Origin of the sequence: Bradyrhizobium sp., assembly GCF_050014615.1 — a bacterium.
Taxonomy (GTDB): Bacteria; Pseudomonadota; Alphaproteobacteria; order Rhizobiales; family Xanthobacteraceae; genus Bradyrhizobium.
This window is the reverse complement of record NZ_JBEKCZ010000003.1, coordinates 1-56,985: the sequence shown is the minus strand read 5'-3', so window position 1 is coordinate 56,985 and position 56,985 is coordinate 1. Positions and strand designations below refer to the sequence as shown.

Genomic DNA, 56,985 nt, shown 5'->3' with positions numbered 1-56,985 from the left:
GGCCATTCCCAATAGCGAGGCGCACGCGATCGAAGGATCGCGCTGGACCGAATTCGTGACCCGGGTCGAACCCGGTGACCTGATCGTCGAGACCAAGCGCCGCCTGTCGGCGTTCTATCCGACCGATCTGGATTTCCTGCTGCGCAACATGCGGGTGGAGACGGTCGTCCTGAATGGCGGCTTCACCGACTGTTGCGTTCTGAACACCGCCTTTGACGCCAACAATCACAATTACCGGGTGGTCGTCGCCAGGGATCTGGTACGCGGGACGGACGACAATCTGGAAGCGGCGGCATTAGCGATGATCTCGTTGCATCTCGGCCTGGTGGTGGACTCCGCTGACCTGATCGCGGAGTGGGGAAATGGCGAGGCACCAAAGGGGGCGACGGCGGACAGAACGGCGAAAATTGCGTGAAGAGATTGCGGTGCCCCTCGCGCCGAAACGCGGGGGCTACAGCAGCGCCATTATTCCAGCATGTGATTGATGCGGAAAACGTTCCCCTCTGGATCGAGCAAAACGGCCTGGTACCAGTTGTAATAGGTCTTGTAGGGTGGCTTCACCAATTTCGCGCCCAAGGAGACAGCCTTCGGTGTCAGAAGATCGACCTCGGCCGCGCTGGCGACATCAATGTTGAGCAGGAACTTGATGCCGCTGACTTCTGAGAATTCCTCCAGCTTCAACAGGCCGTAAGCGTCCTGTGCATTGAAGCCGAGGCTGCTGCGACCCGTGTCCAGCCCGCGAAAAATAGGCGAGCGAATTTTCTCGATCTCGGCGAAGCCGAACACATCCATATAGAACTGGCTCAGAGCGACGATGTCCCGCGCAAAAACGTTGACGTAGGACAGCGTCGCCTTGTCCGGGGTCGGAGAACTCGTCATGCCGATTTCCTGGTGCCTTCGCCGAAGGTCGTCTGCTTGACGAACTTGCTGGTCAGATGATCGCCCGATGATACCGGTTCGTATTTAGCCGGATTGCCGGGGCCTTTGCAGCTTTCGAGGCATTCGACCATCGCGTCGTAATTCGGCTGATGAAAGAAAACCAGGGAAAGCCGCGCGCTGTCGCCGGCCTTTTCGCGCGGCGGATTAGCCACGCGATGCAGCGTCGAAGACCACAAATCGTTGGTCCACTGCATCATGAGGTCGCCGATGTTCACGACGAATCCGCCGGCGACCGCCGGGACGTCGACCCATTCTCCATCCTTGTTGTAGACCTGCAGGCCGCCCGGACGGTCTTCCGTGCGCACGATGGTCAGACTGCCGTAGTCGGAATGCGCGCCGGCGCGGAGCTGACCGGGCAAGGGCTCCTCGTGCTGGTTGGGATATTTGAGCGCGCGGAACATGCTGATGTGCCGATCGATCTTGTCGTCAAAATAAGTTTCGGGCAAATCAAGGCCGAGCGCAAAGATGCGCATCAACGTCTTGGAAAGATCGGACATCGCCTGGAAATATTCTTTCCACGATTCCTTGAAATCCGGGATCTGTTCTGCCCAGAGATTAGGCGCGAAATGCGGACCCGCGGCCGCGCCGGTGAAATATGGATCGTCCGGCACGACAACGGGGCCGATCGAAAATGATTCCTTGAGATCACCGGGGGATTTTTCGCCAAGGCTGTAGGAAAGGCCTTCATCCCCGACCGCACTGTAGCCGCGAACCTGATCGTCCTTTGGCCGCTTGATCGCCATCTTGTCCGCTGCCGGCAGATCGAAAAAAGCCCGCGAGCTCGCATCAACCCTGTCCACCAGCGCGGGAGAGACACCGTGTCCCGTGATCACCAGAAAGCCGATGTCACGGCAGGCTTGCGCCACCGCCTTGGCCACAGTCTGTTTGCCATCGGCGGAACCGATGCGATAAGGCGAAATATCGATAATCGGAATACTCGTGAGGGTCATGGCTGGTTCCATTGTTTGAAGCGTTCTAGAAGGGCGGTGGCACCGCAGTTTTTGCGGATTAAAAGCAAGCATGTTCCGTGCCATGACGACGGTTGTTGCCAGCTCATCTGTCACGCCTGCGGCGGAAAATGAGCGCGCCAGTGTTGCGCGATGTCGATGCCACGGCAGAACCATACGCCGTCGAAACCCGCCATGTGCTCCAACAGCTTGATCAGCCCTCCGGCGCGGCCGGGACGCCCGATCAAGCGGTCGTGCAGTCCGATCGACAGCAGTTTCGGCGAGCCTGCTTCACCTTCGGCATAGAGCAGGTCGAAGGCGTCGCGCATATAGGTGAAGAAATCCTGTGCAGTCGAAAAACCGGAATTCTCGTTGAAGCGGTTATCGTTGGCTTCATAGGAATAGGGAATGACCAGATGCGGTCCCTGCGCGGTCGCGATCCAATAAGGCAACTCGTCGGCGAGCGAGTCGCGATCATAGAGGAATCCACCTTCCTCGGCGATCAGGCGGCGCGTGTTCGGACCTGGGCGTCCGGTCATCCAGCCCAGCGGCCTGGTGCCGGCAAAATCGGTCAGGATTTCGACCGCGCGCTTGATATGTTCCCGCTCGGTGGCTTCATCGACATCCGAATAGTCGATCCAGCGATAACCGTGGCTGACCATTTCATGTCCGCGCGCTACGCAGGCCCTGGCGAGATCGGGATTCTGTTCCATCGCGCGGGCGACGCCGAGCACGCTGATCGGAACAGAGAATTTGCGGAAGATGTCGAGCAGGCGCCAGGCGCCGCGGCGGCTGCCGTATTCAAACACGGATTCCGCCAACGGCGACCTGACGCCGGTCTTGGTCGGGACGCCGATGTCGTTGAGCATGCCCTCGGATACCGGATCGCCGTTGGCCAGCGTTGCTTCGCCGCCACCTTCGATATTGAGATTGAAGTTGACGGCGATGCGCGCGCCGCCGGGCCAGCGCGGATCGGGCGGGACCTCGCCGTAGCCGACCAGATCCCGCGCGATCATCGGATCGGGCCGGATCGTGCGTGGGGTGAGGGGCTTGAAGTCGGACATGACGGCTCCTTGCATCAGGCGTGGAGGGGCGTGTTGAAGGCGTCGTAGGCGAAGAACCAGTCGGTCTCGGTGGGGCCGTGCATCCAGGTGTTGTCGATCGAGATGCGCTGCACCTCGGCAACACGCGGGATGCGGATTTTTGCGTAGCGCGCGAAGGCAGTGCTGGGGTCGTCGAATTCCACCAGGCAACGGCTGAGAATGGCGGCATCCTCGATCGCCATGGAGCCGCCTGCGGCCATGAACGGCCGCACCGGATGGCAGGCGTCGCCCATCAGTACCACACGTCCCATGCTCCAGCAGTCGTTACGCGGGCGGTCATGGATCGGCCATACCGTGACATCCGTCGCGGCTTCCGCCGCCCGCAGCAGATCGGGGTGAAAGCCGTCCAGGGCGGTAATGAATTCGTCGCGGTTGCCGCGCACCGGTGAGCCATCGCCGTCCCAGCGGGCGGCGGGAATGGCGGCCATCACATAGACCTCGTCGCGACGAGCGGTCATGTAGTAGGCGAGCACATGGCGGTCCGGCGCCCACCATTTGGTGCAGTCGCGGATCGGCTCGCCCTTGATGCGCTCAGCGGGGAATACGGCACGCGGTGCGATGCGGCCGATGAAGCGCGGCTCCTCAAAGCCGAGCATGATCTCGCGCACCTTCGAACGAATGCCATCGGCGCCGATCGCCAGATCGGCCTTCGCGGTTGCGCCGTTTTCGAATGCTAGCGTCAAGCCGTCGGTGGTTTCGTCGATCCCTGCAATTTTGTGGTCGAACCGGATGGTGCCGGGCGTGAGCGGCTGCTGCAGAAGCTGATGAAGGTCGGCGCGGTGAATATTGACGAACGGGCCATCGAAACGCGCTTCGCATGCCGCGTCGAACACCAATTCATACAGGGTCTCGCCGCTATCCCAGGCGCGGCTGAGAAACGCATCGGGGCGAATGCCTGTTGTCGCCAGCCCGTGCTCGAGGTCGAGCCGGCGCAGGATCTTCGCGACATTGGCGCCCAGGATAATGCCGGCGCCGATGCGCGAGAAACCGGGGCTCTGTTCATAGACCGCGACAGAGAAGCCGGCGCGTTGCAGCAGGCCCGCGGCGGTGAGGCCGGCAAGGCCCGCGCCGAGAATGGCGATCCGTGTCGTCCTGTCCATGCCGTCAACCCCAGACCGGTCTTAACCGCTTTGATACCGAACCCATTGCCGGCCGCTATCGTGCAAGCAGGAAAGAGGCCAAGATGCTGTCAGACAATATCCCGGCCGAGCCATTCGATGTGCCGCGCCACCGATACCTGCATCGCGCGCTTCGCATCTTTTGGAATGACCGCGTTCCAGAAGGCGCCGTAGATAGCGTCATAGTCGAACGGCTGGACACGCTTCGCGATGGTCCGGACAGCGGCGGCGCCAAGCGGAATGAAGTTCGGGTAGGACCGCATGAAGCCAAGATGCTTGCGGTCGGCCACGACCTGCAGCAGATCGCCTGACAACAGCGCGCCACGGCCCTCGCATCCCGCAGCCCAGTGCATGATGGTGCCGCCGTCATAATGGCCGCCGGTACGAAGCAGTGTCATGCCCGGTGCGATTTCCTTCGTCTCGCCAGACCACAATGCGAGGCATGGATCGGGTCGCATGATCGAGTCCTGGTCCGCCGCGTGCAGATAGACCGGAATGCCGCCGAAAGCCCGGCTCCATTCCACCATGGTGGTGTAGTAATGCGGATGCGAGATCGCGATCGCCTTGAGCCCGCCGACGCCCTTGATCAGTTCCACCATCACGTCGCTGACAAGGCTGACGCAGTCCCACAGCACATTGCCATCGCCGCTCGGCACCAGCAGCGCGCGCTGGTTGATGCCGAATGCCGGTGCGATGCCGATGCCGGTCAGGCCAGCTTCATCACGGAATGTCGGCATGTGGCTGCGCTCAAGCCGTTTCAGCGTGGTCCAGGCCTGGCCGCTGGGCGGAACGAATTGACGCTCCTCGTCGCAGATCAGGCAGGCGGCGGGCGGAGCGGAGGTCGGAGCATATTGGGTACCGCAGGTGATACAGATGAATGCGTCCATGACAGTTGCCTTTGTTACGCCAGTTCCCGCGGTGCTTCCTCAGGGGCGAGCAGAGGTATTGCGCAGGCATCGTAAGTATAGAGCCAGTCGGTATCGGTCGGGCCGCGCAGCCAGGTATTGGCTTCCGAGATTCGCTGTACCTTGTTGGTACGCGGCATCCGGTTGGCTTCATACCATCGGAACGGCTCAGCGGGATCGTCGGTGCCGATCTCGGCAATGCAGCGGGCCAGGATCGCGCCGTCCTCGATGGCCATCGCGGCGCCAGACGCCATATAAGGCCGCATCGGATGACAGGCGTCACCGAGCAGTACCAACGCGCCGCGGCTCCAGCGGTCGACCGGCTCGCGATCGAAGATCGGCCATTGCGTCACGCCTGGCGCCGCTGCAACGACTTGCCGCAATTCCGGATGAAAGCCGTCGAACGCGGCGATAAAGGACTCGCGATCACACGGCAGGTACGATTCCGGGACGTCCCAGCCGGGCGCGGGTACGCTGCTCACGACGTAGACCTCCTCGCGCGCCTGCGTCATGTAGTAGACCAGGATATGGCTCCTGGGTCCCCACCATTTGGTGCAGGATCGGATCGGCAAACCGTTCAACCGCGCGGCGGGAAAGATCGCGCGGTGAGCGATGTATCCACTGAAGCGCGGCCTGTCGGCGCCTAGCAAAAATTCGCGCAGCTTGGAATTGACGCCATCGGCGCCGATCACGATATCGGCGTCTTCCGTCACCCCGTTCTCGAAGCCAAGCCGTACCGAGGTGCCGCGCTCCTCGATCGCCATCAGCCGGTGACCGAACGCCACGGTGCCGTGCGAAAGCGCGGATTCCAGAACCGCGTGCAGGTCGCCGCGATGGACGTTGATATAGGGGCCGCCGTAATGCGCTTCCCGGGCCGGGCCCAGCGGCAGCTCGAACAGCGTCTCGCCGGTATCCCATTTGCGGCTGACAAAGGCATCCGGCGTCATTCCGACATCGACCAGCGTCTGCTGGATGCCCAATCGCCGCATCACCATCATCACATTGGCGCTGAGATGAATCCCGGCGCCGATCCGCGAGAAGGCCGGCGCCTGCTCGTAAACCCTGACCCCGAAACCGGCGCGCTGCAGCAGGCCGGCGGTGGTCATGCCGCCCAAACCCGCGCCGATAACGGCGATCCGCAAGTCACGACGCATCTAGGCTTCCATTTTGACGCGCCGCTCACTGCCGGTCCGGCGGGGCAAATCGTTCAGCAGCGTCCGCACCGTGTTACCGAGAATATCGTCGCGCGCCGCGCGCGAGAGGCCCGGGAGCGTTTCGATGCGGGCCGGCCCCATCGCCTCAAGCATCTCGAACGGGTAATCGGTGCCGTACACCACGCTGTCCGCGCCGACCGTATCGATCAGGAAAGAAAGCGCCCTGCTGTTATGGGTGAGGCTGTCATAGACGAATGTCGTGAGGAAGTCGGAGGGCTGATGCCTGAGTACCTTGCTGCAGGCCGGATGCTTCGCATAACCGAGATCGAAGCGTCCGATCTGGAACGGCAGGAACCCGCCGCTATGGGCGAGGCAGATCTTCAGGCCCGGAAATTCATCAAGGATGCCGCTGAATACCAGCCGCGCGGCGGCGATCGTGGTGTCGGTCGGGTAGGAGATCAGATTGTTGAGAAAGTAGTCGCCGGTCCGCTCAAGACCGACCGGACGAAGCGGCGGATGCAGGAAAACGAAGATGTTGCGTTCGTGCAATCGTTTCCACAGCGGCCGAAAGTTCGGGTGATCGAGGTCGCGGCCGTTGATATTGGTGCCGATCTCCACCGAACGAATGCCGAGATGATCGACGATGAAGTCGAGCTCCGCGATCGCCGCGTCGACATCCTGCATCGGCAGCGTGCCCATGGCCGCGAAGCGTCCGGGCCAGGCCTTGATATCGGCCGCCATCGTTTCGTTCTGCAGCCGCGCCCAACGCGCACCCTGCAGCGGCGGCAGATCGTCGCCGGCCATGTCGGTCCATGTCGAGACAATCTGGAGGGCGATCCCGGCGGCGTCCATGCCGGGAAGCCGGTGCGCGAGATCGCAGAGCTGGTGAAAGAACGGCCGCAGCAGCGGGCCGCCGTTGAAGGAGATGCGGGCGTTGCCGTCGGCGTTGCGCTCGAGGCGGACGCCATAATGCGCGCCGTTGCGCTCGGCTTCATCGAGCAGTGCGGGCGACATGTAGTGGGCGTGCATATCGACGATCGAAGGCATGGCAGATTCCGGCACGGTTATTCCAGCAGCCTCAGCGGTCGGTCAGAGCCGGCGGTCAGCCGTGCATCTGGCCAACGGCAGATAGTTCGATAGCGAACTACCTGAAGCCTATGAGGCGGTTTCCGCGCTGTCAACCAGCGCCGCACCTCAGTCGAGATCCGTGGGATCAATCGACGCAAACAATGTTTCGGTGAGGCGACGCAACAGGTCGACCAGCGTCGCCGTGTCGCGATCGCCAAGGGCCGAGACCAATTGCCATTGCGCGGCGACGATCTGCGGGATCACTTCGTCGATCAGCCTCACGCCTTTCTGCGTGAGCTGGATCTTGAGGCTGCGACGATCGTTCGGCTCGGGAAGCCGCGCCACCAGATGAAGTTGCTCCAGACGATCGAGCCGGCTGGTCATGCCGGCGCCGCTGAGCATCAGCGATTCCGCGAGTTGCTTGGGGGTCAGCGAAAACGGCAGACCTGCGCGGCGCAACGCCGAAAGCACGTCAAAGGTGCCCCGCACCAGCCCATGCCTGGCGATCACCCGGTTGATATAGGGCGTGGTCAGTATGTGGGCCTGCGCCAGAGCCCCGAACAGCCGCATCGGTGCGGGATCCAGATCCGGCCTTTCCCTTTGCCATTGCTCGATAATTTGATTGACAGGCACGCGCGCGCCGCTGTCGCCGGGGATGTCACGGCTGCGACGGGGCTTCGGTATTTTCGCCGCCGGCTTGCGGCCGGACTTGCCGGCGGCCACAGCCATCACGCTATGGGCCCGGCGCTTGTTCACCGGTGTTGCCGCGCTTGTCGCGCGCGCCGTCTTGTTCGCGGCAGAGCCGGAGGCGGACTTTGCGTCACGACCGGCAGCCTTTGTCTTGCGCGTCGCAGTCTTTGCCATGGCGGCGATTGTCCCGGTGAACGACATCGATCGAACGATCCGCGCACGCCCGAAGCGGCGCTGCATCACGATGACGTAACCGAATATCTTTTGATTGGTGCACTAGCAATGCCCCGCAACCCCGGCGGCGAAAAATTCTCTTTGTTTGCGAGGTGCCCGCGGCGGCATGCCTAAAAATAGCGCGCGGTTCGCGGCAAACGCTCAAAATTTGAGACGGCCGCAGAATTGACAGCCATTTTGCGGCGCAATAGCCTGCATTTAGTTCGGTAAAGAATAATTCGATACCGAATTAATATCGTCCGGAAGCCGCCTCGTGCTCGCGGAGAGCGTGTTGTCTATTCGTTCGGTCATCACCTATCCGCTGTCGCTTCGCACTGCCCTGCATGATGATCTCACGCGCGCGCCGACGGCGCATCCGTCATGGCTCGATGGCGACGGCTGTCTTCCGGTGCCGCAAGAGCCGGGTCTTGGCATCGAGGTCAATCGCGAGGCGTTCGCAAGGCTGGCAATTCACTGATAACCTTCCGATCACGTATTCCAGATGATGGAGACCACGATGAGCTTCGAGATGCGGCGCAGGGATCTTCTGGTCGGCGGCAGCAAGCTCGCGCTGGGCGCGGCGGCGCTGGGGGTCACCGGGTTGGCCGGCGCCGGCACTTCGGCCATGGCGCAGGAAACGACGCTGCGGGTAACGCATTTCGGCGGTCCCTATCAGGCCCTGACCGACATCATCGCCAAGCCATATGAGGCCGCCAGCAAGACCAGGGTGATCTACGACGTCGAGATTTCGCCGGGTGCCATGGCCAAGATCCAGACCCAGAAGAGCGATCCGCCGTTCGATGTGGTGATGGTGTCGCGGGCCTGGGGCCTGCGCGGTCTGAAAGGTGGCTTGCTGGCGAAGGTCAGCCCGTCCGACTTTCCCGAGGCTTCGAATTTGTCACCGGATATCTTTCCGGCCGAGGGATGGGGCGTCGGTACCATCCTCGATACCATCGATCTGATGGTCGATACCAAGCAGATCACCACACCGGTCACCTCGTGGATGGATTTGTGGCGCGATGACATGAAGGGCAAGATCATGCTGCCGAGCGCCGTCAATGGCGCCACCGCCTTCGGCTTCCTCGCCTGTGTGGTGCATGCCATCGGCGGCGACATGAAGTCCGAAGCGGCGGTCAATGAAGCCTTCGCCCGGCTCAAGGCGCTGAAACCGGATGTGCGCTCGTTCTATGCCGATGGCGCGCAGCCCAACATGCTGATGGAGCGTGGCGATATCGCCGTGGCGCCGCAATTCGCCATCCGCATTCACAACAGTTCACGCGTGGTACCGCAAATCAGGAAGGCTTCGCCCAAAGAAGGCGTGCTCGCCGTTCCCTACGACCTCTGCATTCCCGTCAATGCCAGGAACGTGGCGGCATCGAAGGCCTATATCAACTTCACGCTGACCAAGGCGATCCAGGAGGCGATGGTCACGAGCCTGCTGGTGACGCCGGTCCGTCCCGACGTCACCATTCCGGCCAATATTGCGCCGCTGATCAATGTCGACCCGAAGCTGGTGTTCTTCGAGGATGAGGAATACGCGGCGGTAAAGCAGCGTGAATGGCTCGATCGCTACACCCGCGAGGTCCAGAGTTGAACATGGCGGTCTTCGACCGCTCCGGAGCGCGCGTCGACGAAGCGGCGCCGGAGCTGGTTCTCGACAATATCTGCAAGTCGTTCGACGGCCATGTCGCCGTCGATCGCTGCGATCTTGTGCTGAAACGCGGCGAGATCGTCGCGTTGCTGGGGGCAAGCGGCTGCGGCAAGTCGACTTTGCTGAACATGATCGCGGGATTCGAGGATCCGGATTACGGCACCATCTCGCTGCACGGCGAGGTCATCAACGCGATCCCGCCCTATCGGCGCAATGTCGCGATGGTTTTCCAGCATTATGCCATGTTCCCGCATCTGACGGTGGCGGACAATATCGGCTATGGCTTGACGGCGCGGCGCCTGAGCAGGGTCGAGATTGGCGCGCGTGTCGACGAGATGGTCGCGCTGCTGCAGCTTAGCGGACTGGAGAAGCGCTATCCGGCGCAGCTCTCCGGCGGCCAGCGCCAGCGGGTTGCGGTGGCGCGTGCGCTCGCGGTGCGGCCGGATATGCTGCTGCTCGACGAGGCGTTCAGCGCCCTCGACCGCAATCTCCGCGAAGATATGCAACTTGAACTGTCGCTGCTGCTGCGCCGGCTGAAGGTGACCACGGTGCTGGTGACCCACGACCAGCGCGAGGCCTTTGCGCTGGCGGACCGCATCGCGATCATGGAGCGCGGCCGGATCGCGCAGATCGGCACGCCGGAAGACGTCTACCGAAAGCCCGGCAGCAGTTCGGTGCTGCGTTTTCTCGGCACCACCAACAGGTTTACGGGCGACTTGTCGGATAGCGGCGAGGTTTCGATCGCGCCGGGCCTGTCGTTCGCGGCGCCGGTGAGGATCGGCACCGGCGCCGTGCTGGTCGATATCCGGGCCGAAGATATCACCATCTCCCGTGAACCCACCGCGCTGCATCGGACCGCGCCGGCACAGGTCGTGTTGCGGACGTTCCTCGGGTCGCAGGAGCGTATCGTGCTCAAGCTCGACAATTATCAGGTGGTGATCGATCGTCCGGCGCAGGTCGCGCTGCATCAGGAGCCGCTGGCCATCGGACAGCAGGTTTACCTCGAATTCGATCCGGCAAGCTGCCGTCTCTCTGCAGCGGGATAGCATCATGCAACTGCGCACCCGCATGGCTCCGTGGCTCTGGTTGACGCCGGCCGGCGCGCTACTGATCCCGTTTTTCGTGATCCCGGTTCTGATCACCGCCCGCAACAGCGTCTATCGCGACGATCCGATGGGCTTTCTGGTGCCAGCCTTTAGCTTCGCCAGCTACGCCAGGGTGCTGTCGGACTCATACTATCTCGGTGTCTTCGGCAATACGCTGGTTGCTGCGGCGATCGTGTCGTCGATCACGCTGGTGGTGGCCTATCCCTTTGCGTGGCTGCTCGCGCGTTCCAGCGGATCGTCACGCGGATTCTTGCTTTGGGTGGTTTACCTGCCGATTTATGTCAGCGTCATCATGCGCGTGTTCGGCTGGATGGTGGTGATCGCCGACAGCGGCATGTTGAATCAGGCATTGATGAAGATAGGTCTGATCAATCATCCGGTGCGCATGATCAACGAGATCTCCGGCATGATCATCGGCATGATTCATCGCTATTTGCCGCTGATGATCCTGCCCTTGATGACGTCACTGCAGAAGGTCGATGATTCCATCCTGCGCGCGTCGTCCAATCTCGGCGGCGGACAATGGTTTACCTGGTGGCGGGTGGTGATGCCGATTTCGCTGCCGGGCGCAGTTGCCGGCACCCAGCTGGTGTTTGCCGGCGTTCTATCGGACTACGTGATCCCGACCTTGCTCGGCACCACCAAGTTCCAGTTGCTGGCGCCGGCGATCTATTACGAGGCGACCACCAACGCGGCCTGGGCGTTGTCTGGCGCCATGGCGACCATCGTGATCGTCGCCGTGGCGGCGTTTCTCATCACGGCCAACCTCATTCTGAAGCGCGTCGCACCATGGGCCAGCGTCTGATGGCGCCCCGTTCGTCACATCTGTCGCCTGGGCTGCCGAGCCGCTTTTTTGCGGCGCTGGTGGTGCTGTTCCTGCTCGGCCCGATCGCAATCGCCGGCATCGTCGCGTTTTCCAGCGGCGACCGGCTGGAATTTCCGATTCCCGGTTTCAGCTTTCGCTGGTTCGCGATTGCGTTGTCGAAGCCGCAATATATCGAGGGGTTGACGGCGTCGGTCATCATCGGCATCGGCGATGCCATCCTTGCGACCATCGCTGGGACCGGCGCGGCACTGGCGCTCAATCACTATCGTTTCCGCGGCCGATCGGTCGTCCAGGCTCTGGTAATGCTGCCGATCGCGATGCCGGCGATCGTGCTGGGGCTGGGGCTGCTGTTCACGCTGGCAGTCTATCACATGCAGCCCGGCCTGCTCGCCGGTGTGCTGGGCCATGCCGTGCTTGGCGTACCCTATGTCGTCGCCATGGTCACTGCGGCGCTGTCGAATTACGATCGCTCCGTTGAACGCGCGTCGCTCAATCTTGGCGTCGGTCCGGTCAGGACATTTTTCAAGATCACGCTGCCGCTGATCCGCGGCGGCGTGATTGCAGGCGCCGTCTCCGCATTCCTGATCTCGTTTGACAATATTTCGCTGTCGCTGTTCATCACGCGTGGCGATACGCTGCCATTACGGTTGATGCAACAATTGTTGGCCTACGCCGATCCCAGCGTCGCCGCGATCTCCACATTGCTGGTGCTTGCGTCGCTGGCGGGAATGATGCTGCTGTTGCCGCTGACGTTGCGCAAACGCTAGGCCCGGGTCAAATCATTCAGGGATCGAGACAAAGATTAAGATTATGCGCCGAAGCAATCTATCCGGTGGCTGCAATGCGCAGGGCAGGGGATGAAAATAAAGAAGATGGGCGGCAGTACTATGCTTCGATCGAACGACTGCTTCTGGTGCGAAGCCGACCCTCGGCAAAACATCGAAGTCAGCTAGGTGCCTAACGCCTTTATCAAAGATGTCTTTACGCTAGAGACATGTTCACGCATCAGAATTTCCGCTCGCCAAGGCTCGCGCGCCATGATCGCTTCATAGATGCGGTGATGATCGTCGTGGCGGCGGCGGACATCGCGGTGCTCGAAGGCGACGATGTTACGGCTCGACGACATCGGGACATGATGACAGATCCGGATCATCTCGCCGAGCATACGATTGCGAGCGGCCGCGAGCAGGGTGTCGTGGAAGTCGCCGTTGATGCCGCGATATTTCGTTAGATCGCCGGCTTCGAACGAGCCGCGTTCGAGCAACTTGTCGCCGGCGTCGAGGCTGCGCTCTATCACGGCCTGTTCCTCCGGGCTGAGCCCGCGTTCAGCTGCGAACCGGGCGACGACGCCCTCCAGCGAGGCGCGGATATCGTAGGCATCGACAACGGCGTCGAGCGGAAATTTGCGCACCGTGAATCCGCGATTGGGCGCGTAATCCAGCAGTCCCTCGCCCGCTAAGGCCTGCAGGGCGGCGCGAACCGGAGTACGCGAGACGGCCAGCATGCGGCTCAATTTGACCTCGTTGAGCCGCTCACCGGTCACGGCCAATCCGCCCAGGATGGATTCCCGGATATGGTCCATGACTGATAGCGCGCGATTGCCGGCCCGCGATCCGCCGGATGGTTCGGGTATGGGCTGCGCAGCACGATTAATCATGGACAAACCCTACCTCAGCTTCAAAGTGAATACACTTGAAAATTGCCAGCAGGGCTTTAAGTTACCGAACGGCCTAAAATCCGATAAATCTCGCGCTACATGCGATGATGTGTTTTTGAGCGTAGCGCAAAAATTCTGAGCAGAAGCCAAAGTGTATGCAATTTCCGTTGACTCCCCGATAGGTTCGACCAACCATGGCCTGGCACAAGTTTGAGAACAGCAGGCCGTATGTCGACAGGCTTTTCCAGCGTTGGCGAGAACGCAATCGAGCAGATTACCGCCGACCGCGGGCCGCACTACGAGCCGTTCGGCTGGCACCAATGGCCAGAGCACCCGTGGCTAGCCTATCAATTCCGCCGCGGCCTTGGAGAGACTCAAGAGGGCGGCGGCAGCGTCAGCGAGGTGATGCAGGCGGGATCGCGCATGATCCCGGGCGATCTGGAAAGCTGGCATTCCGAGTGGATGCGGATCGCCGACCGCAACTGGGCGCGTGGACTTGCAGAAGAGGTGTGCGGGCATATCCGCACGGCCATGAACTGCTTCCTTCGCGCTGCGGACTACTACCGCCAGGCCGAATTTCACCTCGCGCCGGACGATCCGCGCCGGCTGCCGACCTTCGAGAGGATGGAGGCGTGCTCGCACAAATTCATCGGCCATCTCAATCCGCCGGGCGAGGTGGTCGAGATTCCCTACGAACCGGGCAAATCGATCTGCGGGTACTTCATTCGCGCGCCGTTTCCGGGCGACCGGCTGCCGGTGCTCATCTGCATGGGCGGTCTCGATTCGATCAAGGACGAGATGTGGTTCATGCAGGCCCATGGCTGCCTGCAGCGCGGCATCTCGGTTCTGATGATCGATGGGCCGGGGCAGGGCGGCACGCTGCGCCGGCACAAGATCGTCACCCGCCCCGACAGTGAGGTTCCGATCGGCAAGTGCATCGACTGGCTGGAGATGCGCGCCGACGTCGACCCGGCTCGCATCGCGGTCTGCGGCTCGAGCCTCGGCGGCTACTATGCAGCGCGAGCTGGTTGCTACGAGAAGCGGCTGGCGGCTGCGATCTCGCATGGCGCGATCTGGTCGGTGCACGACATGTGGGGCACAAAGGGCGATGATTTCGGCCTCGCGACGCACATTCGCTGGGTGTTCGGTGCCAAGACAATGCGTGACGCCCACGAATTGATGAAACCCTTCACTCTGAAGGGGCACCTCGAGCATATGCGCTGCCCCTATCTGGTGCTGCATGGCGGTCACGACGTTCTGACCGTGACTGCGGCGCGCTCGACCTACGACTATGCGAAACTCCACGGCGTCGATGCGACATTACGGGTGCTCGATCCGGAGGAAACCGGAGCCGAGCACTGCCAGCATGATAATCCCACGATCGGCCAGGAAGTACTGGCCGATTGGCTCGCTGATTGCTTTGGCATTGATCAGCGCGAGCTTCTGAAAACGTCGTTCAATCCACTGCTGTGAGATCTGCCATGAATCTCGGTGTCGATCATATCAAGGCCGCTGTCGTCGCCATCGATCTGCACCGTGGCCACCTCGATATGTCCGTCGCGACCATGCCGACGTCCCCCGAGGTGGCGAGCCGGATTATCGGCGCCAACAAGCGATTTTTCGACTGGTGCCGCGGTGTCGGGATTCCGGTTATCCACCAGGTGACCTCCTACCGCGATGCGGAGGAAATCGGCGCAAACCCGTTTTGGCGGACGCGCGCCGCGGACCCCACCACTACCCGCAAGAACGTGATGCGGCACAACATCATCGGGGGACCCGGCTGCACGGTGATGCCGCAACTGCTTGATGTCAGGGATTTTGTCGTCAGCACCAAGAAACGTTACGATTGCTTTGTCGGGACCGATCTCGACTTTCTGCTGCGCTCGCACGGCATCAACACGCTGTTGATTACCGGGGTGAACACCAATTCCTGCGTGCTGGCGACGACGACGGCCGCGAATGTGCGCGACTATTCGGTGATCGTGGTCGAGGACTGCGTCGACAGCATGGACGGTCCGGAACTGCATGCGGCCGGTCTTGCCTGCATCAGGACGGCATTCGGCTTTGTGATGGATACCGATGCGGTGATGACGCTCGACGGGCTCGCCCCGCGGCGGAACAGCGTCGCATGACAGTCCTGATTTGACACGAGAGTATTCTGCCATGACCGGCTCCATGATACCGCGCGAGCGTAGCGACTATTCCGCCATCGTCGACCGTCCGGTGCTGAAGCTGCCCGGTGGCGCCCGCATCGTGATCTGGACCATCGTCAATCTCGAAGTATGGGATATTTCGAAGCCGATGGCGCGGCAGGTGGTCCCTGCGCCGACCGGCGTCCAGCTTTTGCCGGACGTCCCGAACTGGAGCTGGCACGAATACGGCATGCGCGTCGGGGTGTGGCGCTTCTTCGATCTCTACAAGAAGCTCGGGATCGCCCCGACGCTCTCAATCAATGCCCGTGTCTGCGAGGACTATCCGCGTGTCGCGCAGCAGGCCAGGGACGCTGGCTGGGAGTTCATGGGGCACGCCTATGAGCAGGGCCCGATCCACAAGGACCCCGACCAGAAGGCGATGATACATCGCGCGATGAGCGTGATCGAAAATTTTACGGGCAAACGCCCGGTCGGCTGGCTTGGGCCTGGCCTGACCCAGACCTTCGAAACCCCTGAATTTCTGGCCGAGGCCGGCATCAAATATATCGGCGACTGGGTCTATGATGACGAGCCGACTGTGATCCGCACGGCAAAGGGCCCCCTCGTGACACTGCCCTATACGGTCGAACTGAACGACATTCCCATGATGATGGTGCAGCACCACGACAGTACGCAGTTGCTGAACAGGACCATCGACAGTTTCGATCAACTATACGCCGAGAGCAAAGATCGGCCCAAAATATTGTCACTGGCGATCCACCCATACATCAGCGGACAGCCGTTCCGAATTAAATATCTCGAAGCCATCTACGACTATGTGAATAAGTTCGAAGGGGTGCTGCACTGGAACGGCGAACAGATTCTGGATTGGTACACCGGCCAAACCGCGGGCAAGCCGGGATCGTCAATATGAGCGCTAGCCCCGCCAGCGTATTGCCGGCCATCCCGGCGACCGAGTTGCCGGTCGTGGGGGGCGGTGTGTTCCCTGTCCGAAGGGTTTATTGCGTCGGTCGCAACTACGTCGATCATATCCGCGAGATGAAGGAGGCGGACGAACGAGATCCGCCGTTTTTCTTCCAGAAACCGCGCGACGCGCTGGTGGCGGACGGTTCGCGTGTGCCTTACCCGCCGTTCACGTCCGATTTTCAGTTCGAGGTCGAATTGGTCATCGCGATCGGCCGGAGCGCGCGCGATATTCCGATCGCCAAGGCCCGGGATCATATATGGGGCTACGCCGTCGGCATCGATCTTACCCGGCGTGACCGGCAGCGCGACGCGCGCGATCTTCGGCTTCCCTGGGAAGTCGGCAAAAGTTTTGACGCATCGGCGCCTTGCGGCCCCATCGCGCGCGCAAGTGACATGCGGACTTCCGAAGGCTGCACCATCACGCTCTCGGTCAACGGCATCGAACGCCAGCGCGGTGATACCAGGCAGATGATCTGGAGCGTTCCCGAAGTGCTGGCCCAGCTATCCCGCCAGGTGACACTCGGCGCGGGCGATCTGATTTTCACCGGAACGCCGGCGGGGGTGGGTCCGGTGGGGCCGGGCGATGTGATCACCGCCCAAATTGACGGACTGCCGCCGCTGACCATCACCATCACGCCCCCGGAGGCATGACAATGCTGCCCACTGAACGCATCAGCTATTCCCCGATCGCGACCCGAGACGCGCTCAAGCTCCCGAACGGTGCGCGCATGGCTGTCTGGGTCATCGTCAATGTCGAGGAATGGGATGCGAAGCAGACCATGCCACGCACCGTGCTGACGCCGCCGGCGGGCGGCTCGCCGACCCCCGACATTCCGAATTGGGCCTGGCACGAGTATGGCAACCGCGTCGGCTTCTGGCGCATGCTCAAGGTGTTCGACGAGTTCAATATCCCCGGCGTGCTCGCCATCAACGGGTCTGCACTCGCCGCCTATCCACCCATCGTCGAGGCGGCGATGAAGCGCCATTGGGAGTTCATGGGGCACGGCTTCACCCAGCGCAACATGCAAAAGGTCGAGAACGAGCGCGAAGATATTCGCAAGACTGCCGAAGCGATCAAGGCAGCGACCGGCCGGCGTCCACGCGGCTGGCTCGGCCCGGGTCTCACCGAGACCTGGGAGACGCCCGACCTGTTGAAACTCGAGGGTTACGACTATGTCGCCGACTGGGTGCTGGACGACCAGCCGGTCTGGCTGAAAACGACGACGGCGCCGATTGTCAACGTACCCTATACGCAGGAATGCAACGACGTGGCGATGATGTTGATCCAGCATCACAAGGCGTCAGAATATTACGACCGTGCCATCGATCAGTTCGAGCAGATCTACGACGATGCCGCGGATTCGGCTCGCGTCATGGCGCTTGTCGTGCATCCCTACATCATGGGCGCGCCTCACCGGTTGAAATATTTTCGCCGTATCTTCGAAACCATCCGGCAGAAGCCTGACGTCGTGTTCATGACGGGAGAGCAGATTCTGGACTGGTACCTTCTGGTCGGGCCGAAGGCGCCGTAAGCACGAACGACGGATGAATACCTTTCAACTCCTCAACGGACTGACCTTCGCCGCTCTGCTGTTCGTGGTGGCGAGTGGATTTACCTTGATTTTTGGGCTGCTGCGAATTGTCAATCTGGCGCACGGCGCCCTCTATCTGTTCGGAGGCTATGTCGGCTTCACGCTCGCGACACGGAGCGGCAGCTTCGTGTTTGGCGGCATCGGAGCCATGATCGCTGTCGCCGCGATCGGCTTCGTACTCGATCAAGGGCTTTTGCGCTTCGTGCGTGGCAACGAGCTTCGACAGGTTCTGTTGTCGTTGGGCTTCGCCTTCGTTCTCAACGATCTGGCACTGGTGATTTGGGGTGGCGACAGCTTTACCGTGCCGATCCCGCAAACACTTCGCGGCGGTCTGCGCGTGTTTGGGGTATTCTATCCGAGTTATCGGCTGTTCGTATTGGCCACCGGTATCTTCGTCTTCACAGCGCTGTGGCTACTGCTGAACCGCACCCGGCTCGGAGCGCTGATCCGCGCCGGCGTCGACGACGCCGAGATGGTCGAGGCCTCCGGCGTCAATATTCGTCGCGTCTTCCTCGTCACCTTCCTGCTGGGTTCGGCACTCGCTGGTCTCGGCGGACTGATGGGCGGCGCTTTCCTGTCGCTGTATCCCTCCGCGGACGCAGAAATTCTGGTGTTCAGTCTCGCGGTGGTGATTATCGGCGGTCGCGGTAGCCTGGTCGGGGTCGGCGTCGGCAGCCTGCTGGTTGGTCTCCTGAATACGCTTGGACAGGTTATGTTTCCGGAACTGGCCTACTTCGTGATCTTCGGCCCGATGGCGCTGCTACTGGCCTTTCGTCCGCTCGGCCTGTTCGGACGCGCGACATGACGATCTCGCAAGCTCAGTCCCGCAGCAGCTACGCTGGCATGTCCGGCCCCGCCGCCATTACTGCCTTTACCATTATCGCCCTGGCGGCGATGCTGCCGGTGTTGTTATCGAAATATCAGATCGGCCTTGCCACCGAGGTGCTGATTTTCGGCATGCTCGCGATGTCGATCGATGTTCTGGCTGGATTTGCAGGGCGTACCTCGCTCGGTCACGGGGCGATATTTGGCGTATCCGGCTATGTCGTGGTCTATGCCACGGCCCAGCTCGGGCTGCAGCCTCCCGTCGCCTTCGCGCTAGGCGTTGCTGCTGCGACGCTGGTTGCGGCGGTTTTCGCGCTGCTCGCGGTACGGACCTCGGGCGTCTACTTCCTGCTGTTGACGCTGGCGTTGGGCATGATCGTGTGGGGCATCTGCCTGCGCTGGACCCAGGTGACCGGCGGAGAGAACGGCATGCGCGGCGACGTCAGGCCGGCGTGGCTATTGACGCATGCCGCGTTCTACTGGGCCGTGCTCGCCGGTGCAGTCGCTGTGAGTTATACGCTGTGGCGGTTTGTTCGCTCGCCCTTCGGGCTGACCCTGCGCGGCATTCGTGACAGCGAAAGCCGGATGCGCAGTCTCGGTTATAACGTCTCGGTGCATCTGTTTATCGGCTTCACTGTATCGGGCGCCTTCGCTGGCGTTGCCGGCGCGCTGTATGCGATGTTCAACAACTTCGTCAGCCCGTCCACGGTAGCGCTGGCGCAGTCGGTCGAGGGCGTCCTGATGATGATCGCCGGTGGGGTAGGCACCCTGTTCGGTGGCTTCGTCGGCGCAGCAGCGATCATCATGCTGGAGAATGTCGTCAGCGCGCACACCGAGCGTTGGCCTATGGTGCTCGGCATCACGTTCATTCTGATTATGATCTTTGCCCCCGAGGGCATCGTCGGAAAGCTGCGCGTCATCCTGGCGCGCAGGCTACGTTGATCGAATTTCTCTGCGAAAGGATGTTGAAATGGACCGTAGGCAATTTCTGAAGAGATCCACGGCGGCGCTGACCGCCGCGAGCGCGGGCGTCGCACCTTGGACTACAGCAAATGCCGAGACTAACCCCATCAAGATCGGCTTGATGGCGCCGCTTACCGGTGTGGTTGCTTCCGGCGGAAAGGAAATGGTCGAAGGCGTGCAATTCTACCTCGATCAGGTCAAGAGTGAGATCGCCGGCCGCAAGGTCGAGCTGGTGATCGAGGACGACGCATCCAATCCCGACACGGCGCTGCAGAAGGCGCGCCGTCTGGTCGAGCAGGGCAATTGCCATATGCTGATAGGCAATTTGCTCGCCAACACCGGCCTGGCCGTCGCCAACTACGTCAAGGGGACCGGTACCCCTTATTTCATTCCGATCATCGCCGCCGACGACTTGACGCAGCGCCAACGCATCAAGAACGTGATCCGTGTGGCCGGCTACAGCGCCAGCGCCTTCACGCACCCGCTGGGCGATTGGGCCTTGAAACAGGGTTACAAAAAAATCGCGACGATCAGCCAGGATTATACTTTCGGCCATGAGCAGTGCGGCGGGCTGGCCCAGGTCTTTACCGAGGGCGGTGGCGAGATCGTGCAGCAGTTCTGGCATCCGCTCAACACCGCCGACTTTAGTCCGTATCTCGGCCAGCTTGCCGATCTCAAGGTCGATGCGATCTTCGCCATGGAAACCGGCGCCGACGCCACACGCTTCATTCAGCAATATGCAAGCTTTGGGCTCAAGGGGAAGATCCCGCTGCTGGCGGCCATGAACGGCACCGACCAATCGGTTATCCGCAACCTGGGCGAAGAATGCGAGGGCATTATCTCGCCAGCCCACTTCGCGGAAGGTTCGGACAATCCGGTCACCCAGAAATTCACCAGGGAGTATGAAGCGAAATATGGCAAGATTCCCTCACTCTATGGGTTCTCCATGTATTCCGGGATCATGTGGGTCGCCGAGGCGTTGGACAAAATGGCTGGCAAGGTTGAAGACCGCGATGCCTTCATCGATACGGTGTTGAAGACCGAACTCACGGGATCGCCGCTTGGCAAGACCGTGAAGCTGGATGCCTACGGCAATCCGATTTACGACGTCTACATCCGTAAGGTCGTAAAGCGGGCCGACGGCAAATTCTGGAACATACCCGTCACGAGCTATCCGAATGTGTCGCAATTCTGGAAGTACGATCCCGAAACCTACATGAAGCAGCCGCCCTATTCGCGCACCTTCCAGGGCATCAAAAAGGCTTGAGCCGTATCTATTCGGGATGCGGCTCTGCCGTGTCCCGCTTACCGGGAATTTTCGTGTCCGAACCAATCCTGACGCTGTCCGATGTTGTGGTTGCGTTCGACGCCTTGCGAGCGGTCGATGGGGTAAGCATGTCCGTTCCACGCGGTCAGCGCCGTGCCATCATCGGCCCTAATGGCGCTGGCAAGACCACTCTTTTCAACGCGATCGCCGGAGGTCTGCCGCCGACATCCGGCTGCATCGCGTTCGATGGCCAAAATATCACGAGACTGCCGCCGTATCGCCGTGCTCGGCTGGGGATCTCGCGCACCTTCCAGATCACCAACCTGTTTCCGACGCTTAGCGTTCGTGAAAACATGGTGCTGGCCCTGCGCGGGCGATCATCGCGCAAGTTCTCCCTGTTTGGCAGGCCCGATGAGGATTCCAGCGAGCGACCGCGGATAGCTGCGGCGCTTGACGCGGCGCGGATTGCTTCGCGCGCCGACGTCATCGTCAAAGAGCTGTCCTACGGCGAACAGCGCCAGCTCGAGATCGCGCTGTCGCTGGTGACCACGCCGCGTTTGCTGCTGCTCGATGAGCCTGCTGCGGGCCTGTCACCGTTGGAGCGTTCGATGGTCGCCGACATCATTCGTTCACTGGACCGCGAAATCACGGTTGTACTGATCGAGCACGATATGGACCTGGCGCTTGGCCTGGTCGACTTCGTCACCTGCATGTTTGAGGGGCGCATACTGGTCGAAGAGCCGCCGGACGGCATCCGCGGTAACAAGCAGGTTCAGCAGGTCTATCTGGGGACCCCGCGCCATGCTTGAGGTTAGCGATCTACACAGCGGCTACGGGGAAGCCCAGGTGATACGCGGTGTCTCTCTCGACGTCGGCGCAGGCGAGATCGTGGCCATGCTCGGTCGCAATGGCATGGGCAAGACGACCTTGATTCGCTCGCTGATGGGGCTGATACCGCCCCAGATACGGTCGGGCTCGATTACCTGGCGCGGCGAAAATCTGATCGGGTTGCGACCGCACGAAGTCGCCGCGCGCAAGATCGCGATCGTGCCGCAGGGGCGGCGCCTGTTCCCGTCCTTGACGGTGACCGAACATCTCACAATGCTCAAGAGCGCGCGCGCTAAAAGCGGGTGGACAGTGGACCGGGTGTTTGGGATTTTTCCGCGGCTTGCCGAACGGCGGCATCATCGCGGCGGGCAATTGTCGGGGGGCGAGCGAGGCATGCTGGCTGTCGGCCGCGCGCTGATGATCGATCCGCATCTGATCCTGATGGACGAACCCTCCGAGGGTCTTGCGCCGGTGACAGTGCAGCTCCTCGAGCAGATCCTGCTCGATCTCAAGCGCGAAGGCCTTTCGATCCTGTTGGTTGAACAAAACCTCTATAGCGCACTCGCCGTTGCCGACAGGGTCTATATTCTGGAAACCGGCCAGATCGTGCATCAGGGAGATGCGGCGACGCTGTCCCAGCAGACCGATCTATTGTTCCAGCGCCTCGGTGTACAGTGAGACTGCTGTAATAAATTACTTTTTTACTGGGCCTGCGGGGAAGGCAGTAGATCAGCGACGGCGCTTTACCCTGAGTTCCTTTCAGTCACGTCGGTCCACCTCGAAAGTGTTCGATCCCAGTTCCTAATCCTCGAATTGAAGATTCGTTGTGTTTTTCCTATCGGCCACTTTGGCCGATCAGGGTTAGTGGAGCCAATCATCTTCGATTATCGTTCTCAGAAGCGGCTGACGCGCTCGCGTCGTAGCTGCTCCGAGAGTGCACGAGGGATCGATGGCGGACAAGGTGTTTGCGGGGACGGTCGTTTTGTCCGACCGAATAATCGAAGACGGTTATGTTTTGGTTGCAGATGGCAAAGTACAAGTGGTTGGCTCGGGAACTAGACCCGCGGGCGAAAAGCACGGGGGCTCCGACTTCTTCGTGTTCCCGGGTGCGATCGACGCGCAGGTTCACAGCCGCAGCCAGCTAGGTCAGGAAGATTTTATTTGGTCGACCCGCAGCGCTGCGGCAGGCGGCGTCACCACGATCGTCGACATGCCCTACGACGATAACTGTTTGATCGCCACGGCAGAGCGTTTCCGTACCAAGATCAGGGAAGCCGGGGCACAAGCGCGGGTCGACTATGCCCTTTACGCCACGATCGACCCGGACGAGGGAGCCACGAGAGTGGATGAACTCGTCGATGCCGGTGCCGCGGCTTTCAAGTTCTCTACGTTCGGAACGCACCCTAAGCGTTTCCCTCGCATACCCCCGGATGTCCTCTACAAGTCCTTTCAGGCCGTCGGCAAACGCGGCCTGATCGCCGGCATTCACAACGAAAACGACGAAATGGTGCGTGCCTTCATGGCCGACGTAGAGGCAAAGGGCATTACCGACTACACCGCGCACGGGTTGTCGCGTCCACCGATCTCGGAGGCGCTGGCGACTGCCGAAGTCTACGAACTCGGCGCAGGTGCGGGCTGTCCCGTCCATATCGTGCACAGCTCGATCGGTCGCGGATACGAATTGGCCGCGGCCTACCGCGCCCAGGGGCATGGCGCGACGATCGAAGCCTGCATCCATTATTTGATCCTGGACGAAGAGAATGATGTTCGCAGACTGGGCGGCAAGGCCAAGATCAACCCGCCGCTGCGGCCGCGTGCCGAGGTCGAAGCGTTGTGGCATCACCTTGCCGCGGGCAACGTCACAATCGTCTCGACAGATCATGTGAGCTGGTCGGAGGACCGCAAGACCGATCCGAACATGCTCAAGAATGCATCGGGAATCCCGGGTCTTGAGGTGTTGTACGGATTGCTGCTCAAGGGATTGGACGAGCGCAAGCTGTCGCTGACCCATGCGGCTCGCCTGCTCGCGCATAATCCGGCGGCGCTGTTTCGGATCACGCATGCCAAGGGCGCGCTGCAGGTCGGCGGTGATGCCGACATCGTATTGATGCGGCGCGATCCCTATCGCTACAGCGCGGCCGCGAGCGGAAACAATTTCGTTTCCTGGAGTCCCTATGACGGGATTGAGTTGCCGTTCCGGCCGGTTGAGACTTATGTGCGCGGCACCTGCGTTGCCGCCGACGGGCGCGTGTTGGCCGAGCCGGGGCAAGGGCGGTTTGTAAGCCCCATACATGCACATTAGCCCCTGAGCCACATGACGAAATCCAATCTCCCGCTCGATGCCGATCGTCTGTGGGACGATGTGATGGCGCTCGCGGAGATCACCGACCCGACGCGACCCTATACGCGACGGTCCTTTACCGCGCTGTTTCTGGAAGGTCGTGCCTTGCTGGCCCGGCGTTTTTCCGAGGCAGGCCTGACGACACGGCTCGATGCCGCCGGCAACCTGATCGGCCGGATCGAAGGTCGAAATCCCGCCCTCGGGGTAATCGCGATTGGGTCGCACAGCGACACCGTGCCTTCGGGTGGGCGGTTCGATGGAATTGCCGGCGTTGCCACGGGACTTGAGATTGTGCGTGCGCTGCGCGATTCCGGCATTCGTCTTGATCACACGCTGGAAGTCATCGACTTCCTTGCCGAGGAACCGAGCGAATACGGACTGTCCTGCGTCGGCAGCCGCGGCATGACCGGCTCCCTGGATGACAAGATGCTCGATTTGACGGAACCTGGAGGAGAGGCGTTGCGCGAGGCCTTGCGGCGCGTCGGCGGCGACCCGACCCGCCTTGGCAAAGCAAGGCGCGACGATATCCGCGCGTTTCTGGAGCTGCATATCGAACAGGGCGTTGTGCTCGAATCCTGCTCGCTTGATGTCGGCATTGTCACCTCGATCGTCGGCATTCGCCGCATCGAACTCGTGTTTCAGGGCGAGGCCGATCATGCCGGCACGACGCCGATGGCCTTGCGTCACGATGCGCTCGTGGCTGCCGCCGGCACTGTCTCGTCGGTGCGACGTGCGGCCGAACAATTGGCCGCCGAAGGGCCGAGTTATTTCGTCGCAACGGTCGGCGTTCTGACGGTTGATCCTTCAGCTTCGAATATCGTGCCCGGCCGTTGTCGCCTTATCGTCGACATCAGGACGACCGACCCAGACTTGACGAGACGCTTCGTGGAAATCCTCGATAGAGAAAGCGTGGCGCATTCCCTGGCGGCCCAGGTCACACGCACATCGTTCGCGACGCTGTCCGACGGACCGCCCGTCGCCTGCGACGAAAATCTGCGATCCAAATTGCGTCAAGGCGCCAACGAATTGGGCCTCAAGCAAATGGATTTGCCGAGCGGCGCCGGGCATGATGCCGCGTTCATGAGCCGCATCGCACCGTCCGCCATGGTGTTTGTGCCCTGCCGCGCCGGCAAGAGCCACGCGCCGGAAGAGTGGGCCGACCGCGACGCGCTGGCGGCGGGGGCCGCGGTCATCTATCAGGCAGTAAAGGACCTCGATCAATCTTTGACGCGGAATGTGCAACAGGGAGCGGCATGATGGGACGTATTCTCGGTTTACAGGATGTCGAGGCCGCCATCCGCGGCGGGTCGGTGTTTGCCGCGGGCGGCGGCGGCTGGGCGGATCATGGACGGATGCTAGGCACGGCGGCGGTGAGCATCGGCCAACCCGAACTGGTTTCGATGGATGAGATTCCCGATGATGCTTACATCGCGACGGCCGCCGCGATCGGCGCACCGGCCGGTACAACCGAATGGCAGATGCTGGGCGTCGACTACGTCAAGGCAGTCGAGATGCTGCAGGATGCCTTGGGCGCCCCGATTTATGGGCTGATGATCGGCCAGAACGGCATGTCGAGCACCATGAATGCGTGGCTGCCGTCCGCGCTGCTCGGAACCAAGGTGGTCGACGCTGTCGGTGACATCCGCGCGCATCCGACCGGCGATATGGGATCGATCGGCATGGCTGGCAGTCCGGAGGCGACGATTCAGGTCGCCGTCGGCGGCCATCGCAACAGCAATTCCTACATCGAGCTCGTCGTCCGCGGTGCCACCGCGAAAATTTCGCCGATCCTGCGCAAGGCCGCCGACATGTCCGGCGGATTTATCGCAAGCTGCCGCAACCCGGTGCGTGCATCGTATGTCAAGAAAAACGCAGCGCTTGGCGGAATCTCGCGGGCCTTGGAACTCGGCAATGCCATTCTGGGCGCCGAGGCGAATGGAGGTGACGCCATCATCGATGCGATCTGCAAGGCCACTTCGGGTGTCATTCTCGGGAAGGGCAGGGTTACGCGCAAGGCCGTGACCTACACCGAAGCCGCGTTCGATATTGGCACGATCACGATCGACTGCGGGCAACGCAATCTCGTGCTCCACGTCATGAACGAATATATGGCCGTCGAGGATGGCGATGGCCAACGGCTGGCGACATTCCCCGATGTGATCACGACGTTGGGTTCGGACGGTCGTCCAGTCAGCGTGGGCCATATTCGGGAAGGTTTCGAGCTCTCCGTGTTCCACATCGCGAAAACACATTTGCCGTTGAGTTCGTCGGTCAGGGATCCCGCGGTCTATCCGGTGTGCGAGGCGGCGCTCGGCATACCCATCGCCAAATATGCGCTGGCGTGAGGAAGCGATGAGCAGGGAATTCACCGTTACATCCGGATCGAACCTGCGCTGCCGCGGATGGCGCCAGGAAGGGCTGCTGCGTCTGCTCGAAAACGTGCTGGCGGTCGGCGAAGACCCGGGCAATCTCGTGGTCTATGCCGCGCTCGGCAAGGCGGCGCGTGACTGGCCGTCTCACGACAAGATCGTCGAGACGCTGCGCACCATGGCTGATGACGAGACCCTGATCGTGCAGTCCGGCAAGCCGATCGGCCTGATCAAGACCCACGACAAGGCGCCGATCGTGATCATGGCAAACTGCAACATGGTCGGGCAATGGGCGAAAGCCGAAAATTTCTATGAATTGCAGAAGAAGAATTTGATCTGCTGGGGCGGATTGACGGCGGGAGACTGGCAATACATCGGCTCGCAAGGCGTGATCCAGGGCACTTATGAAATCTTCATGCGGATCGCCGAACGCCATTTCGGCAACAGTCTCAAGGGACGCTTCATTCTCACGGCAGGTCTCGGCGGCATGGGCGGGGCCCAGCCGCTGGCGGGTCGCATGGCCGGCGCGGTGATCCTGTGCGTCGAGATCGATCCGGAGCGCATCGCCAAACGCATGGCCAACGGCTTTCTCGACCAGCGCGCCGACGACCTTGACCTGGCCATGGCGATGGTCGCTGCCGCACAGCGTGAAGGACGCGCAACCTCGATTGGTCTGGCCGGCAACGCCGCAGACGTCTACGAGGCGCTGCTCGCGCGCCATATCATTCCTGATGTCGTGACCGACCAGACCTCGGCGCATGACCTTGTCTATGGCTATGTGCCGTCCGGTCGGACGTTGGCCGATGCAAAGCGGATGCGCACAGAAGATCCCAAGACGTTGATGCGGGAGAATAGCGCCACGATCGTGCGTCACGTGCATGCAATGCTCGGTTTCAAGCGGGCCGGTTCAGTGGTCTTCGACAACGGCAATCTGATCCGGACCCAGGCGTTCGAAGGCGGCGAAAAGGATGCGTTCGATATCCCGATTTTTACCGAAGCCTATTTAAGGCCGCTATTCGCGCGAGCGATCGGGCCATTCCGCTGGATCTCGCTGTCCAACGATCGCGACGACATCCGCAAGATCGACGATCATCTTCTACAGGCATTTCCCGACAACCACATTTTGACCAACTGGATCGCGCTGGCTCGCCAATATGTGCCTTTCGAGGGGCTGCCGGCGCGGATCGCCTGGCTCGGTCACGGCGAACGCACGTCGCTGGCAATCGCCGTTAACCGCATGGTTCGCGACGGCACGCTGTCGGGTCCGATTGCGTTTACGCGCGACCATCTGGATGCGGGGGCGATGGCTCATCCCAACATCATGACCGAACGGATGCGTGACGGATCGGATGCGATCGCGGACTGGCCACTTCTCGACGCGATGGCGATGTGCTCGTCGCAGGCCGACCTCGTGGCGATCCATTCAGGCGGCGGCGGCTATTCCGGCTATATGACCAGCGCGGGCGTGACCGTGATCGCGGACGGTACGCGCGAGGCGGAAGAACGCCTCGATCTGTCGATGACCAACGATACAACTCTTGGTGTCATGCGCTACGCCGACGCGGGATATCCCGAGTCGTTCGAAGAAATCGAAAGCAAGGGCCTTCGGCATTTCAGCCTTCCGTAGATTTGCAGGCGCGGTGAAAGGTCAGTTGACGCTGCGGGGTTCGGATAGTTTCTTGCGCAGGGTATTCACGAGGCTGCGTTCCGGCTCGCTCAGGGTGCGCTCGCCCGAATAGATCACGAACAAACGCCGGGAGATCACGGGGTCAATGATCGGATGTGCAATCAGGTCGCCACTCGCTATTTCGCGTTCTACCGCGGATGGTGGCAACACGGTGCAGACAGGCGCGCGGGCGAGGATCGTCACAGCCATGGGAAGCGCGTCGATTTCCATGTAGGGGTGGATCTTCAGACCGCGTTCTTCGGCCGCGGTATCGAACAGTTGCCGCAGGCCGAACCGGTTGGTGGGCAAGGCAAGCTTCATCCGTGCGAGATCAGTGAGCTTCACAGGTCCGGGCGGAAGCAATTTATGGCGCGTATGCGCTACCGCTGCGAGGCCCTCGGAGGACCCCAGCGGCAGGCGCGGCATATGCGGCAGGACCGTTTCGACGATCGCAACGCCCACCAATCCACGCATCACCCAGTCCTGCAACGTGCCGTTCGGGGCCTCCTGAATGACGAGTTTGAGTGTGGGATGTCGCGTTTGAATGTCCAGTATGGCTTCGGTGATCCGGTTGACCAGAAAGCCGTGCTGGTTGACCGATGGAAGAATGCCGACGGCAAGGCGCCGGCTCTGCGGCGGAGCGGCATTGTCGTCTTCCGTCGTAAGCCTTCGAAATCCGGGCTCGATGAGTGCCGCCATCGATGCGAAACGGGTCCCCCTTGCGGTCGGAATGACGCCGTCGCCGTGCCGTTCGAACAGCGAGCCTCCGAGCGAAGCTTCCAGCTTGTGGATTTGTTCGCTCAGAGCCGGTTGGCTGATGCTGGCACCGCGTGCTGCTGCGGACACCCGGCGAAGGCGGTACACCATGTTGAAATAGTGAATCTGCCGCAGGCTGATCCTTGGCCGTTCAATGCGGGATGGGTCCTTGTTGGCGAGCGCCGTCTTCAGGTGACGCATGAACGCCGTCGTTATCGCGTTCGGATCTGCCGCACGCGCGACGACCTTCATCGCCAGTGGCTTGTTCGGGGCAACTACCGCAACGTTCAACAGTCCAAGCCGTGGAGAGATCAGGCTTTGCGGTACGAACAGCGCCGTATCGGGATAATCGTCCATCAAGCGCGGCAGGTCGCCCGGATGATCGTTGAGAAAGCGCACGCCGGTAATTTTATGCTGGCTGAAGAAGCGGTCGGCCTGTTCGATCAGCGGCGGCGCGAGTGAAGGAATCACCAGGCGGCCCGCGACCAGTTCCGCTGCACTCGGGAGTTGGCGCGTGCCCGCGGGTAGACGGCAGGCAAACACCCAGGGATCGGAGAGCAGCGTGACGGCGCGCCGGGATTCCCTGTGGTTCTCGTCACCCAGGACGATCGTTACGCGGCTGCGTTCAGGACCGTTCCAGTCTTGCGCCAGAGCGCTGATGTGTGGAATGTCCTTTTCGTCCGTCCAGACCGGGTCGACCAGTATGTCTGGACGGTCTGCTCCCATCGTCTCGATCGCACGGCGCAGCGCCTTGCTTATTCCCCCGATGGTAAAACTCAGGCCGATGTCTACCGTGAGCACTTTGAGCTGGGTCTTCGACGGCGCCGCGACCCAACGGCGCGCGAACAGCTCGGCCATCAGCAAAGGATCTGCGGCGCGTATCAAGGTTCGCGCCGCTTCCGTCGGGTAGAGACCGTTGTTGATGCGCCGAAACAGCTCCAGTCCCAGGTCCTGTTCGAGCGTCTTCATCGTCGTGCTCAGCGTCGATACGGCGATGCCGAGTTCGTCCGCGGCGAGCGCGAGGCTGCCGGCCCGACAGGTGGCTACGAAGTAAGCGAGGGTGCGGAGTTCGACCATGGGATCCAGGTTGCTGGCCGGAACTTAGCCGTTTGCGGAACGCGCGTCATCACAGCTTCGCTTTTACCTATGCCCCAGTTCGCGGGTTGAAGCGATGGACCCGGCCGAGATGGCCGATATGATCCAGGATATGAAATGGCGCCGGGACCGATGAATCCCCGCCCAGTTTACTGAGGGAACGAGGTCAGCCTCGCGTGCCCGTAAAGGAAGCCATGAGAGACGGAACGCCAGTTTCCCGGCAGTCGATGCGTGCGTTCCTCTCTGCGCTCGAGGACGCGGGGCAGCTTGTTACAATCTCACAGCCGGTGAAGCTGGATTACGAGGTTGCGGCGTGTCTGTCCGAATCCGTTTTGGCGCTGCGGTTTACGAATATCGAAGGCGACGCGCGTTCACCGAAGATGCAGGTTGTAGGCAACCTGCTCAATTCGCTGCCAAGATTTGCCATGGGAATGAGCGGCGCAACCGACGCGATCCAGACGTCGCTGCTGGCGGCGATAGCGAAGCCATTGACTCATCGCGTGATCGCGACTGCACCGTGTCAGGAAGAAGTGATCGACAATCCCTCGCTTGACAATGAGCTGCCGATTCCGCGCTTCTTTGAGAAAGAAGGTGGGCCTTACATCACGGCCGGCGCCATCATCGCCAGGGACCGGATCAGTGGCGACACCAACCTTTCGATCGCGCGGTTGATGCCGCTGGACGGAAACCGGGCTTTCGTTGGGATCGCCCCCAATCACCATCTGGCCGTATTGGCGCGGGCAGCGCATGCGCGAGATGAGAAACTCGATATCGCGGTCTGCATCGGAAATCACCCGGCTATCCTGATGGCGGCTTGCCTCTATCTCGGATTGGGCGAGGACGAACTCCCGGTTGCCGGCGCGCTGCTCGGAGAGCCGCTCGACGTCGTGCGGTGCACGCAGTCGGACTTGCTGGTGCCGGCTCATTGCGAACTCGTTCTGGAAGGCAGGCTCGACGCAGGAGAGCCGTTCATCGAAGGACCGGTCAGCGAATTTCACGGCATGTATGAGAATTACGGCGCGGGGATTGTCGCGACCTTTACGCGGTTGACCCGCCGGCACGATGCGATCTTCCAGGTCATCCTGCCGGGATATCATCCCGAACATTGCCTGCTCGGCGGCGTCGCCATCGCGGCGGGGCTGTTCCGGCAAGTGCGCAGCGCGGTGCCGTCCGTCAAGCAGGTCGCGGTCGGGATCGGCGGCGCCGGGCGTCTGCATGCGGTGGTCGCGATTCATGCTTGTCGGCCCGGCGAAGCGCGCAAGGCCATGTTCGCGGTGTGGGCGGCCGTCAATCTGGTCAAACAGGTCATCATCGTCGACGACGACATCGATCCGTGGGATGCAGTCCAGGTCGAATGGGCCAACGCCACGCGAGCGAAGCCGGACCGCGACTTCGTCATCATTCCGGCGGTAAGGGCGGACAGATCCGAACCGCTCGAACAGGGCGGCACGGTTACAAAACTCGGCATCGATGCGACGCGCAAGAAGGATGATCGTCCGGACTGGGACCTCGCGCGGCCACCGGAACCCGCACTCGCCCGTGCACGAAATATCTTGCGCGAAAATCGTGTTCCCGCGATCGGGCCAATCCACCTCTAGCAACGGAGAAAACCATGTTGAAACGTAGCTTCTGTCCGTCGGCTCATTCCGCAAAGGCGCTCCTTGCTGGCGTCGTGCTGCTGAGCGCCGCGGCGGCGATGCCGGCGCGCGCCGACATCAAGATCGGTTTTCAGGCTCCGTTGACCGGGCCGACCGCCACGGACGGAAAATCCGCACAGATCGCAGCGACGATGGCGGTCGAAGACATCAACGCCGCGGGCGGGGTGCTTGGCCAGAAAATCGAGCTGGTCACCTATGACGACCAGGCTAAGTCGGACCAGGCGATTTTCACGGCGAACAAGCTGATCGGTGAAGACGGCGTCAAGCTTGTGGTCAATGGCAGCTATTCCGCCTCAGGGCGCGCGGCGGCGCCGGTGTTCCAGAAGGCCGGCGTCGTGATGATTTCGGCATATGGCGTACATCCCGACATCACGCGCGCCGGCGATTACATGTTCCGTCTTGTTCATCTCGGGGAACCGCAGGGCGCCGCGACGGCGCTGTATGTCGGCAAGACGCTCGGCATCAAGAAAGTGTCCACCATCACGATGGACAACGACTACGGCCAGTCGACCATGGATGGTTTCCTCGCTGCTTCCGGAAAATATGGCATCGAGGTTCTCAACAAGTACAGCTATTCGCTGAAGGACCGCCAGTTCGGTTCGATCGTCGCCAGCGTAAAGCGCGATAATCCCGACGCGATCTATGCCACCGGCTACTTCTTCACCGCCGGGCCGCTGGTGTCACAGCTGCGCGCCGCCGGCATTACGGTGCCCATCATCGGCTCGCAGGCGTTCGATTCTGAAAAATTCATCGAGATAGCGGGACCGGCGGCAGAGGGCACCTACATTATCGACAGCTTCGACCGCGACCGGAAGGACGAGACGTTGCAGAGGTTCTTTGCCGAGTTCAAGAACCGCGCCGGCTACGCGCCGGAAGGCGTCGCGGCGATTACGTACTCTGCGGTAAAGCTGATGGCGGACGGCATCAAGCGCGCCAATAGCACAGACCCCGAAAAGGTGCGCGACGCGTTGGCCGCCACCAAAAACTTCCCTTTCCTGGACGGCAACATGAATGCCTTCAACAACCTCCACGAGATTATCATGCCGATGAGCGTCAACGTGATCAAGGACGGTAAATTCAAGTCTGCCGGCGAAATCACCGATCTCGACGCGTTTGCGCCGCCAGAGAAGTAGGCGGCAACTCGAGCGGAAGGCGGACGCCTTCCGCCGTCCAAGGACGAAGGATTGATTAGTGTACTACGTCGATTTGGCCGTGACCGGTGTCAGCTTCGGATGCATGTACGCGATGATGGCGGTGGGCCTCACGCTTGTGTATGGGCTGCTGCGCATCCTGCACGTCGCGCATGCGGCGGTATTTGCGCTCGGCGCTTATATTACGGTGCTCGCCTCCAATGCGAGCGGGAGCGTCGCACTCGGCTTTGTCGCGGCCATCGTCGTTACGCCGCTGTTTGGAATGGCCATCTATCGGCTGCTGTATGAGCCGTTGCTGAAATATCGCCCGGACGTTCCAATGATCGCTTCGGTGGGGCTTTTAGTGCTGATGCAGGATGCGTTTCGCATCGTCTTCGGCGAGCAGGGCATCACGTTTCACCGAAACACGTTGACGTCCAGAACCTTCAATTTTGACGGTATCACGGTGAGTGCGGTGCAGATCGCGATCGTGATCACCACGGCTGTCGTGTTCGCGGCGCTGCATCTGTTCACGACGCGCACGCGTATCGGGATCGGCTGGCGCGCTACGGTATCCAGGCCGCAAATGGCGGCGAGTTTCGGAGTCGACCCGATCAAGGTTCGCTATCTCAATTTTGCAATCGGCTCGGCGCTCGCCGCCGTGGCCGGTGGATTGGTCGCGCTGCTCAACAACCTCGTCGATCCCGGAATTGGCTTCGTGGTGAGTTACAAGGCCCTCGCGATTATCGTGCTCGGCGGACTCGGCAGCGTTCGCGGCACGCTGGTGGCGAGTTTGGTTCTGGGCCTGATCGAAGCCTACGGCACGATCTATGTGGGCGCGTGGCTTGATCGCGATGCGATCGCCTTTTTGGCGCTCATCGTTCTGCTGATGGTCCGCCCGCAGGGCTTTACCGGGGTGCGCACGGCATGAGCGCCTATGAGATCAGCATCGTCTCGATCATCGGCATCAACGTCATTTTGGCGGTCAGCTTGAATATGATCAGCGGCTTTTGCGGGCAGATCAGCCTCGGACACGGGGCCTTTTTCGGCGCCGGCGCCTATGCGGCGGCGTTGATGATGGTGGGCACTGGAAGTGTAGCGCTCGCACTTGGCGTGGCTCTCATTACCGGCAGTGTACTCGGCATCATCGTAGGTTTCGCGTCGCTGCGTGTGCGGACCGATTTTCTTGCCGTCACCACGATCGGCGTGAATTTCCTGTTTATTGGATTTGTGCGCAAGCAGGCATGGTTGGGTGGCGAGATGGGGATCAGCGCAATCCCGGCAACGGGCCTTGGCGCAGTCGGCAACATGATCATGATCCTGCTGTTTGCCTGCGCGACGATTGCGCTGAGCTTTTACATCAGCCGCTCCTGGATGGGCTTTGCGTTTCGCGCGGTCGGTGAAGACGAAGGCGCTGCCGCCACGGTCGGCATCAGTTCGGGAGCCTATAAGCTTGCCGCGTTTGGGATAGGAACTGCGCTCGCTGGCCTTGCCGGCGGCCTCTATACGTTCTTCACCCAGTTCATCACGGCCGATGCGTTCGACTTTATCCTGTCGGTGATGCTGATGGCGATGGTGGTGATCGGGGGGATAGGCTCGACCTGGGGCGTCGTGGTCGCCGCCGTAGGCCTCACCTTGCTGCCGGAGGCGATCCGGTTTGTGAACGATTATCGCCTGCTGATCTTTGGCGGGCTTCTCGTGCTGGTGATCCGGCTCGCGCCAGGAGGTCTTGCGGCCATGGCTCAAAGCCTCGTACTTCGGTGGAAACGATCATGAGTCCCGCGCTTGAGCTCGATGACGTGGCCATCCGCTTCGGCGGCGTCCAGGCTGTAGCCGGCGTGTCGTTTGCGGTGGAAGCCGGTGATTTCGTCGGCCTGATCGGTCCGAACGGCGCCGGAAAAACCACGCTGATCCGTATTGTCGCGGGAATGCTCCGTCCTGACCGCGGGCGGGTCATGCTCGCCGGCGGCGATGTCACCGGCGATGGAACGGCGACGCGCATCCGTCGCGGCCTCGCGCTTACGCACCAGATCGTTCGTCCGTTCCGGGAAATGACGGTTCTCGACAACGTCGTGCTCGCGGCGGGCTACCGCCGGACATCGAACCCGTTCCGGGCCATGTTGCACATCGATCGGCGGCGCGAAAGCGAGCGCGCCGGGCATATCATCGCCCAGGTAGGTCTGGCCGGCACCGAACGCAAACTTGCGGGATCGCTGCCGCTTGGACAGATGAAACGCCTCGAAGTCGCGCGCGCGCTCGCCGTCGATCCAAAGGTTGTTCTGCTCGATGAGCCGCTGGCGGGCCTCAACCACACCGAAGCGGCCAGGCAGGTCGAAACCATTTCCGAGGTCCACAAAAGCGGCATCACGGTAATTCTCGTTGAGCATAATCTGGAAGAGGTGATGCGCATCTGCCGCCGCCTGATCGTGCTGAACAACGGGCTCGTCATCGGCGATGGCGAGCCGCGCAAGGTCATGGATGATCCGGTGGTGCACGACGCTTACGTCGGCGGCGGAATGGTGGCGCATGCTCAGGCTTGAAAACCTCAACTGCGGCTACGGCTCTGTCGAAGCGGTGCATGACATCAGCTTTGATGTTGCGGCCGGTTCGGTGTTCGCCCTGCTCGGACCGAACGGCGCGGGCAAGACTTCCACTATCATGGCCATCATGGGGCATATCGATATTCACGGCGGCCGCATCGTTCTCGATGGCGCAGACGTCACGCGCCGCCGCGCCATCGACCGGGTGGGCCTCGGCATCGCGCTGGTGCCGGAGGGACGCCAATTGTTCTCGGATCTTACGGTGGACGAAAACCTCACTGTCGGCGGCTACGCGCTGCCGCTGGCACGCGATGCCGTCAAACGCGATAAAGTATTCAGCATCTTTCCCCGGCTGTTCGAACGCAGGACCCAGTTGGCCGGATCGCTGTCGGGCGGCGAACAGCAGATGCTGGCGATAGGCCGGGCGCTGATGGCAGAACCGCGGCTGTTGCTGGTGGATGAATTGTCGCTCGGCCTGATGCCGAAGATGGTCGATCTGTGCCTCGACGCTTTGATGCAGTTGAAACGCGAAGGCCTGACCATCGTCCTCGTGGAGCAGAATACGGCGCGCGCGCTCGATGTGGCTGATCATGTCTGCGTGCTTTCATCGGGTATCCAGGTTTATCAGGGCACCGCCGCCGAAGCCAAGGCGTCCGGATCGATGTTTGCAACTTTCCTCGGCATCAATGAGCCGGAGCCGTCCTGAAGGTAGATCGCCGCGTGTGCGGCCCGTGAAGAGATAAGAAAATGACGTGCATGATCGCATACGATTTCGAAGCAGGATCGATCGGCGGCCTGTTCGTCACCGCCGAGTTAAATGGTCGCGACCACCACGGCCAGGTCGAAAGTTAGGAGTAGTTTATGCGATTCACGGAAGAGAACGCCCATGCGGTCGTGATGCACAGGTATGGTGGCCCCGAGGTGCTGACCTATGCCGAAGTGCCCCTGACGACACTCGCACCAGACGAGGTTCGGATCAGGAGCATCGCAGCGGCCGTCAACCATACGGACCTGGAGATACGGGCAGGAAACTGGCCCGTGAGAAAGCCACAACCGTTCCCCTATGTTCCCGGCGTGGAAGTGCTTGGCGAGGTCGAGGAGGTGGGGGAGGCTGTCCACGAGGTTAGCCGGGGTGATCGCGTGATCACCATGATGCAAGGCCTTGGAGGGGTTCATGCCAGACGGCCCGGGGGCTACGCCGAATACGTCACCGTCGCGGCCGCCGCTGTTGCGCCTGTTGCGTCCGGAATCGATCCCTATGAGATGGCGGCGATTGGCTTACCAGGGGTGACAGCCTACGAAGGTCTCCGCAGGATTGGGGAACTTGCGGGCCGACGGATTGTCGTGACAGGGGCGGCCGGCGGCGTTGGATCTGCGGCAACGGCGATTGCTCGCGCTCAAAATGCAACAGTGATCGGCCTCGTTTCTCGACCGGAACAAGTCGACTATGTTCGCTCGCTTGGCGCCCACGAGGTCATAGTCACGTCACAAGCTACGCAGGCGCCATTACTGGATCCGCGAAGCGTCGACGGTGTCCTTGATTCTGTCGGCGGTGACCTGTTCGAACCCTGCGTCGTTGCGTTGCGGCCAGGAGGGACGCTGTCGCTCGTCGGTGCGGTCGGGGGCCGCGATGTGCGATTCAATGCTTACGAATTGATTCATCCAAGAACTCTCACCGGTTATTCGTCGGAAACCCTGGATGGGCAGACTCTACGTGGCGCAATAAGGGCACTCACCGAATGGCTTGTTGATGGTTCGATCAAGCCTCCAATGCACAGGACAATGCCGCTCGCGGAAGTTTCTCAAGCACATGCCTTGATGGAACGGAAAGGACTTTCCGGCCGGCTGCTTCTCATTCCGTAGGTCGCCCGGGCCTCGACGCCCTCAATCTTAGCCCCAACTGCCAATTCTGGTCTGCAATCGCACCACCCATACGGTTGAAGGAAAACGAACAATGACGCGCATGTTGACAACCGAAGATGTGGAAGCAGGGTTGGTCGGAGGCCTGTTTTTGTCGGCCGGCGGCAGTGGAAGGAATGCGGTCGACAAGAATCGCGGATTGGGGCAGATGGCGCTCGACTATGGCGGCGTTCGTCTGGTCGCCCTCGATGAACTCGATCCCGACGCGCTGATCATCACCGCGACCGCGGTTGGCGCACCCGGCTTTGCCAATTGGGCCATCAAGCCGCGCGATTCCATCAATGCGGCAAGGCGCCTTATCGAAAGGCTGGAGCGGCCGCCGGTCGGCGTCATCTGCGGGCACGTCCCCGGCTTCAATGCGTGGCTGGTCGCGGCGGCGCTCGGACTTGATTACATCGATGCGGCATCGAACGGCCGGGGCCATCCGACCGTAAAGATGGGCGGCATGGGTCTGGCTTCGCGGCTCGATCTTTCCATCACGCAGGTCGGCAGCAGCGGCAGCAAATCCGAAAAATCTGAATTCGCGATTGTCGCCGAAGGCGACATCGTCCGCACCTCCAACATGATGCGCCAGGCGGCCGTCATCAACGGCGGCCTGATCTACGCCGCGCGAGGCCCGCTGACGGCTGGATTCATCAAAGAGAATGGAGCCCCGGGCGCCATTACGTTCCAGCTCGAACTCGGCCGGGCGATGTTGGCCGCCACCGGCCCCGACCGCGTCCGCGCCACGGTCGAATTCCTTGGCGGCGAGTTGCTGGTAGAGGGAGAGGTCACGGAAAACACCGTGGTCTATGGCGGGGGGTTCGATCTCGGCCAGATGACCGTGCGGGGAGCCACCGGTGAGGCGGTGCTCGGCGTCTACAACGAATTCATGACCGCCGATTTTGGCGGCAAGCGTGTCGCCACTTTCCCTGACATGATCGGAACGCTCGATCCCCTGACCGGAGAGGTGGTGTCGATTTCGGAATCCAAGCCCGGCAGCCGCGTCGCCGTCATCATCGCGCACCGGTCGAAATTTCCGGTCGGCAAGGGTGCGCTTGATCCCGCGGTATTTCCCGAGGTCGAGAAGGCCATGGGCGTCGACATGCGGTCGTATCTCTAACGAAAGGCCACGCCAATCATGCTGCGTCTCTACGATAGCCGGTTATCCGGCAATGCCTGGAAGGTGCGTATCCTGCTCACGCAGCTTGGTATTCCTTTCGAACGCGTTACGCTTGATCTGGCAAAGGGCGCGGCGAGCGAGCCGGCATTTCGCGCCAAGAGCCGCTTTGCCCGCGTCCCCGTGCTGGAGCTTGAGGATGGCCGCACCATCGTGGAATCAGCGGCTATCATGCTCTATCTGGCGGAAGGCTCATCATTGTTACCTGACGATCGCTATCTTCGAGCGGAAGTCACGAGTTGGCTGACGTTTGAGCAGGCCGACCTGCTGCGTGCGCTGGCGCTGCCGCGGTTTTACCACATGCGCGGCATCGCCAATGAGATGGCGGGTCGCATCGCCGATTTCCAGGAGGGGGCCTACGTCGCGCTGGCCAAGCTGGACAACTGGCTCGCCACGCACGAATGGCTTGTCGACAACCGCTACACGATCGCCGACATCGGCATGTACGGCTATGTGTCGATGGCGTCGCAGGGCGGTTACGACATGACGCGATTTCCATCGATCGCCGCGTGGATCTCGCGGTTTCAGTCCCAACCCGGATGGGTTCCCTTGGTGCAGGAGGCGTAAATGAACATTCCCGTCCGTCGCGGCAAGGAGGTCAAGGCTGAACGCGGCACGACACTGCGCTGCAAGGGTTGGCGCCAGGAGGCGATCCTGCGTTTGCTCGAGAACAATCTCGAAAACGGGGAGGATCCGGAAAATCTCGTGATCTACATGTCGATCGCCCGCGCGGCGCGCGACTGGAACAGTTTTGACCGCATCGTTGCGACGCTGACCACGATGCGCGAAGACCAGACCTTGGTGATGCAGTCGGGTAAACCGATTGGCTTATTCCCGGGCCAGACGACCACGCCGCTGGTAATCATGGCTAACGGCAATATCGTCGGAGAATGGAGCCAGGAGGAGAGCCGGCGCAAGCTCGACGACATGGGGCTTACGATCATGCCCGGCATGACGGCCGCCGCATGGCAGTATATCGGCAGCCAGGGCATCCTGCAGGGCACCTATGAGACGTTTACGGCGATCGGCCGCAAACATTTCGGCGGTACGCTGGCCGGTCGGTTGCTGCTGACATCCGGTTGCGGCGGCATGAGCGGCGCGCAACCGCTTGCCGGAAAACTTGCGGGTGCATCGACGCTGGTAATCGAGGTCGATCAGGCGCGTATCGACCGTCGTATTGCCAGCGGCTATTGCGATGCGACCACTGATGACCTCGATGATGCCATTGCGCAATGGCTTGCCGCGCGAGACGAACGCCGTCCGCTGGCGCTGGCGCTGCGTGCGAACTCGGCCGTCGTGCTGCCCGAACTCGCGAAGCGCGGCATCCTGCCGGACATTGTCACCGATCAGACGTTTCCGGACCCACTCAAAGGCTATGTGCCTGCTGAACTTTCACTGGAGCAAGCGCGCGCGATGCGCCAGAGCGATCCGCAGAAATTAATGGCGCTCGCGCGACAGTCCGTCGCCGTGCATCTCCGCGCCATGCTTGGGTTCATGGATCGCGGCGCGATCGTGTTCGAATATGGCAATAGCCTGCGTGCCGAAGCCAAAGCCGCGGGCGTCGAAGATGCCTTTAGAATGGGTTCTTTCGTGGATCTTTATATCCGGCCGTTGTTTTGCGAGGGCATCGGACCGTTCCGCTGGATCGCCGTGTCAGGCAACCCGCAGGACATTTACACGATCGATGACATGATCCTGGAGATGTTCTCGTCCAACCACCCGATCTCGTCGTGGATCGGCAAAGCACGCGAGCATGTGAAGTTCACGGGATTGCCGGCGCGCATCGGATGGCTCGGCTACGGCGAACGCAGTCGCCTGGCGCTGGCGGTCAACGAGGCCGTCGCCAGTGGCAGGATATCGGCACCGATTGTATTCACCCGCGATCACCTGGATTCCGGTTCGGTGTCGATGCCGCATCGCGAAACCGAAAACATGATGGATGGCTCCGACGCGATCGCGGACTGGCCGATCCTCAACGCGCTACTGAATTGCTCGTCTGGAGCCGACCTGGTCGCCGTTCATGGCCTCGGCGGGCGAGGTGTGAGCGCTGGCGTGACGATTGTCGCTGACGGCAACCCAGCGACCGCCGAGCGCCTTAAACGTGTACTCGACGGCGATCCCGGTATCGGCGTGCTGCGTCACGCAGATGCCGGTTATCCGACAGCGATCGAACAAGCCGAGCGATCGGGTCTTTCGGCAACCATCCCTCTCGGACTGCCTTCTTAAGCCTCTTGTTCGTGATGAGAACGATCATTGCCGGATCAGCGCGGCCGCTGTTGGTAAGATAGCCCTAGCGTGAATGGCCGCGTGTGGCCGCATAGCGGTCGCTCCGGGGAGAGTCGTAGTGGCGTCTAACGCCGAGGTAACTGCACGCGTTCAGCCAGTACAGCGTTGCAGTACTGGATCGAGAAAAACTTGACGAAGACGAATTACGTGAAGTTGTTAAAATTGGTTCAACCAGTTGAAAAGAAAGGAAAATGCTTTAGGTCTATCCGTCCGATGACGTGTCAGCCCCAAATCGGTTGGACGGAATCACGCTCAAGAGTTAAATGAAAACAACATGTTAGACCACCGTTTTTCCGTTGCCCCGATGATGGACTGGACCGACTTAGCAGGAATAGCAGCGTATAATCAATTACTTAAGCATGGTCGTCGTCGGCCATGTCGTATCAAATGCAGTACGGCGCCCGTTGACGAGCGTGTGCCACCTAACGAATGTCGGTTTCGCCGTTTGCCGTTTTTGCTGGTGGTTGCGTAGCGTGCGATCTCAGAGGGCCGGCTTCGTATTTAGGCTGCGTTCGAGACCCGCATTTCAACATGCAAGCCGGCAGCCCCGATCATATTGACCAAGGTATCGAGGCCAAACAATTCGATCTTGCCACGCATGAGATCAGAGATACGCGGCTGGGTAACACCAAGCAGCTTGGCGGCCTGCGATTGGCTTAGTCCTGTCCGGGCGATATGATCCTTCAACGCGATGATCAACGCCGAACGGAGCTTCATGTTCTCAGCCTGCGCAGGTGTATCCTCAATTGCATCCCACACATTGGCGAAGCGTTTCTTGTTCATTGACCTAGCTCCTTCAATAAATCCCTGTAGCGCTGCGCGGCCAGGTACAGATCCGCTTTGCTCGTTTTCTGCGTCTTCTTCTGGAAACAGTGCAGCACAAAGACGGCCTCGTCGAACTTCGCCACATACAACACTCTGAATGCTCCCGCGGCATCTCGAATTCGAATTTCCCGCACCCCTCGGCCAACGGTATTCATGGGCTTCCAGTCGTCCGGCTCGCGCCCGCGCTGGATTTGGTCGAGCTGATGTCCCGCCTCGCGCCGGGCAGCCTCTGGGAATGCGCGCAAATCGTCGAGTGCGCTGCCTCGGAACTCGACAGGCTTGGGATCGATCATTAAGACCGACTATACAAAATTTTGTATGAAATGGCAACTCCTTTCTACTGATGGCGCCTGGCCGGCCAACGGCGATTAGCGATCTGTGAGTTAAGTCGCTACATTCCGGATCGCCGTCGGGAGAATGAACATTGTCGCGCGACGATCTTCAAGATGAACCAAACAGACGCCAGAATTACTGAACTCATGGCCCGGCTCGCGGAGCTGGATCGCGGGCGCGCGGAGATCGTTGCCGAGATCAACAGTCTGCGGTCGGCGCAAAGCGAGGGGACCGCGGCTATCAAGGTGGTGCCTTCGGCAAAAGTCGGGAACCCCATTGACCGGAATTCGACAATCAAACAGAAGATTGCTCTGTTTCGCCGACTTTTCCGCGGCCGCTCAGATGTCTTCCCCATCCGTTGGGAGAATCGTACGACGGGGCGCAGCGGCTACGCACCCGCCTGTGCGAATGAATGGCAGCGTGGGGTTTGTGAAAAACCGAAAATAAAATGTTCGGCATGCCCAAATCAGGCATTCCTGGCCGTCGATGATGCGTCAATCGAACGTCATCTGCGCGGGACCGACGCGAACGGCGCTACGTTTGTGATGGGCGTCTATCCGATGCTTGCCGACAATACCTGTTCGTTCTTGGCCGCAGATTTCGACGAAGGGGATTGGCGAAGAGATGCCTTCGCTTTCAGAGACTCTTGCGAGCTTCATAAAATACCTGTTGCTATTGAACGGTCTAGATCCGGAAATGGGGCTCACGCCTGGATTTTTTTCGACGAGCCGATTCCGGCGGCGTTGGCGCGCCGGCTCGGAGCCTTCCTGATTACAGACACGATGGAACGCGTCCCCGATATCGGGTTCGGATCCTACGATCGGTTTTTTCCCAGTCAGGATTCAATGCCAGGGGGTGGCTTCGGTAATCTGATTGCGTTGCCTCTACAGGGGCTCGCGCGAAGTTCTGGCAACAGCGAGTTCATCGACGAATCTTGTTCGCCGTATCTGGATCAGTGGGCCTTCCTTTCCGCGATTGGACCTATGCCGCGGGTCGAGGTGGAACATCTGGTCGAGGAAGCAAGTGCATCTGGAAAGATTCTCGGCGTGCGTATTCCACTCGTCGACGAGGACGAAGAACCGTGGCTTGCCCCGCCGTCGCGGCGGCAGGCGCCGCCGTCAATCCGGGAGCCATTACCAAGTGCGATCACTGTCGTACAGGCGGACCAGATCTACCTCCCGCGTCTCGCGCTGCCACCCTCGTTGATCGCGCGTCTTATTCGCCTTGCCGCGTTCCAAAATCCCGAATTTTACGCCGCGCAAGCTATGCGTCGATCGACCCACGACAAACCTCGGATCATCTCTTGCGCGGAGCTGACCAGCCATCACGTTGCGCTACCTCGCGGGTGCCGCGACGCAGCGCTAGATCTGCTTGCGTCACTTGGAATTACAGTAACAATCGAAGATTGCCGCTTTTCCGGTGAGGCGATCCCACTTGCCTTTACTGGCTCATTGCGCTCCGATCAGGAAAGCGCGATCACAGCCCTATTGCCGCATGATACCGGCGTGCTCGCCGCAACGACGGCGTTCGGCAAGACGATCCTGGCCATCCGGATGATGGCCGAGCGTGGACGTAATACATTGATCCTTGTTCACCGTCGTCAGTTGATGGATCAATGGATCGAGAGGCTCACGACGTTCTCGACTATGCCGCGTGACGCGATCGGCATGATCGGCGGCGGTCGTCGCAAACCGAAAGGTCTGGTTGACGTCGCCCTGATTCAGAGCCTGGTTCGCAAGGGAGAAGTCGATGATATCGTCGGCAATTATGGGCATCTCGTTGTCGATGAATGCCACCATTTGTCGGCGGTAAGCTTTGAACTCGTCGCGCGCCGCAGCAAAGCTCGCTACATCCTCGGTCTGTCAGCAACGGTTACGCGAAAAGACGGACATCACCCGATCATTGTTATGCAATGTGGTCCCGTTCGCCACCGCGTAGATGCACGAACCGAGGCGGCCAAGCGCCCATTTGATCACGTAGTGCGGATCAGAGATACCAGTTTCCAACTTCAAGCCACATTGGGCACTCCTGCTCCTGCCATTCAGGATGTTCTCAAGGAGTTGGTCGATGATGAAGCGCGCAATGATTTGATATTCGATGACGTCTTGTGTGCTTTGGAGGCGGGCCGCTCACCCGTCGTGATAACCGAGCGTACCGCCCATTTGGAGACCATTGCAAAGCGTCTTGAGCATTTCGCTAGGCATGTAGTCGTATTGCGCGGTGGCCAAAGTGAGAAGCAGCGCCGCGACATCGCCGCGCGGCTCGCGGCAATTCCCCACGCCGAGGAACGTGTCATCGTCGCGACCGGACGTTACCTCGGCGAGGGTTTCGATGATTCCCGCCTCGATACCCTTTTTCTTACCATGCCAATTGCTTGGAAAGGCACCCTCGCTCAGTATGCCGGCCGGTTACATCGCCTCAACGACGCCAAGCGCGAGGTGATCATTTATGACTATGCCGACATGAGGGTGCCGGTCCTCGCCCGCATGGCCGCGAAACGCCGCCTTGGCTATCAAGCAATCGGCTATAAGGTATTGGGTACGCGCGATTTGTTTTCCGGTCGGGCGATAACACCCTGGCGTAGTTGGGCAATAGCCAAAACACTCTGGCGGGGCGCGGCACAGCAAAGGCATTTTGGTGCTGCCCGCAGTGCCGGGCAAGGTCGAAATAAATCAAAATAATCCCGTGATGGGATGGAGCCTTTGAAAAGAAAGGAAAATGCTTTAGCTCTGGCACATTAGATTGTCCGCCGGATCAAGATCGATTGGATCGCAAAGCTGATAAATTATAGTGAAAACAACATGTTAGACATAAGTTTTGCCATTGCACCCATGATGGACTGGACCGACCGGCATTGCCGCGTCTTCCATCGCCTGATGACGCGGCGGGCGCGGCTTTACACGGAGATGCTGACGACCGGCGCCATTCTTCACGGCGATCGCCGGCGGCTGCTTGGTTTCGATGCAAGCGAGCATCCGGTGGCGCTCCAGCTTGGCGGCTCGGATCCGCGTGATCTCGCGGCGGCTGCGAAAATCGGCGAGGATGTCGGCTACGACGAAGTCAATCTGAATGTCGGCTGCCCGTCGGATCGGGTCAAGGACGGCCGCTTTGGCGCCTGCCTGATGGCGGAGCCGGCGCTTGTCGCCAGATGTATCGATGCCATGAAGCGCGCCGTGCAGATTCCGGTCACCGTCAAGTGCCGGATCGGCATCGACGATCAGGATCCGGAAACGGCGCTGGATGCGCTGGCGCGGGGCGTCATCGCCGCCGGTGCGGATACGCTGATCGTTCATGCCCGCAAAGCCTGGCTCAATGGATTGTCGCCCAAGGAAAACCGCGACATCCCGCCGCTCGACTACGACAGGGTCTATCGCCTGAAGGCCACTTTGCCCGGCGTGCCCGTCGTCATCAATGGCGGTATCGCGGGCGTCGCTGAAGCCAAGCAGCATCTGGCTTACGTCGATGGCGCGATGCTCGGGCGCGCGGCCTATCAGGAACCATGGCGCTTGCTGCGCGTCGATCCCGACCTGTTCGGCGAGGCGGCGCCGCACGCGACCATGAAAGACGTACTGGAAGCGATGATGCCTTATATCGAAAGCGAGCTCGCGCAGGGCACGCGGCTGCATTCGATCACGCGGCATTTCGTTGGCGCGTTTCATGGCGTGCCCGGTGCGCGCGCCTTCCGCCGCCACCTCGCCGAGAACGGCGTCAGGCCAGGTGCCGGCGTCGATGTGTTGCGCGATGCGATCGCGCGGGTCGAGGACCCTGTCGCGGCGTCGATCGCGGCGTGACCGGATAATTTTCAGGGATAGCCGCGCAGCATCAGCCGGTCGGCGCGGACTTCCCAGCTTTCCATCCGGTCCAGGAAGCTCATGCCGAGCAGATTGGTTTTCATCTGTCCGTGCGGCACCACTAGTGCCGGCACGGACCGCTCGACCAGTTTGCCGACGGCGAGGCGGTCGAGCGTCAGCCGCGCCGCCTTGGTGTGCCCGCCGGCGGTCTCGACATCGACGTCGTATTCGAGCAGTTCCAGCGGCAGGCCGGCAGCCTTGGCGGTTTCATAGGTCAGCACCACCGCAGTCGCACCGGTGTCGATCACCATCGGGGCGTTGACGCCGTTGATTTTGGCCTGCAGCGCGAACTCACCGCCCTGACCGCGCGAGATTTGCACGGCGCGCACCGGCGCCGCCGCCCGCCGGCGCAGCAATTCCGAGACGGTGTCGCTGGCCCGCGCAATCCGGGTCGGATCGCCATAGGCGACCACGGCGCCGGCGGTCGCCAGCAGTACCAGCACGACTAGCAGGATGCGGCTCACAGCGGGCCTCGCGTGCAAATGTTGGTCAATCGGGTATCGGTCAATCGGGCTTGGGGCCGGCCGCGGGCGCGGGCTGAACCAGTCCGGCCTCGGCCATCCGCGCCGGCAGTTGCGCCATCACCGTCTGCCGCTCCGGGCTTTCCATCCGGTGCCAGCGCGCGATCTCCGGCAGCGTGCGGCCACAGCCGAAACAGAGGCTGGTTCTGGGATCGATCATGCAGACTGCGATACACGGCGTTTCTGTGCTCATCGTCGGAGTGTGAAATGGTTTGGCGCGCTTGCGCAAGGTCTCGGTTACAATCCGGTCCCCGCGCTCATGATTGGCTTGTGGCGAGGCCGCTGCTTGTCGTCGGTTGGCGCGGCACTTGCGGTTTCCGGTTGCAGCGGCGGCGCTTCCTCGGCCATGGGCGCCAGCGCTGACATCACGCGCTCCGGCGGGAAGGTAACGATCACTTCGGTACCGATGCGAAGCTTCGACTTCAGCGTGAATGTGCCGCCATGCATGTCGATCAGGCTTTTTGCGATCGGAAGCCCGAGGCCGGCGCCTTGCTCGGCGGATTTGATCGAGTTGGAGCCCTGACCGAACGAGGCCAGCACGATCGGAATTTCGTTCTCGGCAATGCCGGAGCCGGTATCCTTGACGCTCAGATATTGTCCGCCGGACGCGGTCCATCCCACCTTCAACCAGATCTCTCCGCTTTGCGGGGTGAACTTGATCGAGTTCGACAACAGATTATGGTGATGCCGCGGCTGGAGGCGCGCAGCTTCAGCAAATGATGGCAGTCGGCGACCACATGCACCAGCGACACGGCTTCTTCGTTGAGTTCATACCTGCCGGCCTCGATCCGGGACAGGTCGAGAATTTCATTGATGAGATTGAGCAGATGGACGCCCGAATTGTGAATATCGGCGGAATATTCCTTGTAGACCGGTACGGCGTGAGCGCCGAAGATTTCGCTTTTCATCACTTCGGAAAATCCGAGGATGGCGTTGAGCGGCGTGCGCAGTTCGTGACTCATTTGTGCCAGAAACCGCGACTTCGCGACATTGGCGGATTCCGCGCGATGCCGGGCCTCGTCGGAAATCGATTTCGCCTGCTCGAGCTCGCCAATCAGCGCATCCTTTTCGGCGCGCGCCTCGAGCGTCGCCAGCGTCGTCGAATGCAGGCGATGGGCGAGCAATGCAAAATAGCCTTCGGCGGCCAGCGCCAGCACCGCCAGCACATAATTGTCGAACGTGCCGCTCAGCACAAAGCTCGCGGCAATCCCCGACGCCACCGGAGCGGTGGCCGCAAGGGCTGCGATCGGCAGGCTGGCCGCGAGCATGGTCGATACCGCGATCACCAGCAGCACCAGGAACATCATCAGCGTGTTCGAGATGATATCGAGGCTGGCGGGGTGGATCAGGATCGTCATCCAGCACAGGCCGTAAAGCAGGTCGAGCAGGATAAATCGCCTTCGCCATTTGCGCGTCGCGGTCAGCGAGGCCGGTTCGGCGAGGAACCTGGAGCAGTTGCGGATGATGACGGCGTGAATGCAGAGCATGCCGCAGGTCCACGCCGCGGCCGACACCGGCTGCCGCCAGAAGCCGAACAATAGCCCGGTTGCCACCACCAGCAGCATGATGACGTAGGACGCCGACAAGCGCGTTTGGGCATATTGCCGGACCAGTTCGCGATCGAAAGCCGGGCGGGTTCCGCTGGTCGACGTTAACCGATCGCGGGCCTCGCGCACCCGTTGCGCGGCGGCGCGGCGGTTGCCGGCCGGCACTGCGACCGGTGGGTCAGCCGGAAGCTGCACAACCTCGGGCTTTTCGGCGGATTTACTCATCAAACAACACAAATCCCGCCCGCCGACAGGGCGAGCTTTTGCATCGTCTATCTGTGGCGCTAAATCCTTAAGAGCTGACTTAAAGGGCTAAAGAATCACGTTAATGATTAGTTAAATTAACCTCTGGCGGGCTCGCTTCGAGCGCGCTCAGGTTATGGGACGGAAGTACCCGGGCGAATGCTTCGTATTCCGCCTCATCAACCGGCGAAGGGTGGAAGGTTCCGCATATCCCACCTGTCGGGCTATTTCCTCGACGGACAGACGCGTGGTCTCCAGCAGATATCGCGCTGTCTCAACTCTGATCCGCTGAACGAACTGAATAGGTGAGACACCGCAGGTCGCGGCGATCCGGCGGGCAAACGTGCGCGGAGCCAGGGCGACGGCCTCGGCGAGCTCCTCCATCGCAAAGTCACGGGCGATATTGTCGCGCACCCATTTTTCAGCTTTGGCGATCTTGGGGTGCTGGCCGGCTAAATGGCTTATTGCCATAAAAGGCGCCTGAGAACGTCGCTCGTCCAGCAGAAGGTAGTTGGCGCAGGCCTTGGCCAGTCGCGGCCCGGCAAACCGGTCCACGATCGCGAGCATCAGATCCATCTGTGCCATCGCGGCGCCACCGGTTGCGATCGGCCAATCAGCCACCACCATCCGGTCGGTCAAGTCGACCTGCGGATAGCGGCGACGAAACAGCGGCGCGAGCCACCATGTCGTGGTCGCCCGCCGACCGTCCAGCAATTTCGCTTCCGCCAGCAAGAATGTGCTCGCGCATGATGCGGCGAGCGCGGCGCCGGACTCGAACGCTTCAACCAGCATCTCGCCCGCACGCCGGCAGGCGGGGCTCTTCAATTTCCGGTCCAGTTCGTCCGCCGACCAGGTTCCGAGACCGGGGACGATGGCGAGTTCAGTGCCGCGCAACTGCGCGCGGTTCCGGCGCGGACCGCAGCGCACCGTAGTGACGTTGAACGGCAAAGCGCGCTTCGCCGCTGCGCTGATGCGGTTGGCGGTCGCGATCACGTCGTAGGTGATGGCTGCGCTGGATGCCATGCAGCCCTCGATCTCGACAACCGTAACCCTGATCATGTCAAAAAATGCCTGATAAATGTCATTTTTGACAATAGACCGATCGACGGAAACCGCAATGATTGGCGCATGAAAGCGCCGACGCGGAACCGACACCTCGAGGAGATACGCTGATGCCGAAGCGGTCCATGAAGCAGGACGATCCGCTTGAGGATTTCAAGCGCCGCGAAATTTCGCTCGACGGCGTCACCAAGGCGGTGCATGTCGCCGGCGCGGGACCTGCTGTTATCGTGATGACCGAGATGCCGGGCATCAGCCCGCACGTCGCGCGTTTCGCCCGCTGGGTTCGGGATGCCGGATTCACCGTCTACATGCCGTCGCTGTTCGGCCGCGACGGTGCGGTTCCGGGCGCGGAGGAGGGCGCTGCCGTCTTTCAGCGAGCCTGTGTGAGCGCCGAGTTCCGCGCCCTGGCCGCAAATGAATCCAGCCCGGTGACGAAGTGGCTCCGTTCGCTGGCGAGATTTGCGCACCAAGAGTGCGGTGGTCCGGGTGTCGGCGCCATCGGAATGTGCTTCACGGGAAATTTTGCGCTGACGATGATGCTGGAACGGTCGGTGCTGGCGCCGGTGCTCTCGCAACCCTCACTGCCGCTGAACAATCCGGCCGGCATCGAAATGGCTGCTGACGAGATCAAGGCAGTCCGCGAGCGGCTCGAGCGGGACGACCTGACCGTGATGGCCTATCGCTTCGAGGGCGACAGGTTCTGCATGGCTCAGCGCTTCGCGGCCTATGCGCAAGCGCTTGGCGAGCGTTTCATCGGCCGGGTACTTCCAGACAGTGCGGCCAATACCGACACGGCACCGTTCTTTTCGCGCCACGTGAACTGCCCGCACAGTGTTGTGACCGCCCATCTGATCGACGAGGCGGGCCAACCGACCGTCGCCGCGCGCGACGAGATCCTTTCCTTCTTCGTCAGGCGTCTCACTCCTCCCAGCTAGCCCCGGCAGAGGCGTAGGCCACGCACCAGCACACGGGGCGAGCCGTCCGGCTCGCCTCGTTGTCAGCGATGGCCCTCGAAAGCGTCAGCGTTGCAGCCGCGCCAGCAGGCTGGAGGTGTCCCAGCGCTTGCCGCCCATCTTCTCGACTTCCGCATAGAATGCATCGACCAGTGCGGTGACCGGCAGGCTGGCGCCGTTGCGGCGGGATTCGGCCAGACAAATCGACAGATCCTTGCGCATCCATTCGACCGCGAAGCCGAAATCATATTTGCCGTCGTTCATGGTCTTGTAGCGGTTCTCCATCTGCCAGGACTGGGCGGCGCCCTTCGAGATGGTGTCGATCACGGCGGCGACGTCGAGCCCTGATTTCTTGGCGAAATGAATGCCTTCCGAAAGGCCCTGGACCAGACCCGCGATGCAGATCTGGTTGACCATTTTGGTCAGCTGGCCCGAGCCCGCCGCGCCGAGCCGCTTGCACATTCTTGCATAGGCGGCGATCACGGGCTCGGCACCGGCATAAGCTTCCTCGCTGCCGCCGCACATCACGGTCAGGGCCCCGTTTTCCGCACCGGCCTGGCCGCCGGATACCGGCGCGTCGATGAATTTGAAGTCCAGTTTGGTGGCGGCGGCGTCGAGTTCACGCGCGACCTCGGCTGAGGCGGTGGTGTGGTCGACGAAGGTCGCGCCTTTCTTCATGCCGGCGAACGCGCCATCAGCGCCGATCGTGATCGCCCGCAAATCGTGGTCGTTGCCGACGCAGGCCATCACGAAATCCTGGCCTTCGGCGGCGGCCTTCGGCGTGGCGGCGGTCTTGCCGCCGAATTTCTCAGCCCATGCCTTGGCTTTGGCCGGCGTCCGGTTGAATACCGTCACCTCGTGGCCGCCTTTGGCCACCAGATGTCCTGCCATGGGGAAACCCATCACGCCGAGACCGAGAAAAGCGACTTTAGCCATGTGTACAACCCTGGGGTTTCGCCGGCGCATGGAATCGGCCGGACCGTATGGTGGAGGAGGGCGGTGGGCTGGTTCGGTGCTCGAGACCGGCTCCGCTTTGAATCCGGCGCACAATAACCCCTGCGCCATGAAGGGCAACGCCCGCGTTTGGCGGGCGGGCATGGTTTTATGCTAGGATGGGGGCACCGATATCCCGAATTCAAACACAAAAAAGGGAGTGACCCTATGAGCGTTGGCGTGCTCGATCATTTCAATATCCGGACCCGCAAGCTCACCGAAACCGTGCGGTTCTACGAGGAGATTTTGGGGCTGAAAAACGGCGACCGGCCGAACTTCGCCTTTCCCGGGGCATGGATGTACAGCGAAGGCAAGCCGGTGGTCCATCTGGTCGATATTTCGCCGACCGACGAGCATCAGAAGCCGGATTCCGGCGTTGTCCACCATGTCGCCTTCGCCAGCCGCGACTTTGCCGGCATGAAGCAGCGGCTGCAGTCCAAGGGGATGGCATTCGACTCGCGGCAGGTTCCCGGCGGCGATCTCTGGCAGATCTTCGTCAATGACCCCAATGGCGTCATGATCGAATTGAATTATGAGGCCGCCAAGGAGCAAAGCGGGGGCTCGGCGCCCTCCGAGCGCGCGGATGATGTCGGCAGGAGGTAGTCTTTAGGTAGCCTTTGGGTGGCCTTTTGACCGGGATCGCTCTATGGGTCGCATTCGCTTTTTCGTCATGGCCGGGCTCGTCCCGGCCATCCACGCCTTTCTTGCTTGAGTGAAGCTAAGACGTGGATGCCCGGCACAAGGCCGGGCATGACGAGCTCAGTTAGAAAGCCCAATTCTGTTGGATGCTTTTTCAGTCAGGCTCTCAGGAGATGCGCCGTGAGCGTTACGCAGCAACAGGTTATCGATGCATTGGCCAAGGTGGCGACGCCGCGCGGCGTCGCCTTGACCAATGCCGGCGTGCTCTCGGCCATCACCGCCAATGACGGCAAGGTGTTTTTCTCGATCAATGTCGAGGCCACCGAGGCCCGCGCCTGGGAAACTGTGCGGGCCGCGGCCGAAGCGGCCGTGCGCGCCATTCCCGGCGTCACCATGGCCATGATCGCGCTGACCGCCGAACGCAAGGCGGGTCCCGCTGCGCCGCCGCCGGCGCCGCATCGTCACAGCCACGGGGTACAGAACGTCTCGGCGCACCGGCCGCCGCAAAGTCCGGCATCGCCGATGTCGAAGCAGTCGGAAATCCCCGGCATTGCCGCCGTCATCGCGGTCGCTTCCGGCAAGGGCGGTGTCGGAAAGTCGACCACCGCGCTCAATCTGGCGCTCGGCCTGCGCGATCTCGGTCTGCGCGTCGGCCTGCTCGACGCCGACATCTACGGACCCTCGGTGCCGCGGCTGACCGGCATTCGCGAGAAGCCGCAGCTCAACGACGACAAGAAGATGATTCCGATCCAGCGTTTCGGTCTCGCGATCATGTCGATCGGTTTTTTGGTCGAGGAGGAAACCGCGATGATCTGGCGCGGGCCGATGGTGATGTCGGCCATCACCCAGATGCTGCGGGACGTGGCGTGGGGCACGCTCGACGTCCTCGTGGTCGATATGCCCCCCGGCACCGGCGATGCGCAGCTGACGCTGGCGCAGAATGTGCCGCTCAAGGGAGCCATCATAGTTTCGACGCCGCAGGATCTTTCCCTGATCGATGCGCGGCGCGGGCTCGCGATGTTCAAGAAGGTCAACGTGCCGGTACTCGGCATCATCGAGAATATGAGTTATTTCCAGTGCCCGCATTGCGGCACACAATCGGACATTTTCGGCCACGGCGGCGCGCGGCATGAGGCCGAGCGCCTTGCGGTGCCGTTTTTGGGCGAAATTCCGCTGCACATGTCGATCCGTGCCACGTCCGATTCCGGGACGCCCGTGGTCGAAAGCGAGCCGAATGGGCCGCACGCGGCGATTTACCGGGCGATCGGTGCCAAGGTCCGCGATCAGCTGCAGGGCGCCATCGCCGCAGCCTGAACCGGCCTTCCGGTCATATGCGACTTTCGTTTAATCGGCGCCGTCATGCCTTGGTCGCGTTTTCGTAGGCGTTACTTCCGTGTTAAAGCCGCCCGGCAGAGCGTGTTCGGGCAGCGTGGAAATCGTTCGCCGAGAGAAATGCTCCAGGAAATATGGGAAACACGCCCAACAAGGAGATGCCTTAATGAAGCGTCGTGATTTTTTGAAAGTTTCAGCAGCCGGTGCCGCACTCGGCACCGTGGCCTCGCCGGCCATTGCCCAATCCTCGCCCGAGATCAAGTGGCGCATGACTTCCAGTTTCCCGAAGTCGCTCGACACGCTGTTCGGTGCTTCGCTGGAGTTTTCCAAATACGTCGCCGAAATGACCGACAACAAGTTTCAGATCCAGGTGTTTTCCGCCGGCGAAATCGTTCCGGGCCTGCAGGCGCTTGATGCGACCTCCAACGGCACCATCGAGATGAGCCACACCGTCTCGTATTATTACGTCGGCAAGGATCCGACATTCGCGATCTATTCCTCGGTGCCGTTCGGCCTTAATGCGCGCATGCAGAATTCCTGGTGGTATCAGGGCGGCGGCATGGAGCTCGGCAACGAGTTCTTCAAGAAATTCGGTTTGATCGGTTTCCCCTGCGGCAATACCGGCACCCAGATGGGCGGCTGGTTCCGCAAGGAGATCAAGACCGTCGCCGATCTCTCCGGACTGAAGTTTCGCATCGGCGGAATTGCCGGGCAGGTGCTGCAAAAGGTCGGCGTGGTGCCGCAGCAGCTCGCCGGCGGCGACATCTACCCCGCGCTTGAAAAGGGAACCATCGACGCGGCCGAATGGGTCGGACCGTATGACGACGAGAAGCTCGGTTTTCAGAAGGTCGCCAAATATTATTATTATCCCGGCTTCTGGGAAGGCGGCCCGACCGTGCATGCGTTCTGCAATCTCGAGAAGTGGAATTCGCTGCCGAAGAGCTATCAGGCCATCGTCAGCAACGCGTGCGCAAACGCGAATACCTGGATGGCGGCGCGTTATGACATGCAGAATCCGACGGCGTTGAAACGTCTGGTCGCCGGCGGCACGCAGCTGCGTCCCTTCACCAATGAAGTGCTGGAAGCGTGCCTGAAGGCGAGCAATGAATTGTGGGCAGAGATTTCCGCGAAGAACGCCGACTTCAAGAAATCCATCGACGCGATGCAGGCCTATCGCTCCGATCAGTATCTGTGGTGGCAGGTCGCCGAATACACCTTCGACAGCTTCATGATCCGCTCGCGCACCCGCGGCTGATCGTCGCTGAAGTGCAAAATCGCAAGCCCGGCCTCATGAGGCCGGGCTTTTTGCGTTGCGATACCCCAGTTCATCATGGAAATCCCGAACTGGATGTTCCATGCTGGGCGAAAGCCTCGACACGAAGGCTGACTGACACCATCACAGGGGGAAAGCTCAATGAAGCGTCGAGACTTTATCAAGGTCACCGGAATAGGCGTCGCGGGCGCCACTGCCATGGCCGCGCCGGCGATTGCGCAATCGATGCCGGAGATCAAATGGCGCATGACCACCAGCTGGCCGAAATCGCTCGATACGCTGCACGGCGGCGCCGTCGAGATGGCCAGGATGGTCGGCGAAGCCACCGACAACAAATTCCAGATCCAGACCTTTGCCGCCGGCGAAATCGTGCCGGGCTTGCAGGTGCTCGACGCCGTGCAAAACGGCACCGTCGAACTCGGGCATACCGCGTCCTACTATTACTTCGGCAAGGATCCGACGTTTACCTTTGGTTCGTCGGTTCCGTTCGGACCCAACATGCGTCTCAACCAGGCCTGGTACATGCTTGGCGGCGGCAAGGAGGTCCTCAACGAGTTTTACAAGAGCTACAACGTCACCTCCCTGCTTGCGGGCAACACCGGCTGTCAGATGGGGGGCTTCTTCCGCAAGGAGATCAATACCGTCGACGATCTGCAGGGACTGAAATTCCGCATCGGTGGCTTTGCCGGACGCGTGATGCAGAAGCTCGGCTGCGTGCCGCAGCAGCTGGCCGGTGGCGACATCTATCCCGCGCTGGAAAAAGGCACGATCGATGCCGCCGAATGGGTCGGGCCGTATGACGACGAGAAGCTCGGCCTCTACAAGGTCGCGCCTCACTACTATTATCCCGGCTGGTGGGAGGGTGGGCCGATGCTGCTGGCCATGGTCAACCTGGACAAGTGGAATACGCTGCCGAAATATTATCAGAGCGTGCTCGAGCAGGCCGGTCATTATGCCAACAACTGGATGATGGCCAAATACGACGCCGTGAATCCGGCGGCGCTGCGCAAACTGCTTGCCGGCGGCACCAAGCTGCACGCGTTCTCGCCGCAGATCATGGAAGCGAGCTTCAAGGCCGCCAAGGAATTGCATGCCGAGGTCGCCGCGACCAACGCCAATTTCAAGAAGGTGTATGACTCGATGACCGCCTTCTCGAACAACGGCTATCAGTGGTTCCAGGTCGCCGAGGTCGGTTACGACAGCTTCATGGCCCGGCACTCGCAGAGCTGATCACCCCCGGGTCATTCGGTTCAGTCCAACAAACACAAAACTCCCGGAGCGAAGCTTCGGGAGTTTTGCTGTCGGCAATACGGACGCTATGGCTTGGCCGGAGGCCCGAAGTCGAGCGGCGGCAGCTCGACCTGCGGAACGTCGATCTTGATCGAGTTCAGATCGACGTTGACAGGCTTGTCGAGCAAACCGGTCACCGTGATCGGGAACGCGATCACGAGGACGACCATGATCGCCTGCAATCCCACCCATGGCAGCGCGCCCCAATAGATGTCGGAGCTCTTGACTTCCTTCGGCGCGACGCCGCGCAGATAGAACAGGGCAAATCCGAACGGCGGATGCATGAACGACGTCTGCATGTTGACGCACAGCATGACCCCGAACCAGATCAGCGCGGCATCGGGACCCACGACCGGCGTCAGGATTTTCTGCGCGATCGGCGCGATCATCGGCAGGATGATGAAGGCGATCTCGAAGAAATCGAGAAAGAACGCCAGGAAAAAGATGAACAGGTTGATGAAGATCAGGAATCCCCAGACGCCGCCGGGCAGGGAGGTCAAGAGATGCTCCAGCCACACCCCGCCGGAGACGCCGAGGAACACCACCGAAAAACAGGTCGAGCCGATCAGGATGAACACCACCATCGTGGTGATGCGCATGGTGGTCTCGTAACCCTGCTTGATCAGGTCGCGCAGTTCGGGAATCCGCACCGCCTCGAGGCAGATCCAGACCACGGCGAGATAGGTGATGGCGAACGCCAGTTTGAAAATGAGTCCTTCGGTCGCGAAGATTCCGATCATGGTGCCGATTCCGCCGGCGATCACGCCTGCGATCAGGACCTTGCGGCCGGTGGTGCTGAAATCCTTGCTGTGGATCGCCGCCAGCACGATGGCGCCGACCGCGCCCATGGCGCCGGCCTCGGTCGGCGTCGCCAGACCCATCATCATGGTGCCGAGCACGACGAAGATCAGCACCGCCGAGGGGATAATGCCCTTCAGGCATTTGCGCCACAGCGGCCAGCCGGTCAGCGTCAATTCGGTCTTCGGCACCGGCGGCAGATAGTCGGGCTTGAAAATGCCGAGCACGAACGTGTAGCCGGCGAACAGCATGATCTGGAAAATCGAGGGGCCCCAGGCGCCCAGATACATGTCGCCGACGGATTTGCCGAGCTGGTCGGCCAGCACGATCAGCACCAGCGACGGCGGTACCAATTGGGTGATGGTGCCGGACGCCGCCAGCACGCCGGTGATGTAGCGCATGTTGTAGCCATAGCGGATCATCACCGGCATCGA

General features: G+C 61.2%; 55 protein-coding genes and 1 pseudogene (1 of these 56 only partly in view). 38 read left to right on the top strand and 18 right to left on the bottom strand.

Going from position 1 to position 56,985, the window contains the following annotated elements:
• Positions 1–415 carry the 3' portion of a cysteine hydrolase family protein gene (locus ABR948_RS01090; protein WP_428113389.1) on the top strand. It extends 305 nt beyond the left edge of the window, so only the last 415 of its 720 coding nucleotides appear in the window; its start codon lies beyond the left edge, outside the window; the stop codon is at positions 413–415.
• Between the two features lie 50 nt (positions 416–465).
• On the opposite strand, the gene ABR948_RS01085 is transcribed toward ABR948_RS01090, so the two are convergent.
• From ABR948_RS01085 to ABR948_RS01050, 8 genes are all read right to left on the bottom strand, one after another.
• On the bottom strand, positions 466–879 hold the full coding sequence (locus tag ABR948_RS01085) for a VOC family protein (RefSeq protein ID WP_428113388.1): 414 nt from the start codon (positions 877–879) through the stop codon (positions 466–468).
• On the bottom strand, positions 876–1,889 hold the full coding sequence (locus tag ABR948_RS01080; protein ID WP_428113386.1) for an isopenicillin N synthase family dioxygenase: 1,014 nt from the start codon (positions 1,887–1,889) through the stop codon (positions 876–878). The genes ABR948_RS01085 and ABR948_RS01080 overlap by 4 nt, the downstream gene beginning before the upstream one ends.
• 110 nt (positions 1,890–1,999) lie before the next feature.
• Complete coding sequence (locus ABR948_RS01075; protein WP_428113384.1) at positions 2,000–2,950, bottom strand: polysaccharide deacetylase family protein; 951 nt, start codon at positions 2,948–2,950, stop codon at positions 2,000–2,002.
• A 14-nt stretch (positions 2,951–2,964) separates the two neighbouring features.
• The gene (locus ABR948_RS01070; protein ID WP_428113382.1) at positions 2,965–4,089 is read right to left on the bottom strand and encodes an FAD-dependent oxidoreductase; all 1,125 of its coding nucleotides are present in this window, start codon (positions 4,087–4,089) and stop codon (positions 2,965–2,967) included.
• Positions 4,090–4,178: 89 nt separating this feature from the next.
• Entirely contained in the window at positions 4,179–4,994 is an 816-nt protein-coding gene (locus ABR948_RS01065) for an MBL fold metallo-hydrolase (RefSeq protein ID WP_428113380.1), read from the bottom strand.
• Between the two features lie 14 nt (positions 4,995–5,008).
• Positions 5,009–6,166: an FAD-dependent monooxygenase gene (locus ABR948_RS01060; RefSeq protein ID WP_428113379.1), complete on the bottom strand. Its 1,158-nt coding sequence runs from the start codon at positions 6,164–6,166 to the stop codon at positions 5,009–5,011.
• Positions 6,167–7,213, bottom strand: coding sequence for an amidohydrolase family protein (locus ABR948_RS01055; protein ID WP_428113378.1), 1,047 nt, complete (start codon positions 7,211–7,213; stop codon positions 6,167–6,169). It lies immediately after the preceding gene.
• A 147-nt stretch (positions 7,214–7,360) separates the two neighbouring features.
• On the bottom strand, positions 7,361–8,098 hold the full coding sequence (locus ABR948_RS01050) for a MarR family winged helix-turn-helix transcriptional regulator (protein ID WP_428113376.1): 738 nt from the start codon (positions 8,096–8,098) through the stop codon (positions 7,361–7,363).
• Positions 8,099–8,429: 331 nt separating this feature from the next.
• Here ABR948_RS01050 and ABR948_RS01045 point away from each other — a divergent pair, with 331 nt between their 5' ends.
• Genes ABR948_RS01045 through ABR948_RS01025 form a run of 5 tightly spaced genes read left to right on the top strand, consistent with a single transcriptional unit; the run spans position 8,430 to position 12,487 of the window.
• Positions 8,430–8,615, top strand: coding sequence for a hypothetical protein (locus ABR948_RS01045; protein ID WP_428113375.1), 186 nt, complete (start codon positions 8,430–8,432; stop codon positions 8,613–8,615).
• Between the two features lie 39 nt (positions 8,616–8,654).
• Complete coding sequence (locus ABR948_RS01040) at positions 8,655–9,731, top strand: ABC transporter substrate-binding protein (RefSeq protein ID WP_428113373.1); 1,077 nt, start codon at positions 8,655–8,657, stop codon at positions 9,729–9,731.
• A 2-nt stretch (positions 9,732–9,733) separates the two neighbouring features.
• Complete coding sequence (locus ABR948_RS01035) at positions 9,734–10,834, top strand: ABC transporter ATP-binding protein (protein ID WP_428113372.1); 1,101 nt, start codon at positions 9,734–9,736, stop codon at positions 10,832–10,834.
• A gap of 4 nt (positions 10,835–10,838) precedes the next feature.
• Positions 10,839–11,699, top strand: coding sequence for an ABC transporter permease (locus ABR948_RS01030; RefSeq protein ID WP_428113371.1), 861 nt, complete (start codon positions 10,839–10,841; stop codon positions 11,697–11,699).
• Entirely contained in the window at positions 11,699–12,487 is a 789-nt protein-coding gene (locus ABR948_RS01025) for an ABC transporter permease (RefSeq protein WP_428113370.1), read from the top strand. Before ABR948_RS01030 ends, ABR948_RS01025 begins: the two co-directional genes overlap by 1 nt.
• Before the next feature lie 182 nt (positions 12,488–12,669).
• Here the strand turns inward: ABR948_RS01025 and ABR948_RS01020 are convergent, their stop codons facing one another.
• Complete coding sequence (locus ABR948_RS01020; protein WP_428113368.1) at positions 12,670–13,263, bottom strand: GntR family transcriptional regulator; 594 nt, start codon at positions 13,261–13,263, stop codon at positions 12,670–12,672.
• A gap of 37 nt (positions 13,264–13,300) precedes the next feature.
• Between ABR948_RS01020 and ABR948_RS01015 the strand changes: the two genes are divergently transcribed.
• The 15 genes from ABR948_RS01015 to ertB all read left to right on the top strand — a co-directional run bounded on the left by ABR948_RS01015 (position 13,301) and on the right by ertB (position 28,308).
• Positions 13,301–13,516, top strand: a complete 216-nt coding sequence (locus ABR948_RS01015) for a hypothetical protein (RefSeq protein WP_428113367.1) — start codon at positions 13,301–13,303, stop codon at positions 13,514–13,516.
• 89 nt (positions 13,517–13,605) lie between these two features.
• On the top strand, positions 13,606–14,850 hold the full coding sequence (locus ABR948_RS01010; RefSeq protein WP_428113365.1) for an alpha/beta hydrolase family protein: 1,245 nt from the start codon (positions 13,606–13,608) through the stop codon (positions 14,848–14,850).
• A gap of 8 nt (positions 14,851–14,858) precedes the next feature.
• Complete coding sequence (locus tag ABR948_RS01005; protein WP_428113363.1) at positions 14,859–15,509, top strand: cysteine hydrolase family protein; 651 nt, start codon at positions 14,859–14,861, stop codon at positions 15,507–15,509.
• A gap of 31 nt (positions 15,510–15,540) precedes the next feature.
• On the top strand, positions 15,541–16,443 hold the full coding sequence (locus tag ABR948_RS01000) for a polysaccharide deacetylase family protein (protein WP_428113362.1): 903 nt from the start codon (positions 15,541–15,543) through the stop codon (positions 16,441–16,443).
• Positions 16,440–17,147 carry a fumarylacetoacetate hydrolase family protein gene (locus ABR948_RS00995; RefSeq protein ID WP_428113360.1) on the top strand — a complete coding sequence of 236 codons (708 nt, stop codon included), beginning with the start codon at positions 16,440–16,442 and terminating at the stop codon, positions 17,145–17,147. Before ABR948_RS01000 ends, ABR948_RS00995 begins: the two co-directional genes overlap by 4 nt.
• A 2-nt stretch (positions 17,148–17,149) precedes the next feature.
• Positions 17,150–18,028: a polysaccharide deacetylase family protein gene (locus ABR948_RS00990; RefSeq protein WP_428113359.1), complete on the top strand. Its 879-nt coding sequence runs from the start codon at positions 17,150–17,152 to the stop codon at positions 18,026–18,028.
• A 13-nt stretch (positions 18,029–18,041) separates the two neighbouring features.
• Positions 18,042–18,893, top strand: a complete 852-nt coding sequence (locus ABR948_RS00985; protein ID WP_428113357.1) for a branched-chain amino acid ABC transporter permease — start codon at positions 18,042–18,044, stop codon at positions 18,891–18,893.
• Positions 18,890–19,855, top strand: a complete 966-nt coding sequence (locus tag ABR948_RS00980; RefSeq protein WP_428113355.1) for a branched-chain amino acid ABC transporter permease — start codon at positions 18,890–18,892, stop codon at positions 19,853–19,855. Before ABR948_RS00985 ends, ABR948_RS00980 begins: the two co-directional genes overlap by 4 nt.
• Positions 19,856–19,883: 28 nt before the next feature.
• A complete protein-coding gene (locus ABR948_RS00975; protein WP_428113354.1) occupies positions 19,884–21,143 on the top strand; it encodes an ABC transporter substrate-binding protein in 1,260 nt (419 codons plus the stop codon).
• Positions 21,140–21,952 carry an ABC transporter ATP-binding protein gene (locus ABR948_RS00970; protein WP_428113352.1) on the top strand — a complete coding sequence of 271 codons (813 nt, stop codon included), beginning with the start codon at positions 21,140–21,142 and terminating at the stop codon, positions 21,950–21,952. Before ABR948_RS00975 ends, ABR948_RS00970 begins: the two co-directional genes overlap by 4 nt.
• On the top strand, positions 21,945–22,649 hold the full coding sequence (locus tag ABR948_RS00965) for an ABC transporter ATP-binding protein (protein WP_428113350.1): 705 nt from the start codon (positions 21,945–21,947) through the stop codon (positions 22,647–22,649). Before ABR948_RS00970 ends, ABR948_RS00965 begins: the two co-directional genes overlap by 8 nt.
• A 271-nt stretch (positions 22,650–22,920) precedes the next feature.
• Positions 22,921–24,273, top strand: a complete 1,353-nt coding sequence (ertD, locus tag ABR948_RS00960; protein ID WP_428113348.1) for a hydantoin-5-propionate amidohydrolase — start codon at positions 22,921–22,923, stop codon at positions 24,271–24,273.
• A 12-nt stretch (positions 24,274–24,285) separates the two neighbouring features.
• Positions 24,286–25,569 (top strand): N-carbamyl-l-glutamate amidohydrolase ErtE, encoded by a 1,284-nt coding sequence (gene ertE / locus ABR948_RS00955; RefSeq protein WP_428113347.1) that lies wholly within the window; start codon positions 24,286–24,288, stop codon positions 25,567–25,569.
• Positions 25,569–26,657: a thiohydantoin desulfurase gene (gene ertC / locus ABR948_RS00950; RefSeq protein WP_428113345.1), complete on the top strand. Its 1,089-nt coding sequence runs from the start codon at positions 25,569–25,571 to the stop codon at positions 26,655–26,657. The genes ertE and ertC overlap by 1 nt, the downstream gene beginning before the upstream one ends.
• 7 nt (positions 26,658–26,664) lie before the next feature.
• Positions 26,665–28,308, top strand: coding sequence for a thiourocanate hydratase (gene ertB / locus ABR948_RS00945; protein ID WP_428113344.1), 1,644 nt, complete (start codon positions 26,665–26,667; stop codon positions 28,306–28,308).
• A 21-nt stretch (positions 28,309–28,329) separates the two neighbouring features.
• Here the strand turns inward: ertB and ABR948_RS00940 are convergent, their stop codons facing one another.
• Positions 28,330–30,180, bottom strand: a complete 1,851-nt coding sequence (locus ABR948_RS00940) for a LysR family transcriptional regulator (RefSeq protein ID WP_428113342.1) — start codon at positions 30,178–30,180, stop codon at positions 28,330–28,332.
• A 212-nt stretch (positions 30,181–30,392) separates the two neighbouring features.
• Between ABR948_RS00940 and ABR948_RS00935 the strand changes: the two genes are divergently transcribed.
• The 10 genes from ABR948_RS00935 (at position 30,393) to ABR948_RS00890 (ending at position 40,831) form a co-directional block, all read left to right on the top strand.
• On the top strand, positions 30,393–31,796 hold the full coding sequence (locus ABR948_RS00935; protein ID WP_428113340.1) for a UbiD family decarboxylase: 1,404 nt from the start codon (positions 30,393–30,395) through the stop codon (positions 31,794–31,796).
• A 14-nt stretch (positions 31,797–31,810) separates the two neighbouring features.
• Complete coding sequence (locus tag ABR948_RS00930) at positions 31,811–32,989, top strand: ABC transporter substrate-binding protein (protein WP_428113338.1); 1,179 nt, start codon at positions 31,811–31,813, stop codon at positions 32,987–32,989.
• Positions 32,990–33,047: 58 nt separating this feature from the next.
• Entirely contained in the window at positions 33,048–33,917 is an 870-nt protein-coding gene (locus ABR948_RS00925; RefSeq protein WP_428113336.1) for a branched-chain amino acid ABC transporter permease, read from the top strand.
• Positions 33,914–34,762 carry a branched-chain amino acid ABC transporter permease gene (locus ABR948_RS00920; protein ID WP_428113334.1) on the top strand — a complete coding sequence of 283 codons (849 nt, stop codon included), beginning with the start codon at positions 33,914–33,916 and terminating at the stop codon, positions 34,760–34,762. The genes ABR948_RS00925 and ABR948_RS00920 overlap by 4 nt, the downstream gene beginning before the upstream one ends.
• Positions 34,759–35,526, top strand: a complete 768-nt coding sequence (locus ABR948_RS00915) for an ABC transporter ATP-binding protein (RefSeq protein WP_428113333.1) — start codon at positions 34,759–34,761, stop codon at positions 35,524–35,526. The genes ABR948_RS00920 and ABR948_RS00915 overlap by 4 nt, the downstream gene beginning before the upstream one ends.
• Entirely contained in the window at positions 35,513–36,232 is a 720-nt protein-coding gene (locus ABR948_RS00910; protein ID WP_428113331.1) for an ABC transporter ATP-binding protein, read from the top strand. The genes ABR948_RS00915 and ABR948_RS00910 overlap by 14 nt, the downstream gene beginning before the upstream one ends.
• 155 nt (positions 36,233–36,387) lie before the next feature.
• A complete protein-coding gene (locus ABR948_RS00905) occupies positions 36,388–37,389 on the top strand; it encodes a quinone oxidoreductase family protein (protein WP_428113329.1) in 1,002 nt (333 codons plus the stop codon).
• A gap of 91 nt (positions 37,390–37,480) precedes the next feature.
• On the top strand, positions 37,481–38,548 hold the full coding sequence (locus ABR948_RS00900) for an S-methyl thiohydantoin desulfurase (protein ID WP_428113327.1): 1,068 nt from the start codon (positions 37,481–37,483) through the stop codon (positions 38,546–38,548).
• An 18-nt stretch (positions 38,549–38,566) separates the two neighbouring features.
• Positions 38,567–39,172: a glutathione S-transferase family protein gene (locus ABR948_RS00895; protein ID WP_428113325.1), complete on the top strand. Its 606-nt coding sequence runs from the start codon at positions 38,567–38,569 to the stop codon at positions 39,170–39,172.
• Positions 39,173–40,831: an S-methyl thiourocanate hydratase gene (locus ABR948_RS00890; RefSeq protein WP_428113323.1), complete on the top strand. Its 1,659-nt coding sequence runs from the start codon at positions 39,173–39,175 to the stop codon at positions 40,829–40,831. It abuts the gene before it with no gap.
• Between the two features lie 561 nt (positions 40,832–41,392).
• Here the strand turns inward: ABR948_RS00890 and ABR948_RS00885 are convergent.
• Together ABR948_RS00885 and ABR948_RS00880 are read right to left on the bottom strand one after the other, a co-directional pair.
• A complete protein-coding gene (locus tag ABR948_RS00885; protein ID WP_428113322.1) occupies positions 41,393–41,674 on the bottom strand; it encodes a helix-turn-helix domain-containing protein in 282 nt (93 codons plus the stop codon).
• Entirely contained in the window at positions 41,671–42,009 is a 339-nt protein-coding gene (locus ABR948_RS00880; RefSeq protein ID WP_428113320.1) for a type II toxin-antitoxin system RelE/ParE family toxin, read from the bottom strand. The genes ABR948_RS00885 and ABR948_RS00880 overlap by 4 nt, the downstream gene beginning before the upstream one ends.
• Positions 42,010–42,162: 153 nt before the next feature.
• Between ABR948_RS00880 and ABR948_RS00875 the strand changes: the two genes are divergently transcribed.
• A complete protein-coding gene (locus tag ABR948_RS00875; protein WP_428113319.1) occupies positions 42,163–44,730 on the top strand; it encodes a TOTE conflict system archaeo-eukaryotic primase domain-containing protein in 2,568 nt (855 codons plus the stop codon).
• A 120-nt stretch (positions 44,731–44,850) separates the two neighbouring features.
• Positions 44,851–45,840, top strand: a complete 990-nt coding sequence (dusA, locus tag ABR948_RS00870) for a tRNA dihydrouridine(20/20a) synthase DusA (RefSeq protein WP_428113318.1) — start codon at positions 44,851–44,853, stop codon at positions 45,838–45,840.
• An 11-nt stretch (positions 45,841–45,851) separates the two neighbouring features.
• On the opposite strand, the gene ABR948_RS00865 is transcribed toward dusA, so the two are convergent.
• From ABR948_RS00865 to ABR948_RS00850, 4 genes and pseudogenes are all read right to left on the bottom strand, one after another.
• Positions 45,852–46,364, bottom strand: a complete 513-nt coding sequence (locus ABR948_RS00865) for a TIGR02281 family clan AA aspartic protease (protein WP_428113317.1) — start codon at positions 46,362–46,364, stop codon at positions 45,852–45,854.
• Positions 46,365–46,404: 40 nt separating this feature from the next.
• On the bottom strand, positions 46,405–46,614 hold the full coding sequence (locus ABR948_RS00860) for a DUF1289 domain-containing protein (protein WP_428113315.1): 210 nt from the start codon (positions 46,612–46,614) through the stop codon (positions 46,405–46,407).
• Positions 46,615–46,658: 44 nt separating this feature from the next.
• Positions 46,659–48,193: pseudogene (locus ABR948_RS00855) on the bottom strand (sensor histidine kinase).
• Positions 48,194–48,340: 147 nt separating this feature from the next.
• Complete coding sequence (locus tag ABR948_RS00850) at positions 48,341–49,366, bottom strand: GlxA family transcriptional regulator (protein WP_428113313.1); 1,026 nt, start codon at positions 49,364–49,366, stop codon at positions 48,341–48,343.
• 17 nt (positions 49,367–49,383) lie between these two features.
• Between ABR948_RS00850 and ABR948_RS00845 the strand changes: the two genes are divergently transcribed.
• Complete coding sequence (locus ABR948_RS00845; RefSeq protein ID WP_428113311.1) at positions 49,384–50,208, top strand: dienelactone hydrolase family protein; 825 nt, start codon at positions 49,384–49,386, stop codon at positions 50,206–50,208.
• 84 nt (positions 50,209–50,292) lie between these two features.
• On the opposite strand, the gene ABR948_RS00840 is transcribed toward ABR948_RS00845, so the two are convergent.
• Positions 50,293–51,162: an NAD(P)-dependent oxidoreductase gene (locus ABR948_RS00840; protein ID WP_428113309.1), complete on the bottom strand. Its 870-nt coding sequence runs from the start codon at positions 51,160–51,162 to the stop codon at positions 50,293–50,295.
• 225 nt (positions 51,163–51,387) lie between these two features.
• On the opposite strand from ABR948_RS00840, the gene ABR948_RS00835 reads away from it, so the two are divergent.
• From ABR948_RS00835 to ABR948_RS00820, 4 genes are all read left to right on the top strand, one after another.
• Complete coding sequence (locus ABR948_RS00835) at positions 51,388–51,822, top strand: VOC family protein (protein ID WP_428113307.1); 435 nt, start codon at positions 51,388–51,390, stop codon at positions 51,820–51,822.
• 216 nt (positions 51,823–52,038) lie between these two features.
• Positions 52,039–53,172 (top strand): Mrp/NBP35 family ATP-binding protein, encoded by a 1,134-nt coding sequence (locus ABR948_RS00830; protein ID WP_428113305.1) that lies wholly within the window; start codon positions 52,039–52,041, stop codon positions 53,170–53,172.
• A 184-nt stretch (positions 53,173–53,356) separates the two neighbouring features.
• Positions 53,357–54,445 carry a TRAP transporter substrate-binding protein gene (locus ABR948_RS00825; RefSeq protein ID WP_428113303.1) on the top strand — a complete coding sequence of 363 codons (1,089 nt, stop codon included), beginning with the start codon at positions 53,357–53,359 and terminating at the stop codon, positions 54,443–54,445.
• A 159-nt stretch (positions 54,446–54,604) separates the two neighbouring features.
• A complete protein-coding gene (locus tag ABR948_RS00820; RefSeq protein ID WP_428113301.1) occupies positions 54,605–55,693 on the top strand; it encodes a TRAP transporter substrate-binding protein in 1,089 nt (362 codons plus the stop codon).
• Between the two features lie 86 nt (positions 55,694–55,779).
• Here ABR948_RS00820 and ABR948_RS00815 read toward each other — a convergent pair.
• On the bottom strand, positions 55,780–56,985 hold a 1,206-nt coding region (locus ABR948_RS00815), incomplete at its 5' end, for a TRAP transporter large permease (RefSeq protein ID WP_428113299.1).

Excerpts from the sequence above, each read along its gene's own strand:
- ertE (WP_428113347.1), top strand. The coding sequence starts at position 24,286 with ATGACGAAATCCAATCTCCCGCTCGATGCCGATCGTCTGTGGGACGAT.
- dusA (WP_428113318.1), top strand. The coding sequence starts at position 44,851 with ATGTTAGACATAAGTTTTGCCATTGCACCCATGATGGACTGGACCGAC.
- ABR948_RS01075 (WP_428113384.1), bottom strand. The coding sequence starts at position 2,950 with ATGTCCGACTTCAAGCCCCTCACCCCACGCACGATCCGGCCCGATCCG.
- ABR948_RS00930 (WP_428113338.1), top strand. The coding sequence starts at position 31,811 with ATGTTGAAACGTAGCTTCTGTCCGTCGGCTCATTCCGCAAAGGCGCTC.
- ABR948_RS00935 (WP_428113340.1), top strand. The coding sequence starts at position 30,393 with ATGAGAGACGGAACGCCAGTTTCCCGGCAGTCGATGCGTGCGTTCCTC.
- ABR948_RS00845 (WP_428113311.1), top strand. The coding sequence starts at position 49,384 with ATGCCGAAGCGGTCCATGAAGCAGGACGATCCGCTTGAGGATTTCAAG.
- ABR948_RS00820 (WP_428113301.1), top strand. The coding sequence starts at position 54,605 with ATGAAGCGTCGAGACTTTATCAAGGTCACCGGAATAGGCGTCGCGGGC.
- ABR948_RS01050 (WP_428113376.1), bottom strand. The coding sequence starts at position 8,098 with ATGGCAAAGACTGCGACGCGCAAGACAAAGGCTGCCGGTCGTGACGCA.
- ertC (WP_428113345.1), top strand. The coding sequence starts at position 25,569 with ATGGGACGTATTCTCGGTTTACAGGATGTCGAGGCCGCCATCCGCGGC.
- ABR948_RS01080 (WP_428113386.1), bottom strand. The coding sequence starts at position 1,889 with ATGACCCTCACGAGTATTCCGATTATCGATATTTCGCCTTATCGCATC.
- ABR948_RS00875 (WP_428113319.1), top strand. The coding sequence starts at position 42,163 with ATGAACCAAACAGACGCCAGAATTACTGAACTCATGGCCCGGCTCGCG.
- ABR948_RS00840 (WP_428113309.1), bottom strand. The coding sequence starts at position 51,162 with ATGGCTAAAGTCGCTTTTCTCGGTCTCGGCGTGATGGGTTTCCCCATG.
- ABR948_RS01035 (WP_428113372.1), top strand. The coding sequence starts at position 9,734 with ATGGCGGTCTTCGACCGCTCCGGAGCGCGCGTCGACGAAGCGGCGCCG.
- ABR948_RS00980 (WP_428113355.1), top strand. The coding sequence starts at position 18,890 with ATGACGATCTCGCAAGCTCAGTCCCGCAGCAGCTACGCTGGCATGTCC.
- ABR948_RS00965 (WP_428113350.1), top strand. The coding sequence starts at position 21,945 with ATGCTTGAGGTTAGCGATCTACACAGCGGCTACGGGGAAGCCCAGGTG.
- ABR948_RS00860 (WP_428113315.1), bottom strand. The coding sequence starts at position 46,614 with ATGAGCACAGAAACGCCGTGTATCGCAGTCTGCATGATCGATCCCAGA.
- ABR948_RS00915 (WP_428113333.1), top strand. The coding sequence starts at position 34,759 with ATGAGTCCCGCGCTTGAGCTCGATGACGTGGCCATCCGCTTCGGCGGC.
- ertB (WP_428113344.1), top strand. The coding sequence starts at position 26,665 with ATGAGCAGGGAATTCACCGTTACATCCGGATCGAACCTGCGCTGCCGC.
- ABR948_RS00940 (WP_428113342.1), bottom strand. The coding sequence starts at position 30,180 with ATGGTCGAACTCCGCACCCTCGCTTACTTCGTAGCCACCTGTCGGGCC.
- ABR948_RS00825 (WP_428113303.1), top strand. The coding sequence starts at position 53,357 with ATGAAGCGTCGTGATTTTTTGAAAGTTTCAGCAGCCGGTGCCGCACTC.
- ABR948_RS01030 (WP_428113371.1), top strand. The coding sequence starts at position 10,839 with ATGCAACTGCGCACCCGCATGGCTCCGTGGCTCTGGTTGACGCCGGCC.
- ABR948_RS01060 (WP_428113379.1), bottom strand. The coding sequence starts at position 6,166 with ATGCGTCGTGACTTGCGGATCGCCGTTATCGGCGCGGGTTTGGGCGGC.
- ABR948_RS00920 (WP_428113334.1), top strand. The coding sequence starts at position 33,914 with ATGAGCGCCTATGAGATCAGCATCGTCTCGATCATCGGCATCAACGTC.
- ertD (WP_428113348.1), top strand. The coding sequence starts at position 22,921 with ATGGCGGACAAGGTGTTTGCGGGGACGGTCGTTTTGTCCGACCGAATA.
- ABR948_RS01055 (WP_428113378.1), bottom strand. The coding sequence starts at position 7,213 with ATGCCTTCGATCGTCGATATGCACGCCCACTACATGTCGCCCGCACTG.
- ABR948_RS00990 (WP_428113359.1), top strand. The coding sequence starts at position 17,150 with ATGCTGCCCACTGAACGCATCAGCTATTCCCCGATCGCGACCCGAGAC.
- ABR948_RS01070 (WP_428113382.1), bottom strand. The coding sequence starts at position 4,089 with ATGGACAGGACGACACGGATCGCCATTCTCGGCGCGGGCCTTGCCGGC.
- ABR948_RS00910 (WP_428113331.1), top strand. The coding sequence starts at position 35,513 with ATGCTCAGGCTTGAAAACCTCAACTGCGGCTACGGCTCTGTCGAAGCG.
- ABR948_RS00885 (WP_428113322.1), bottom strand. The coding sequence starts at position 41,674 with ATGAACAAGAAACGCTTCGCCAATGTGTGGGATGCAATTGAGGATACA.
- ABR948_RS01015 (WP_428113367.1), top strand. The coding sequence starts at position 13,301 with ATGACTGATAGCGCGCGATTGCCGGCCCGCGATCCGCCGGATGGTTCG.
- ABR948_RS01065 (WP_428113380.1), bottom strand. The coding sequence starts at position 4,994 with ATGGACGCATTCATCTGTATCACCTGCGGTACCCAATATGCTCCGACC.
- ABR948_RS01085 (WP_428113388.1), bottom strand. The coding sequence starts at position 879 with ATGACGAGTTCTCCGACCCCGGACAAGGCGACGCTGTCCTACGTCAAC.
- ABR948_RS00995 (WP_428113360.1), top strand. The coding sequence starts at position 16,440 with ATGAGCGCTAGCCCCGCCAGCGTATTGCCGGCCATCCCGGCGACCGAG.
- ABR948_RS01010 (WP_428113365.1), top strand. The coding sequence starts at position 13,606 with ATGTCGACAGGCTTTTCCAGCGTTGGCGAGAACGCAATCGAGCAGATT.
- ABR948_RS01025 (WP_428113370.1), top strand. The coding sequence starts at position 11,699 with ATGGCGCCCCGTTCGTCACATCTGTCGCCTGGGCTGCCGAGCCGCTTT.
- ABR948_RS00985 (WP_428113357.1), top strand. The coding sequence starts at position 18,042 with ATGAATACCTTTCAACTCCTCAACGGACTGACCTTCGCCGCTCTGCTG.
- ABR948_RS00890 (WP_428113323.1), top strand. The coding sequence starts at position 39,173 with ATGAACATTCCCGTCCGTCGCGGCAAGGAGGTCAAGGCTGAACGCGGC.
- ABR948_RS01040 (WP_428113373.1), top strand. The coding sequence starts at position 8,655 with ATGAGCTTCGAGATGCGGCGCAGGGATCTTCTGGTCGGCGGCAGCAAG.
- ABR948_RS00895 (WP_428113325.1), top strand. The coding sequence starts at position 38,567 with ATGCTGCGTCTCTACGATAGCCGGTTATCCGGCAATGCCTGGAAGGTG.
- ABR948_RS00975 (WP_428113354.1), top strand. The coding sequence starts at position 19,884 with ATGGACCGTAGGCAATTTCTGAAGAGATCCACGGCGGCGCTGACCGCC.
- ABR948_RS01000 (WP_428113362.1), top strand. The coding sequence starts at position 15,541 with ATGACCGGCTCCATGATACCGCGCGAGCGTAGCGACTATTCCGCCATC.
- ABR948_RS00900 (WP_428113327.1), top strand. The coding sequence starts at position 37,481 with ATGACGCGCATGTTGACAACCGAAGATGTGGAAGCAGGGTTGGTCGGA.
- ABR948_RS00880 (WP_428113320.1), bottom strand. The coding sequence starts at position 42,009 with ATGATCGATCCCAAGCCTGTCGAGTTCCGAGGCAGCGCACTCGACGAT.
- ABR948_RS00835 (WP_428113307.1), top strand. The coding sequence starts at position 51,388 with ATGAGCGTTGGCGTGCTCGATCATTTCAATATCCGGACCCGCAAGCTC.
- ABR948_RS01005 (WP_428113363.1), top strand. The coding sequence starts at position 14,859 with ATGAATCTCGGTGTCGATCATATCAAGGCCGCTGTCGTCGCCATCGAT.
- ABR948_RS00905 (WP_428113329.1), top strand. The coding sequence starts at position 36,388 with ATGCGATTCACGGAAGAGAACGCCCATGCGGTCGTGATGCACAGGTAT.